This is a genomic window from Actinoplanes sp. NPDC089786 (genome assembly GCF_040684855.1).
Taxonomy (GTDB): Bacteria; Actinomycetota; Actinomycetes; order Mycobacteriales; family Micromonosporaceae; genus Actinoplanes.
Map to the genome: position 1 here is coordinate 56,758 of NZ_JBFBGU010000010.1, position 54,293 is coordinate 111,050.

At 72.0% G+C, this 54,293-nt stretch carries 59 protein-coding genes and 1 pseudogene (2 of these 60 only partly in view); 33 read left to right on the forward strand and 27 right to left on the reverse strand.

Features of this window, described 5'->3' with window-relative positions:
* Positions 1-60 carry the beginning of a cation:proton antiporter gene (locus AB0O15_RS26415; protein ID WP_364323378.1) on the reverse strand. 1,197 nt of this gene lie to the left of the window's left edge, so only the first 60 of its 1,257 coding nucleotides appear in the window; its start codon is at positions 58-60; the stop codon falls past the left edge of the window.
* Positions 61-69: 9 nt separating this feature from the next.
* Positions 70-2,127 (reverse strand): SpoIIE family protein phosphatase, encoded by a 2,058-nt coding sequence (locus AB0O15_RS26420; RefSeq protein ID WP_364323380.1) that lies wholly within the window; start codon positions 2,125-2,127, stop codon positions 70-72.
* Positions 2,128-2,308: 181 nt separating this feature from the next.
* Between AB0O15_RS26420 and AB0O15_RS26425 the strand changes: the two are divergent.
* Positions 2,309-3,049, forward strand: a pseudogene (locus AB0O15_RS26425) (hypothetical protein); the annotation flags it as partial.
* A gap of 1,083 nt (positions 3,050-4,132) precedes the next feature.
* On the opposite strand, the gene AB0O15_RS26430 reads toward AB0O15_RS26425, so the two are convergent.
* On the reverse strand, positions 4,133-4,477 hold the full coding sequence (locus AB0O15_RS26430; protein WP_364323382.1) for a DUF6401 family natural product biosynthesis protein: 345 nt from the start codon (positions 4,475-4,477) through the stop codon (positions 4,133-4,135).
* Positions 4,478-4,542: 65 nt separating this feature from the next.
* Positions 4,543-4,749 (reverse strand): hypothetical protein, encoded by a 207-nt coding sequence (locus AB0O15_RS26435; RefSeq protein WP_364323384.1) that lies wholly within the window; start codon positions 4,747-4,749, stop codon positions 4,543-4,545.
* Between the two features lie 211 nt (positions 4,750-4,960).
* On the opposite strand from AB0O15_RS26435, the gene AB0O15_RS26440 reads away from it, so the two are divergent.
* The 4 genes from AB0O15_RS26440 to AB0O15_RS26455 all read left to right on the forward strand — a co-directional run bounded on the left by AB0O15_RS26440 (position 4,961) and on the right by AB0O15_RS26455 (position 7,394).
* Positions 4,961-5,560, forward strand: a complete 600-nt coding sequence (locus AB0O15_RS26440; protein WP_364323386.1) for a hypothetical protein — start codon at positions 4,961-4,963, stop codon at positions 5,558-5,560.
* A 68-nt stretch (positions 5,561-5,628) separates the two neighbouring features.
* Positions 5,629-6,129, forward strand: coding sequence for a hypothetical protein (locus tag AB0O15_RS26445; protein WP_364323388.1), 501 nt, complete (start codon positions 5,629-5,631; stop codon positions 6,127-6,129).
* A 13-nt stretch (positions 6,130-6,142) separates the two neighbouring features.
* Positions 6,143-6,988, forward strand: coding sequence for a helix-turn-helix domain-containing protein (locus AB0O15_RS26450; RefSeq protein WP_364323390.1), 846 nt, complete (start codon positions 6,143-6,145; stop codon positions 6,986-6,988).
* Complete coding sequence (locus AB0O15_RS26455; protein ID WP_364323392.1) at positions 6,981-7,394, forward strand: VOC family protein; 414 nt, start codon at positions 6,981-6,983, stop codon at positions 7,392-7,394. Before AB0O15_RS26450 ends, AB0O15_RS26455 begins: the two co-directional genes overlap by 8 nt.
* Here the strand turns inward: AB0O15_RS26455 and AB0O15_RS26460 are convergent.
* From AB0O15_RS26460 to AB0O15_RS26475, 4 genes are all read right to left on the reverse strand, one after another.
* Positions 7,391-8,017: a response regulator transcription factor gene (locus AB0O15_RS26460; protein WP_364323394.1), complete on the reverse strand. Its 627-nt coding sequence runs from the start codon at positions 8,015-8,017 to the stop codon at positions 7,391-7,393. The two genes, AB0O15_RS26455 and AB0O15_RS26460, sit on opposite strands and share 4 nt — an antisense overlap.
* Positions 8,014-9,246, reverse strand: a complete 1,233-nt coding sequence (locus AB0O15_RS26465; protein WP_364323396.1) for a sensor histidine kinase — start codon at positions 9,244-9,246, stop codon at positions 8,014-8,016. The genes AB0O15_RS26460 and AB0O15_RS26465 overlap by 4 nt, the downstream gene beginning before the upstream one ends.
* A gap of 56 nt (positions 9,247-9,302) precedes the next feature.
* Positions 9,303-10,514 (reverse strand): glycosyltransferase, encoded by a 1,212-nt coding sequence (locus AB0O15_RS26470; RefSeq protein WP_364323399.1) that lies wholly within the window; start codon positions 10,512-10,514, stop codon positions 9,303-9,305.
* 101 nt (positions 10,515-10,615) lie between these two features.
* The gene (locus AB0O15_RS26475; protein WP_364323401.1) at positions 10,616-11,575 is read right to left on the reverse strand and encodes a helix-turn-helix transcriptional regulator; all 960 of its coding nucleotides are present in this window, start codon (positions 11,573-11,575) and stop codon (positions 10,616-10,618) included.
* A gap of 236 nt (positions 11,576-11,811) precedes the next feature.
* On the opposite strand from AB0O15_RS26475, the gene AB0O15_RS26480 reads away from it, so the two are divergent.
* Both AB0O15_RS26480 and AB0O15_RS26485 read left to right on the forward strand, forming a co-directional pair.
* On the forward strand, positions 11,812-12,036 hold the full coding sequence (locus AB0O15_RS26480) for a hypothetical protein (RefSeq protein ID WP_364323403.1): 225 nt from the start codon (positions 11,812-11,814) through the stop codon (positions 12,034-12,036).
* Between the two features lie 14 nt (positions 12,037-12,050).
* Positions 12,051-12,275: a hypothetical protein gene (locus AB0O15_RS26485; RefSeq protein ID WP_364323405.1), complete on the forward strand. Its 225-nt coding sequence runs from the start codon at positions 12,051-12,053 to the stop codon at positions 12,273-12,275.
* A gap of 84 nt (positions 12,276-12,359) precedes the next feature.
* On the opposite strand, the gene AB0O15_RS26490 is transcribed toward AB0O15_RS26485, so the two are convergent.
* Both AB0O15_RS26490 and AB0O15_RS26495 read right to left on the reverse strand, forming a co-directional pair.
* Positions 12,360-12,593 (reverse strand): hypothetical protein, encoded by a 234-nt coding sequence (locus AB0O15_RS26490; RefSeq protein ID WP_364323407.1) that lies wholly within the window; start codon positions 12,591-12,593, stop codon positions 12,360-12,362.
* Positions 12,594-12,669: 76 nt separating this feature from the next.
* Positions 12,670-14,256 (reverse strand): NAD(P)/FAD-dependent oxidoreductase, encoded by a 1,587-nt coding sequence (locus AB0O15_RS26495; RefSeq protein ID WP_364323412.1) that lies wholly within the window; start codon positions 14,254-14,256, stop codon positions 12,670-12,672.
* A 73-nt stretch (positions 14,257-14,329) separates the two neighbouring features.
* Here AB0O15_RS26495 and AB0O15_RS26500 point away from each other — a divergent pair, with 73 nt between their 5' ends.
* On the forward strand, positions 14,330-14,794 hold the full coding sequence (locus AB0O15_RS26500; RefSeq protein WP_364323415.1) for an SRPBCC family protein: 465 nt from the start codon (positions 14,330-14,332) through the stop codon (positions 14,792-14,794).
* Between the two features lie 171 nt (positions 14,795-14,965).
* Here the strand turns inward: AB0O15_RS26500 and AB0O15_RS26505 are convergent, their stop codons facing one another.
* The 5 genes from AB0O15_RS26505 to AB0O15_RS26525 form a co-directional block, all read right to left on the reverse strand.
* Positions 14,966-16,108 (reverse strand): S8 family serine peptidase, encoded by a 1,143-nt coding sequence (locus tag AB0O15_RS26505; protein WP_364323417.1) that lies wholly within the window; start codon positions 16,106-16,108, stop codon positions 14,966-14,968.
* A complete protein-coding gene (locus tag AB0O15_RS26510; protein WP_364323419.1) occupies positions 16,105-17,334 on the reverse strand; it encodes a hypothetical protein in 1,230 nt (409 codons plus the stop codon). The genes AB0O15_RS26505 and AB0O15_RS26510 overlap by 4 nt, the downstream gene beginning before the upstream one ends.
* Positions 17,334-17,732: a hypothetical protein gene (locus AB0O15_RS26515; protein WP_364323421.1), complete on the reverse strand. Its 399-nt coding sequence runs from the start codon at positions 17,730-17,732 to the stop codon at positions 17,334-17,336. The genes AB0O15_RS26510 and AB0O15_RS26515 overlap by 1 nt, the downstream gene beginning before the upstream one ends.
* A 94-nt stretch (positions 17,733-17,826) precedes the next feature.
* Positions 17,827-19,461, reverse strand: coding sequence for an ATP-dependent DNA helicase RecQ (locus AB0O15_RS26520; RefSeq protein ID WP_364323423.1), 1,635 nt, complete (start codon positions 19,459-19,461; stop codon positions 17,827-17,829).
* 28 nt (positions 19,462-19,489) lie between these two features.
* Positions 19,490-19,612 carry a hypothetical protein gene (locus AB0O15_RS26525; protein ID WP_364323425.1) on the reverse strand — a complete coding sequence of 41 codons (123 nt, stop codon included), beginning with the start codon at positions 19,610-19,612 and terminating at the stop codon, positions 19,490-19,492.
* 114 nt (positions 19,613-19,726) lie between these two features.
* Between AB0O15_RS26525 and AB0O15_RS26530 the strand changes: the two genes are divergently transcribed.
* Positions 19,727-21,286, forward strand: a complete 1,560-nt coding sequence (locus AB0O15_RS26530) for a glycoside hydrolase family 3 N-terminal domain-containing protein (RefSeq protein ID WP_364323427.1) — start codon at positions 19,727-19,729, stop codon at positions 21,284-21,286.
* 66 nt (positions 21,287-21,352) lie between these two features.
* On the opposite strand, the gene AB0O15_RS26535 is transcribed toward AB0O15_RS26530, so the two are convergent.
* Positions 21,353-21,634, reverse strand: a complete 282-nt coding sequence (locus tag AB0O15_RS26535; protein ID WP_364323429.1) for a GNAT family N-acetyltransferase — start codon at positions 21,632-21,634, stop codon at positions 21,353-21,355.
* A gap of 42 nt (positions 21,635-21,676) precedes the next feature.
* Between AB0O15_RS26535 and AB0O15_RS26540 the strand changes: the two genes are divergently transcribed.
* The 7 genes from AB0O15_RS26540 to AB0O15_RS26570 all read left to right on the forward strand — a co-directional run bounded on the left by AB0O15_RS26540 (position 21,677) and on the right by AB0O15_RS26570 (position 25,765).
* Positions 21,677-22,006: a hypothetical protein gene (locus AB0O15_RS26540; RefSeq protein ID WP_364323431.1), complete on the forward strand. Its 330-nt coding sequence runs from the start codon at positions 21,677-21,679 to the stop codon at positions 22,004-22,006.
* A gap of 40 nt (positions 22,007-22,046) precedes the next feature.
* Positions 22,047-22,868 carry a DUF1206 domain-containing protein gene (locus AB0O15_RS26545; protein WP_364323433.1) on the forward strand — a complete coding sequence of 274 codons (822 nt, stop codon included), beginning with the start codon at positions 22,047-22,049 and terminating at the stop codon, positions 22,866-22,868.
* Between the two features lie 72 nt (positions 22,869-22,940).
* On the forward strand, positions 22,941-24,077 hold the full coding sequence (locus AB0O15_RS26550; protein ID WP_364323804.1) for a mechanosensitive ion channel domain-containing protein: 1,137 nt from the start codon (positions 22,941-22,943) through the stop codon (positions 24,075-24,077).
* 61 nt (positions 24,078-24,138) lie between these two features.
* Entirely contained in the window at positions 24,139-24,573 is a 435-nt protein-coding gene (locus AB0O15_RS26555) for a phage holin family protein (RefSeq protein ID WP_364323435.1), read from the forward strand.
* Positions 24,570-24,980 (forward strand): DUF3618 domain-containing protein, encoded by a 411-nt coding sequence (locus AB0O15_RS26560; RefSeq protein WP_364323437.1) that lies wholly within the window; start codon positions 24,570-24,572, stop codon positions 24,978-24,980. The genes AB0O15_RS26555 and AB0O15_RS26560 overlap by 4 nt, the downstream gene beginning before the upstream one ends.
* Positions 24,977-25,249 (forward strand): DUF4235 domain-containing protein, encoded by a 273-nt coding sequence (locus AB0O15_RS26565; protein WP_364323439.1) that lies wholly within the window; start codon positions 24,977-24,979, stop codon positions 25,247-25,249. The genes AB0O15_RS26560 and AB0O15_RS26565 overlap by 4 nt, the downstream gene beginning before the upstream one ends.
* A 312-nt stretch (positions 25,250-25,561) precedes the next feature.
* A complete protein-coding gene (locus AB0O15_RS26570; protein ID WP_364323441.1) occupies positions 25,562-25,765 on the forward strand; it encodes a cold-shock protein in 204 nt (67 codons plus the stop codon).
* A gap of 106 nt (positions 25,766-25,871) precedes the next feature.
* Here the strand turns inward: AB0O15_RS26570 and AB0O15_RS26575 are convergent, their stop codons facing one another.
* Positions 25,872-26,096: a hypothetical protein gene (locus tag AB0O15_RS26575; RefSeq protein ID WP_364323806.1), complete on the reverse strand. Its 225-nt coding sequence runs from the start codon at positions 26,094-26,096 to the stop codon at positions 25,872-25,874.
* 35 nt (positions 26,097-26,131) lie between these two features.
* Positions 26,132-27,109 (reverse strand): aldo/keto reductase, encoded by a 978-nt coding sequence (locus AB0O15_RS26580; protein WP_364323443.1) that lies wholly within the window; start codon positions 27,107-27,109, stop codon positions 26,132-26,134.
* A gap of 65 nt (positions 27,110-27,174) precedes the next feature.
* Here AB0O15_RS26580 and AB0O15_RS26585 point away from each other — a divergent pair, with 65 nt between their 5' ends.
* Positions 27,175-27,915 carry a trans-aconitate 2-methyltransferase gene (locus AB0O15_RS26585; RefSeq protein ID WP_364323445.1) on the forward strand — a complete coding sequence of 247 codons (741 nt, stop codon included), beginning with the start codon at positions 27,175-27,177 and terminating at the stop codon, positions 27,913-27,915.
* Between the two features lie 67 nt (positions 27,916-27,982).
* Positions 27,983-29,002, forward strand: coding sequence for an adenosine deaminase (locus tag AB0O15_RS26590; protein WP_364323447.1), 1,020 nt, complete (start codon positions 27,983-27,985; stop codon positions 29,000-29,002).
* A gap of 35 nt (positions 29,003-29,037) precedes the next feature.
* Here AB0O15_RS26590 and AB0O15_RS26595 read toward each other — a convergent pair whose 3' ends face one another.
* From AB0O15_RS26595 to AB0O15_RS26610, 4 genes are all read right to left on the reverse strand, one after another.
* Positions 29,038-29,196 (reverse strand): hypothetical protein, encoded by a 159-nt coding sequence (locus AB0O15_RS26595; RefSeq protein ID WP_364323449.1) that lies wholly within the window; start codon positions 29,194-29,196, stop codon positions 29,038-29,040.
* A 58-nt stretch (positions 29,197-29,254) separates the two neighbouring features.
* Positions 29,255-31,369 carry an RICIN domain-containing protein gene (locus tag AB0O15_RS26600; protein WP_364323451.1) on the reverse strand — a complete coding sequence of 705 codons (2,115 nt, stop codon included), beginning with the start codon at positions 31,367-31,369 and terminating at the stop codon, positions 29,255-29,257.
* A gap of 277 nt (positions 31,370-31,646) precedes the next feature.
* The gene (locus AB0O15_RS26605) at positions 31,647-33,041 is read right to left on the reverse strand and encodes a HAMP domain-containing sensor histidine kinase (RefSeq protein WP_364323808.1); all 1,395 of its coding nucleotides are present in this window, start codon (positions 33,039-33,041) and stop codon (positions 31,647-31,649) included.
* Between the two features lie 8 nt (positions 33,042-33,049).
* The gene (locus AB0O15_RS26610; RefSeq protein ID WP_364323453.1) at positions 33,050-33,739 is read right to left on the reverse strand and encodes a response regulator transcription factor; all 690 of its coding nucleotides are present in this window, start codon (positions 33,737-33,739) and stop codon (positions 33,050-33,052) included.
* A 169-nt stretch (positions 33,740-33,908) separates the two neighbouring features.
* On the opposite strand from AB0O15_RS26610, the gene AB0O15_RS26615 reads away from it, so the two are divergent.
* The 5 genes from AB0O15_RS26615 to AB0O15_RS26635 are packed head-to-tail and all read left to right on the forward strand — an operon-like array spanning position 33,909 to position 37,271.
* A complete protein-coding gene (locus AB0O15_RS26615) occupies positions 33,909-34,580 on the forward strand; it encodes a DUF4184 family protein (RefSeq protein WP_364323455.1) in 672 nt (223 codons plus the stop codon).
* Between the two features lie 2 nt (positions 34,581-34,582).
* Positions 34,583-35,470 (forward strand): ADP-ribosylglycohydrolase family protein, encoded by an 888-nt coding sequence (locus AB0O15_RS26620; RefSeq protein ID WP_364323457.1) that lies wholly within the window; start codon positions 34,583-34,585, stop codon positions 35,468-35,470.
* A 3-nt stretch (positions 35,471-35,473) separates the two neighbouring features.
* Positions 35,474-35,962: a metalloregulator ArsR/SmtB family transcription factor gene (locus AB0O15_RS26625; protein ID WP_364323459.1), complete on the forward strand. Its 489-nt coding sequence runs from the start codon at positions 35,474-35,476 to the stop codon at positions 35,960-35,962.
* Positions 35,959-36,438 (forward strand): SRPBCC family protein, encoded by a 480-nt coding sequence (locus AB0O15_RS26630; protein ID WP_364323461.1) that lies wholly within the window; start codon positions 35,959-35,961, stop codon positions 36,436-36,438. Before AB0O15_RS26625 ends, AB0O15_RS26630 begins: the two co-directional genes overlap by 4 nt.
* A 29-nt stretch (positions 36,439-36,467) precedes the next feature.
* Positions 36,468-37,271, forward strand: coding sequence for an alpha/beta fold hydrolase (locus AB0O15_RS26635; protein ID WP_364323463.1), 804 nt, complete (start codon positions 36,468-36,470; stop codon positions 37,269-37,271).
* Here AB0O15_RS26635 and AB0O15_RS26640 read toward each other — a convergent pair.
* The 3 genes from AB0O15_RS26640 to AB0O15_RS26650 are packed head-to-tail and all read right to left on the reverse strand — an operon-like array spanning position 37,258 to position 41,746.
* The gene (locus AB0O15_RS26640) at positions 37,258-39,348 is read right to left on the reverse strand and encodes a glycosyl hydrolase (RefSeq protein WP_364323465.1); all 2,091 of its coding nucleotides are present in this window, start codon (positions 39,346-39,348) and stop codon (positions 37,258-37,260) included. The genes AB0O15_RS26635 and AB0O15_RS26640 overlap by 14 nt on opposite strands.
* Entirely contained in the window at positions 39,345-40,106 is a 762-nt protein-coding gene (locus AB0O15_RS26645) for an HlyD family efflux transporter periplasmic adaptor subunit (protein ID WP_364323467.1), read from the reverse strand. The genes AB0O15_RS26640 and AB0O15_RS26645 overlap by 4 nt, the downstream gene beginning before the upstream one ends.
* A 26-nt stretch (positions 40,107-40,132) precedes the next feature.
* Positions 40,133-41,746 (reverse strand): glycosyltransferase family 2 protein, encoded by a 1,614-nt coding sequence (locus tag AB0O15_RS26650; protein ID WP_364323469.1) that lies wholly within the window; start codon positions 41,744-41,746, stop codon positions 40,133-40,135.
* A gap of 388 nt (positions 41,747-42,134) precedes the next feature.
* Between AB0O15_RS26650 and thrS the strand changes: the two genes are divergently transcribed.
* Both thrS and AB0O15_RS26660 read left to right on the forward strand, forming a co-directional pair.
* Positions 42,135-44,120 carry a threonine--tRNA ligase gene (thrS, locus tag AB0O15_RS26655; protein WP_364323471.1) on the forward strand — a complete coding sequence of 662 codons (1,986 nt, stop codon included), beginning with the start codon at positions 42,135-42,137 and terminating at the stop codon, positions 44,118-44,120.
* The gene (locus AB0O15_RS26660; RefSeq protein ID WP_364323473.1) at positions 44,117-44,614 is read left to right on the forward strand and encodes an HIT domain-containing protein; all 498 of its coding nucleotides are present in this window, start codon (positions 44,117-44,119) and stop codon (positions 44,612-44,614) included. Before thrS ends, AB0O15_RS26660 begins: the two co-directional genes overlap by 4 nt.
* A 27-nt stretch (positions 44,615-44,641) precedes the next feature.
* Here AB0O15_RS26660 and AB0O15_RS26665 read toward each other — a convergent pair whose 3' ends face one another.
* Positions 44,642-45,238 carry a TetR/AcrR family transcriptional regulator gene (locus tag AB0O15_RS26665; protein ID WP_364323475.1) on the reverse strand — a complete coding sequence of 199 codons (597 nt, stop codon included), beginning with the start codon at positions 45,236-45,238 and terminating at the stop codon, positions 44,642-44,644.
* 54 nt (positions 45,239-45,292) lie between these two features.
* Between AB0O15_RS26665 and AB0O15_RS26670 the strand changes: the two genes are divergently transcribed.
* A complete protein-coding gene (locus AB0O15_RS26670; protein ID WP_364323477.1) occupies positions 45,293-46,654 on the forward strand; it encodes an FAD-dependent monooxygenase in 1,362 nt (453 codons plus the stop codon).
* A gap of 20 nt (positions 46,655-46,674) precedes the next feature.
* Here AB0O15_RS26670 and AB0O15_RS26675 read toward each other — a convergent pair whose 3' ends face one another.
* Positions 46,675-48,834, reverse strand: coding sequence for an elongation factor G-like protein EF-G2 (locus tag AB0O15_RS26675; protein ID WP_364323479.1), 2,160 nt, complete (start codon positions 48,832-48,834; stop codon positions 46,675-46,677).
* Between the two features lie 155 nt (positions 48,835-48,989).
* Between AB0O15_RS26675 and pgsA the strand changes: the two genes are divergently transcribed.
* The 7 genes from pgsA to AB0O15_RS26710 all read left to right on the forward strand — a co-directional run.
* Positions 48,990-49,610 carry a phosphatidylinositol phosphate synthase gene (gene pgsA / locus AB0O15_RS26680; RefSeq protein ID WP_364323481.1) on the forward strand — a complete coding sequence of 207 codons (621 nt, stop codon included), beginning with the start codon at positions 48,990-48,992 and terminating at the stop codon, positions 49,608-49,610.
* Positions 49,607-50,473 (forward strand): phosphatidylinositol mannoside acyltransferase, encoded by an 867-nt coding sequence (locus tag AB0O15_RS26685; RefSeq protein WP_364323483.1) that lies wholly within the window; start codon positions 49,607-49,609, stop codon positions 50,471-50,473. Before pgsA ends, AB0O15_RS26685 begins: the two co-directional genes overlap by 4 nt.
* Positions 50,474-50,483: 10 nt before the next feature.
* Positions 50,484-51,638: a glycosyltransferase family 4 protein gene (locus tag AB0O15_RS26690; protein WP_364323485.1), complete on the forward strand. Its 1,155-nt coding sequence runs from the start codon at positions 50,484-50,486 to the stop codon at positions 51,636-51,638.
* 33 nt (positions 51,639-51,671) lie between these two features.
* On the forward strand, positions 51,672-52,199 hold the full coding sequence (locus tag AB0O15_RS26695) for a hypothetical protein (protein ID WP_364323487.1): 528 nt from the start codon (positions 51,672-51,674) through the stop codon (positions 52,197-52,199).
* Positions 52,200-52,298: 99 nt separating this feature from the next.
* Positions 52,299-53,213 (forward strand): pyridoxal 5'-phosphate synthase lyase subunit PdxS, encoded by a 915-nt coding sequence (pdxS, locus tag AB0O15_RS26700; protein ID WP_364323489.1) that lies wholly within the window; start codon positions 52,299-52,301, stop codon positions 53,211-53,213.
* Positions 53,210-53,812, forward strand: a complete 603-nt coding sequence (gene pdxT, locus AB0O15_RS26705) for a pyridoxal 5'-phosphate synthase glutaminase subunit PdxT (RefSeq protein ID WP_364323491.1) — start codon at positions 53,210-53,212, stop codon at positions 53,810-53,812. The genes pdxS and pdxT overlap by 4 nt, the downstream gene beginning before the upstream one ends.
* Before the next feature lie 29 nt (positions 53,813-53,841).
* On the forward strand, positions 53,842-54,293 hold the 5' portion of the coding sequence (locus AB0O15_RS26710) for a YebC/PmpR family DNA-binding transcriptional regulator (RefSeq protein ID WP_364323493.1). Its footprint extends 301 nt past the window's final position; the window shows 452 of its 753 coding nt (coding positions 1-452); it begins with the start codon at positions 53,842-53,844; the stop codon falls past the right edge of the window.

Sequence of the window (54,293 nt, forward strand, 5' to 3'; positions counted from 1 at the left end):
AATGCCGGCCAGCAGGGCACCCACCCCGATCAGGGCGAAGAGGAGATCACTGAGTTGCACCCCCGGTGGTTATCCCGGGATCAGCATCTCGAACCACACGGTCGAACCTCGAACCGTCGGATCGGTGCCCCAGCTGTCGCTGAGCTCCTCGATCAGGCCCAGGCCGCGGCCCCGGCTGCTGAGCGCGTCGGTGTGCGCGCGGGTGACGCTGCCCCGGGTGCCGGTGTCGGCCACGGACACCAGCAGGCGTTCGGCGGTCAGATCGACGCGGACCGACGCGGGGGTGCCCGCGTGGAGCAGGGCGTTGGTGGTCAGCTCGCTGGTGCACAGCACCGCGGCGCCGACCACCGGCTCGGGCACCTGCCACTCGCGGAGCTTGCCGGCCATCCAGGCCCGCACCCGGCTCGGCCCGGTCGGCTCGGCCGCCACCTGCATCGTCGCCGACCGGCTCAGCGCCAGCGCCCGCTCGACGGCCAGCACCGCCACGTCGTCGTCGGTCGAGCCGGTCACCGCCGAGGTGGCCAGCGCGCACATGTTGCGAGGGTCGCCGCCGACCGCTTTCGCCGCCGCTTCGACCAGGTCGTCCAGGCCGTCGGTGAGCGGGCGGCCCCGGCGCTCGACCACGCCGTCGCTGAACATCAGGATGGTGTCGCCCGGCTCGAGCGTCACCACCCCGGTCTGCCAGCGCCCGCCCAGCCCCAGCGGCGCGCCCGGCGGAACCTTGACCAGTTCGGCCGTGGCCGGGCCGCCGGAGACGCCGGCGCGGCGCAGCACCGGCGGCGGGTGCCCGGCGCTGGCCAGGGTGATCGTGCCGTCCTCGGTGTCCAGCAGGCCGTACACCACGGTCACGAAGATCTCTTCGTTGCGCGACTCGGCGCCCAGCGAGCCGACCAGCCGGTCGAGCCCGGCCAGCACGCTCGGCGGCGCCGGGTCGGTCAGCGCCAGGGCCCGCAGCGCCGCCCGCACCTGACCCATCACCGCGGCCGCCCGCACGTCGTGCCCGGCCACGTCGCCCAGCACCATCGCCAGCCGGCCGTCGGCCAGCTCGAACGCGTCGTAGAAGTCGCCACCGGCCGCGTTGCCGTCGACGCCCACGTCGTAGCGGGCGGCGATGCGAAACGTGTCCAGCTCGGGCAGGTGTTCCGGCAGCATGCTGCGCTGGAGCAGCTGGGCCGTGCCATGTTGGGCCTCGAACCGGCGGGCCCGCTCGGCGGCCTGCGCCACCAGCTCGGCGATCGCCGTCAGCAGCGCCCGCTCGGCCGGCAGCCACGCGTGGGGGTCGATGAAACCCATGGTCAGAGCACCACGCAACGACGGGGTGCGTAACGGCAGCACGGCCAGCGCCCGGATCCGGCGCTCATGCCGGTCGGTGGCCACCTCGGCCAGCGGCGTCCCGTCGGCCACGAACGTCGCCCGCCCCGCCTCGGCCACCGCCACCAGCGGCGCCCGCGGCTCGGTGACCCGCTTCCAGACCGGCGGCAGCCGCTCGTCCGCCTCGTCCAGCATCTCGCCCCGCACCCGCCGCACGTAGCGGTAGGCGGTCGCGCCGTCGTCGACCGCGAACACGCAATGATCAACATCAAAGGCGCTCATCGCGTACGAGAGGACGACCCGGGCCACGTCGTCGATGGTCATCGCGCCGGCCAGCCGCGCGGTCAGGTCACCGAGGCTCTGCAGCCGCCGGGTCACCTGGGTGGTCTCGGCGGCGACGGTCAGCACGCCGGCCACCAGCCCGTCCTGCCCGCGGACCACGGAGTGTCCCCGGGTGAACCAAGCCTGCTCACCCCGCGGCAGGTGCACCTGGGTCTCGGTTTCGAGGAACGGCTGCCCGCTGCGGTAGACGTCGTTGATCACGCCGCCGACGCTCGGCGCCTGCCACAGCGTGCCGAACACCTCGCCGGCCGGCCGGCCCAGCGCGCCGGGGTGCTTGTCGCCGAGCAACCCCGCATACGCCTCGTTGTAGAGCAGCAGATGGGTGTCGCCCCAGGTGAAGACCATGGGCACCGGGGAGGCCAGCATCACCTCGACGGCCGCGCGCACCACCGGGTCCCACGAGTCGATCGGGCCCAATGGGGTACGAACCCAATCGTGCGCCTGGAGCAAAGCGGCGCACGTGGTTCCGGCCATGGGGAAAGAGTATCCCGCCTCGTCCGTTTGGACGATGCCCTCCTGCCCGATAGTCCGATTCCTGACCGTACGACGGTCTCGTCACTTGTGTACGCCCTGCCCCAGCCGTTTCATCCTGCGGGTGGAGCGCGGTACCCCTAAGGTCGTTGTGACTCTTCTCGGCTCTCCCTAGGAGAAACGCATGACTGGCGACGGCCTCGGCCGCGGACTGAGCGACATGTGGCGCTCGGTCCTGTTGTTCCTCCCGGCCCTGCTGGCGTTCATCGTCATCCTGGTCATCGGCTACGTGGTGGCCCGGCTGCTGCGCGCGGCCGTCGGCAAGGGCCTGCACCGGATCGGCTTCGACCGCGCCGTCGACCGCGGCCCGATCGGCCGGGCCCTGCGCGGCAGCAAGATCACCGCCAGCGACGTGTGCGCCAAGATCGTCTACTACGGCATCCTGCTCTTCGCCCTGCAGCTGGCCTTCGGCGTCTTCGGCCCCAACCCGGTCAGCGACCTGCTCTCCGCCCTGATCGCCTGGCTGCCCCGGGCCTTCGTGGCCATCGTGATCATCGTGGTCGCCGCGGCCATCGCGAACGCCGCCGGCGACCTGATCGCCAGCGCCCTCGGCACTCTGCCCTACGGCCGCCTGCTGGCCCGCATCGCCTCCGTGCTGATCATCGCCCTGGGCGTGATCGCCGCCTTGGAGCAGGTGCAGATCGCCACCGCGGTCACCGGCCCCGTCCTGATCGCCGTCCTGGCCACCATCGCCGGCGTCACCATCGTCGGCGTCGGCGGCGGCCTGATCCGCCCGATGCAGTCGCGCTGGGAGTTCTGGCTGGGCCGGATGAGCACCGAGTCGGCCGTCATCCGCGAGCGCGCCCGCGCCTTCCAGGAGGAGAAGGCCGAGGCCGCCCGCCGCGCCGAGGAGGCACGCCTCGCCGAAGAGGCGCGCAAGGCCGAAGAGGCCCGCCTCGCCGAGGAAGCCCGCCGCGCCGAAGAGGCCCGGAAGGCCGAGGAAGCACGCAAGGCCGAAGAGGCCCGCAAGGCCGAGGAAGCACGTCTGGCCGAGGAGAAGCGCAAGGCGGACGAGGCCCGCAAGGCCGAGGAAGCTCGCCTGGCCGAGGAGAAGCGCAAGGCGGACGAGGCCCGCAAGGCCGAGGAGGCTCGCCAGGCCGAGGAGAACCGCAAGGCTTCCGAGGCCCGCCTCGCGGAAGAGGCCCGCGTGGCCGAAGAGACCCGCAAGGCCGCCGAGGCCCGCCAGGCTTCCGAGGCGCGTCAGGCTTCCGAGGCGCGTCAGGCCGAAGAGGCCCGGCGTGCGGCCGAGGCCGCCGAGCAGACCCAGGTCATCTCGTCCCTGCCGCCGGTCGACGACCGTCCGCACCTGGTCCCCGGCTTCGACCGCGACGACGACCCGACCGCCGAGGTGGTCCGCGACGACGAGAGCGAGAAGACCCAGATCCTCCCGCAGCCCGGCCGCAACGCCGGCGAGACCCAGGTCCTGCCGCCCCCGGACGACGACCCCACCGAGGCCGGCCCCACCCCGGGCCCCGGCAAGCGCCGCTGACCCAACACCCGCCGCGGGCAACCGTGGCCAGGGCACGCCAAGAGCCGCCGGCCCCTTCTGCTCTGAGCGCGTATAGGCACCACTCGGCAGACGTGATCCGAGTGGTGCCTATACGCGCTCAGAGCAAGGCGTGGCGGAGGGGCTGGCGCGGCGTGCTCGGAGGGTGGTCACTTACGCGTGGTGCCTATACGCGCTCAGAGCAAGGCGCGGCGGGTGGGGGTTGGGCGCGGAGCCCGGAGGGTGACCACCTACCCGGAATGAAGGGTGGGCGGCTCTGTTCTGGCCGGTCACGGCCTTGGAGTCGCGCGCCCGGCCTCGGCGGGAGCTGCGGTCTGAACCACCCACCCAGGCACGACATCAAGCTCTTGATCTTGAAGTGTCGGGCATGGGAGTGGGCCGGCGCCGAAGAGGATCGGCGCCGGCCCTGGGAACGTGCGATGGCCGGTCAGCGGAAGAGCGTCAGAGCGTTGTGGCCAGCGTGACGACGGCCAGCAGGCGGCGGAGGACCCAGTCGTTGGCGGTCCAGTCGATGGCGCCGGTGGGAGGCGTCCAGCCGTGCTTGAAAGCGGCGTCGCGCACCCCCTCGGCGTAGGCGGCCAGGATCACCGGCGTGAGCGCCTTGACGTCCGCGGACAGGCTGTCGCGGACGCCGGCGGCGTGCTGGTCGATCGCGGCCAGCAGGGACGGCGAGGCGGCCACGGCGGCCAGGCCGGAGACGCCGACCGAGGCCGACAGCTCGTCGAGGGACACGTGGGCGGAGCGCAGGGCAGCGCGGGCGGCAGCGCCGCTGAACAGGCCATTCATGTGAGAGAACGTTAGGGAGCCCGGGGTTGCCGACGGTTCTCCCGACCGGTGCAGCTCGGTTGAAGCTATTCGGCGGCCTCGGCGCTGCTCCGGCGGCGGGTGGCGTCGTCGGCCAGGATCACGGTGGCCACGACCAGGGCCACGACCACGGCGAAGAGCCAGGAGGCGTCGTCGACCAGGCGGGCCGCCAGGGGGGCCTGGAATGCGACGATCAGGAAGCCCAGCCAGGCGAAGCGACGCTGACGAGCGGACAGGAAGCCTTCGGAACGCATTCGGACAGTCTGGCTCGATCCGGGCGCTTCGCCGTCACCCGTTCGGCCGATTCTGCGTTGACCGTTGGTGCCCCCAGCGCTGAGTCAAGGTAACTCAACCATTCGTGTGACATCGGCGTTCGCGCTGGTCACCGCCTTGACAGTGGGCGCGTGCACGCCGATGGCGCCCCGGCCGCCGGCGCCGGTGCCGCCGGCTACGGATCGTGTCGTGGTGGGTGCGCTCCGCGGGCGTACGGGCGCGGCGTTACTGGTCGGCGACGCGGCGTCCCGGGTCGAGGTGCGGCTGGCCGAGATGCCGGGGCTGCTCTACCGGGTCACCACGCCGGCCGACGGGGGACTGGCGCCGCACGTGACGGTGCGGCGGGGGGTGCTGCGGCTGGATCTGCGGCCGACCGGCGGCACGGGGCCGGACATCGTGCGGATCGTCCTGAACCGCCGGGTCCGCTGGGACGTGCGGCTGCCCGCGGGCGCCGGCGAGCAGCAGCTGGACCTGGCGGCGGGGCGGGTCACCCGGGTCGAGCTGGGGGCGTCCGGCCTGGTCGAGCTCAACCTGCCACACCCCTGGGGCACCGTCCCGGTGGTGCTGCGCCGGGGCGCCGGCACGGTCGAGATGACCACGCCGCCGGCCACGCCCGTCCGGCTGAACCTGCTGGAAGGCGCCGGCGCGGTGACCACACCCTGGACCGTCAACAACGGCACCCCGGCCGCCACCATGCTGACCGCCCCGGGCTGGCACCGCAGCACCGACCGCTACACGATCCGCCTGGCCTCCGGCGCCGGCTCCATCACCGTGCGCGAGCGCGAGCCCTAGCGGAGAGCGGGATCGACGACGGCAGGACCCGGCGAATCAACAGCGGGGAGGTCGGGTAAGAAGACCGCATGACCGACGAACCGTTGTACGCCAAATGGGGCTTCACCGACGCCGAATGGGGCCTCCTTGTCGGCCTGCCGCAGGCTGTGCTCACCGCGGCCAGCGCCGCCAGCCAGGACGGCGCCCGCAAGACCCGGGCCGAGAACGAGGCCGGGCTCGACAAGATCTCCGAGGCCCGCGCCTCGGCCAGCGGGCTGGTGGTCGAGGTGGCGTCCGAGGCGCTGGGCGCGGCCGGCGACCCCGAGCTGGGTGAGGACCCGCCGGTGATCGAGCCGGCCGACCCGATCGGGTACGCCCGGGACGTGCTCGTCCGGGCCAAGGAGGTGAACGCCGTCCTGGCCGCCAAGGCGACCCCGGCGGACGCCGAGACCTACAAGCACTGGCTGGTCGAGATCGCCGACTCGGTGGTCGGCGCGGCCAGCACCGGCGGGGTGCTCGGCATCGGCGGCGAGGCGGTCACCGACCGGGAACGCAACTTCCGGGACAACCTCGCCCAGACGCTGAGCTGATACAAACGGCGGTATGACGGTTGACGAGTACGTGCAGGCCCGGCCCGCGCCGGGCCTGCGGCCGTTCGTCGGCTGGTACTCGGGCTACCGCCAGCGTGGCCTCCCGCCGGGCGTGCACCGCGGGCTGCCGTCGCCCTACCTCACGCTCATCCTCACCCTGGACGAGCCGCTCACCGTCCGCGCGCACCCCGACGGCCGTCAGCCGCCGGGCACCTACGACACGCTGCTCGGCGGTCTGCACCTCGCACCGGCCCTGATCGCGCACGACGGCGCCCAGTCCGGCGTGCAGATCGCCGTCCACCCGCTCGGCTGCCGCGCGCTGTTCGGCCTGCCCGCCGGTGAGCTCGGCGGCCTCGACGTCGACCTGCCCGCGGTGATCGGCGACCGGGCCGCGTCGGCCCTGCGCTCCGCCGTCCAGGCCCACGACCGCTGGCCCGACCGCTTCGCCGCGCTCGACACGACCCTCCTGCGCCTGCGCGGCGACAATTCCAAGATCAACCCCGATGTGGGGTACGCGTACGAGCGCCTGCTCGCCACCGGCGGCACCGTCACCGTTCGCGACCTGGCCGCCGAGGTCGGCTGGAGCACCCGCCACCTGACCACCCGGTTCCGGGCCGAGACCGGGCTCGGCCTCAAGGAGGCGGCCCGGGTGACCCGCTTCGACCGGGCCCGGCGCCGCCTGCGCCCCGGCGTCAAGCTGGCCGACCTGGCCGCCGCCACCGGCTACTTCGACCAGGCCCACCTGGCCCGCGACTTCCACGCGTTCGCCGGGGTCGCGCCCACGCGGTGGCTCGCCGACGAGATCGCATTTGTCCAAGCCGGCGCCGGCCTCACCGCCGAGGATGAAAGGCATGACTGATCTGACCCCGCCACCGGCCGTGTGGCCCACGCTCCGGGCGACCGACGCCCGCGCCCTGATCCGCTTCCTCGTCGACGTGGTCGGCTTCGAGGAGACCGCCGTGTACGGCGACGGCGACACCGTGCAGCACTGCCAGCTCTCCTGGCCGCTCGGCGGCGGCATCATGCTCGGCTCGGCCACCGGCCGCGGCGACGACGACACCTGGGCCCTGCGCCCGGGCACCTTCGGCTGCTACGTGGTCGCCGACGACATCGACGCCTTGCACGAGCGGGTCAAGGCCGGCGGCGCCCCGATCACCCGCGAGCCGGCGACCACCGACTACGGCTCCCGGGAGTTCGCGATGAAAGACCCCGAGGGCAACCTGTGGAGCTTCGGCACCTACCGCGGCGAGCCCAGGAAGGGCTAACCGCGTCCGAGGAGGCCTCGCTCGAAGGCGGCCGCCACGGCCGCGGCGCGGTCGCGGACGCCCAGTTTGGCGTACACGTGGAGCAGGTGGGTCTTGACCGTGGCCTCGGAGATGAAGAGGCGCTGGGCGGCCTCCCGGTTGGTGCCGCCCTGGGCGATCAGCGTCAGGACCTCCAGCTCGCGCTGGCTCAGCGGCTCGGCGGCGGGTGATCGCAGCCGGCCGATCAGCCGGCCGGCCACCGCGGGGGAGAGCACCGACTCGCCGCGGTGCGCCGCCGACACCGCCCGGAACAGATCCTCGCGCGGGGTGTCCTTGAGGAGGTAGCCGGTCGCACCGGCCTCGATCGCGGGCAGCACGTCGCGGTCGGTGTCGTACGTGGTCAGCACCAGGACGCGGGCGGCCGAGCCCGCCTTCTTCAGGGCCCCGATGGTGGTGACTCCGTCCATGCCGGGCATGCGCAGGTCCATCAGGACGACGTCCGGCCGCACCGACCCGGCCACGGCGAGCGCCTCCCGCCCGTCGCCGGCCTCGCCGACCACCTCGAACCGGTCGTCGCCGGCGAACATGCCGCGCAGGCCGTCGCGGACCACCGGGTGGTCGTCGACGATCAGCAGCCGGATCACGCGGCGGCCCGCACGCAGGCCGAGATCGCGGTGCCGGCGCCCGGCTCGGACTCGACCTCGAGCGTGCCGGCGATCCGGCGCAGGCGCTCACGCATCGCGGTCAGCCCGTGCCCGCCGGCCTCGGACGCCTCCCGGGGCGCCGCCGGGTCGAAGCCGGCGCCGTCGTCCCGCACGTCCAGCGACACCACATCCTCCATGTAGGACAGGGTGAGGGTGACCCGGGAGGCGCCGGCGTGCCGGGCCACGTTGGCCAGCGCCTCCTGCGCCGCCCGCAGCAACGTCGTCTCCACCTCGGGCGTGAGCGGCCGCACCGTGCCGGTGGTGATCAGCTCGGCCGGCACGTCGTTCAGCGCGGCCCAGTCGTCGACCACCCCGGTGAGCGCGTCCGGCAGCGCCGCCGCGGCCAGCTGCTGCGGGCGCAGCGCCTGTACCGACCGGCGGACCTCGGTCAGGCCGTCCCGGGCCAGGCGCCTGGCCTGGGCCAGGTGCCGGTCGTGGTCGGCCGGCCGGTCGGTGGCCGCGTCGGCCGCCTCCAGCTGCGTCACGATGCCGGTCAGCCCCTGCGCCAGCACGTCGTGGATCTCCCCGGCCAGCCGCTGGCGTTCGTCGAGCACGCCCGCCTCCCGGGCCTGGGCGAGCAGCTGGGCGTGCAGGCCGGCGTTCTCGCGCATCGCGGCGGCCAGTTTGGTGTTGGCCTCGCCCAGCTCGATCACCATCTGGCGGCGGCGTTCCGACTCGGCGTCGTTGGACATCGCCATCCGGGTCATCGCCACGCCGATGACGACGTTGAAGGCCAGCAGCACCAGGAAGCCCGGCAGCACCCCCGGCTCGGCGATGACGACGAAGCCACCGATCTGGCCGATGGCGCTGAACACGGCGACCAGCGCGGCCCCGGCCAGGGCCCGCCGCCCCTGCAGCGCCGTCACCACGAACATGTAGCCGCTCCAGATGAACAGCGCGAACAGCGGGCTGGCCAGGATCAGCACCGGGAAGAAGCAGTAGAGCCCGATCAGGAAGACCCGCATCACCGCCGGCCGGTCGATCCACTGCGGATGCAGGGTGATGAACCAGAACAGCCACAGCGCCACGGCGCCGACCACGGCCAGCCCGACCGGGATCGGCAGCACCTGCGAGAAGTCGGTGAGCAGCATCAGCACGGTGGAGCCGGCCAGCGTTCCGTACGGAAGCCAGCGGATCGCCCGCCGCCCGAACCCGTGGCGCGTATCCATGACTACGAGCCTGGCACGCGTTCGGGCCGCCGGTATCAACCGGTTGGTGGACCCGGTCAGACCTGGGCGACCGCTTCCTCTTCGGCGGGCTTGCCACGACCGGTGACCGCCGAGTAGACCGAGCCGACCTGGGCGGCGACCCGCTTCCACGAGTACGCCTGCCGGGCCCGGTCGAGCGCGGCCGTGGCGTACGCGAACCGGCGTACCTTGTCGTTGACCAACCGGCGCAACGCACCGCCCAGCGCGCGGGGGTCGCGGGGCGGGACCAGATCGCCGGTCAGGCCGTCCACGACGGTCTCGGTGAGACCACCGACGGCGGTGCCGACCACGGGTACGCCACACGCCATCGCCTCGAGCGGCGACATCTCGAACTGGTCCTGCCACGGCGCGGCGACCAGGAGGTCGGCCGAGCGGTACCAGGCCGGCAGGTCCCGGGCCGGCACCCCACCGATCAGCCGCACCCGGTCGGCGACCTGGTACTTCTCGGCCATCGCGCGCAGCGACCGCGCGGCCGGGTCGGAGGCGAGCTGCTCGGGCGGCGGACCACCGATCACGATCATCTCGGCGCCCGGCACGTACCGCAGCGCCTGGATCACGTCGCCGAAGCCCTTGCGCTCGACCAGCCGGCCCACCGACAGGATCCGTGGCCGTTCCGGGTCACGATCGGCGACCGGCCCGTCCGGGGAGAACCGCTCACTGTCGACCCCGGCCGGCACCACGGTCAGCCGGGCCCGCGGCACGCCGATGCGCATCAGGCCCTGCACCTCGTCCTGGCTCTGCGCGACCACCCGGTCGACGGCCCGGCCGAGCGCCCGCTCGTAGCCCGACCGCGACGGCGTCTTCCCGGCGGTGGTGGGCAGGTCGGCCAGCTCGTGGAAGGACTGCACGACCGGGATGCCGACCTGCCGGGCGGCGGTGACGGCGGCGAGGCCGCTGGTCCAGAAGTGCGCGTGTACGACCTCGGGGCGCCAGTCGCCGGCCCACGCCTGCTGCAGCCACTTCGCGAAGTCGCCCATGTGCGGGAGGAGCAGGTCGGGCGGCACGGTCTCGGCCGGTCCGGCCGGAACATGCACGACGCGTACGCCGGAAGCCATCGTCACGATTTCGTCGAGCCCGCCGCGGTCCCGCCGCGTGTACACCCGTACCTCGTGCCCGAGCCCCGCCAGCGCGGCCGACAGGTCGGCGACGTGCCGGCGCTGGGCGCCACCGGTGGCGTCCCCACCATCCGCAAGCGGACTGGCGTGCTCCGAGATCATCGCGATGCGCAACAGGGCCCCTCCTCCAGCGATTACGCGGTGCAGATGCCCGAACCCAAATTCCGTAAACATGAGCCCCGTTGCACCCCACCTTTCCGCAGCGTATCCCCCAGTCAGCCGGTCGAGGACTTGTACCGCCGCGCGTACTCCGCCAGGAGTGGTTCCACCTCGGGGGTGGCCGCTTCCCACAGCTCGTCGAACACCCTGATGTACCGCCGGACGTCCTCTGCTCCCGGAGATGTCACGGCAGTGTTGAACAGGTCGATGACCACCCAGCGCTCGTCAGCCACCTCGAAGCCGGTGGAGAGCGGGCCGGGCAGCCGCTGGGTGAACGGCAGGATCCTGATCCGGAATCGGTCGGTGGCGGCGAGTTCCTGGATGAATTCGATCTGCTGAAGCATCGCGTGGTCGTCGGCCACGCGATTGGCCAGAGCCGCCTCGGACATGACGATAGCCACCCGGGTAGCGCGCTCCTGGAGCACCTCACGACGACGAATGCGGGCGGCGGCCGCGTCCATCAGCTCAGACTCCGGGGGCACCTTCCCCGGCGCGGCGCCGAGTGTCTGCGTGGAGATGATCACTGCTGTGGCGTAGTGACCGGTCTGAAGCAGGCCGGGAATCGTGGTCGGATTGAACAACCGGACGAACTTGCTCTTCTGCTCGAGTTCGGCGATCTGTCTCTGCGTGACGACAGCGCTCGCATCCGTGCGCAGGTCCTGCATCCGGTTGTGTTCCCCGTCGGCGTCGTCCACGAGTTGCTCAACCACCTCGGAGGGCAGATTCAGCGCGTCGGCGATGCGGCGGACAGCGGCCGGATCCGGCAGAACGGCTCCGGTCTCGATCCGGGAGATCTTGGACTGTGTCATTCCCACCAGGTCGGCCAGCTGGTGTCCGCTCAAGCCGGCCCGGCGGCGGTGGCTCTGGAGTCTTGGTCCGACGAGTCTCTCGTCAGCCGGACTGGACGAGCCCGATCCCGTGGGCCTCAAGGACTCGCCCCTCTCGTTGCGTTCAGCCGATGCCGTCGGCGGCGGCGGACCGGATGAGTTGGATCGGGACCTCCACAAGCAGTTCACCGGCGGGAACGGTGATCCCCGCAGCAGCGCTCGTGACCTGGTAAACCTGGATGATCATGGTGCCGCGACCCGATCGATACACGGTAGGGCGGGTCCCGCTGATGCATGTGTTTGCACGACCCTTGGACCGAGGTCGTCAGACGTCTCATGTGCCAGGCCAGCATTGGTCACGGGCGCACCGTATGCAAACCTGCTCGTCCTATGCAAGATCAGTCCTGTCTCAATCAGGCTCATTCATGCTTTTGAACCTCGGGCCCATCGAAGCGATCGCGCCGGGTGCCGGCATCGTCGTCCTTCTCGGCCTCGCCGGTTTCTGTCTCCTGATGTCCGTCCGGCTGGTCCCGCGAGCGGTTGCCGCGCTCGGTGAGCTGGTGCAGGCGGCGGCCGCCGCCGCGATCGTCGCCATCGGGGCCTGCGCCGGGCTGTTCTTTCTTGCCGTCGCTCTGATCATGTCACTCTGACTGGAGGCCCGGAGATGAACAATTTCGCGGTGTTGTGCGCGGTCGTGGTCCTGATCGCGTTGTTCCTCACGGTGGAGATCGCCTCGGCTGTGCTGCCGATCGTCGTCGTCATCACGTTCGTGCCGCCGGAGCAGCGACCTGCTCTGGCTCATCTCATCGCGACCGCGGACAGCTCCCGGAAGTTCCGGCTGTGGCGAGCGCTGCGGCTCGCCGTTCAGGCCCGCCGAGGTCAGCGCTAGATCGGCAGGTCGGGGATTAGCCCACCGCGCGATCGTTCAGGATTCCCGCCTTGTAGACGATCCGCAACAACGCGCGCGCCTCGCTCAGGCGACGTTGTCAGTGACCGACAGGAGAAGAGGCAAAGGGATCTCGACCAACTTTTCACCATCGGACACGGAAATGCCGACCGAGCCGGGTTCGATCATGTGCCCCTGCACGATCAACGTTCCCCGGTCGGTTCGATAGATGGTCGGGCAACTGCCCGAGCTGCAGGATGCGGCAATCTTTTCCACAATTGTGGGAGCGACCGCGTGCGGATCTTTCTGCTCGTCTGCCATCACTACCCGAGCGTGACACGACGAGTGCGCCGGGAGCGATTGTCGTTTTTCGCCGGTTAAAGGTGGTCCACCATCGTCAGCGATAGATGGCTCGGTGGGCCGCATTGATCGCCGCTCGATAGGCGCCGCCCGCCAGCGCGTTTTCTCGGGCCAGGGCGGCCCGGGCGGCGTTCGCGCCCGGCACCCCGTGGACGCCGCCGCCCGGATGGGCCGATGCGCTGGCCAGGAACAGGCGGTCGATGGGGGTGTCGGGGCGGCCCAGGCCGGGGATCGGGCGGAAGAACAGCTGCTGGTAGGCGGCCGCGGTGCCGCCGCCGAGGGCGCCGCCGACCAGGGAGGGGTTCTGCTGCTCGAGGTCGCCGGGGGCGAAGACGTTGCGGCCGATGACGGTGGCCTGGAAGCCGGGGGCCTGGGACTCGATGACCTGCTCCATGCGGGTCACGTGCTCGGCGATGTCAGCGGGGCTCCACGAACGGCGGAACGGCAGGTGGGTGTACGCCCACAGCGACTCGGTGCCGGCCGGTGAGTGGGACGGGTCGGCCGTGGTCATCTGGCCCAGCAGCATGAACGGGCGGGTGGGCATCTCGTCGGAGGCCAGCTGGGCGGCGTAGCGGGTCAGGCTGTTCAGGTCGGCGGTCAGGTGCACGACCCCGGAGGTGGTGGCGGCGGGGTTGGTCCACGGGACCTTGGCGGAGACCGCCCAGTCGACCTTGACCGTGGCGCCGTCCCAGCGGAAGTTGTCCAGGTCGTCGACCATGCGCGTGGGGAGCAGGGGTGCGCCGACCAGGTCCAGGAAGAGGGCCGGCGCGGGTACGTCGGCCAGCACCGCCCGCCGGGCCCGATGGTTGGCGCCGTCGGCCGTGCGTACCCCCATCGCCCTGTCCTTCGCGATCAGCACGCGGGTCACCGGTGAGTCGTAGACGATCCGTCCGCCGCGGGCGAGAAGGCGGTCGACCAGGGCGGAGGTGATCTGCTGGGCACCGCCGACAGGGACCGGCCAGCCGCTCTCCTGGGCCAGCATGGCCAGCAGCCAGCCCAGCATGCCGCCGCCCGCGTCCTCGGGCGACAGGTCGGTGTGCAGCGTGCAGCCGGCCAGCGTCACCCGCGCGCCCTCGCCGCGGAACAGTTCCTCGCCCAGCCTGCGCGCCGGCAGCATCAGCCGGCGTCCCAGCCGCAGCGCGCCGCCGACGCCGAGCTTCCCGGCCAGCGCGGCGCCGTGCCGCACCGGTGGGAAACCCCCGAGCAGGGTGCCGACCAGGTGGTGCGAGATCTCCGACCATTCCGTGTACGCCGACCGCCAGCGCTCGCCGTCACCGGGCGCGAACGCCTCCATGGACGCCATCGTGCGGGTCACGTCGCGGCTGATGGTGGCGGCCCGGCCGTCGGGGAGCAGATGGGTGAGCGCGTCGGGGGCCTGGGTCCAGGTCAGGCCGTGCTCGTGCAGGTCGAGGCCGCGGAGCACCGGCGAGGCGTACCCGAGGGGGTAGAAGGAACTGAAGAGGTCGCTGAGGTAGCCGGGCGCGGTCACGTGGCCGGATCGGACCGCGCCGCCGGGCTGGGCGGTGGCCTCGACGACCAGGACCTCCCAGCCGGCGTCGGCGAGCAGGTTGGCGGCGACCAGGCCGTTGTGGCCCGCCCCGATGACGATTGCGTCCGCTGTCACAGTCCGGACCGTACCCGCGGCGGTTTGGGTCAATCTTTCCCGGGCACCTCTTGATGTGAAGGAGGGATTCACAGTGAGCACGGTTACCGAGTACATCGATGTTGACGTCCCGGTGCGGGCGGCCTACAACCAGTGGACCCAGTTCGAGGAGTTCCCGCAGTTCATGAGCGGTGTGACGGAGATCCGCCAGCTGGATCCGACCACCACTCACTGGAAGACCGACGTCGACGGCGTGAAGCGCGAGTTCGATGCCAAGATCACCGAGCAGCTGCCGGACGAGCGGGTGGCCTGGACCTCGACCGAGGGTTCCCGGCAGGCCGGCGTGGTCACGTTCCACCGGCTGGACGACGTCCGGACCCGGGTGACGGTCCAGATGGACTTCGAGCCCGAGGGTGTGGTCGAGACGGCCGGCGACAAGCTGGGCTTCCTGGACCGCCAGGTGAAGGGCGACCTGAAGAGGTTCAAGACCTTCATCGAGGAGCGCGGCGGCGCCGAGACCGGCGCCTGGCGCGGCGAGGTTGACCGCCCCGGCGCGTAACGCGTCGTCATAGGTGTGTGAGAAAGGCCGCCGGTGTTCCGGCGGCCTTTCTCAGGTCTCCGACCGGTGCTGGCCGCCTCGGCGGTGATGGCCGGCGCGGCGGTGCTGGCCGGCGCGGCGGTGCTGGCCGGCCCGGTGGTGCTGGCCGGCCGGTGGTGACAGCCGGCTTCGTCAGGTGCGTTGCCGGCGGATCATCAGCACGATGACGACGATGCCGATGGCCAGCACGAGCAGCCCGGCCCCGACGGCGAGCACGATCGGCAGGACCTTGCGCAGCGGCAGCGCCTGGGGCGGATCGTCGTCCGGAACCGGGGCCGGTGCGGGCGCCCCGGCCGACGCGGCCGGAGCGGCGGCGGCGCTCTCGGCCGGCGCCGGCCCGACCTCGGCGGTGAGCGCCTTCACCAGGTTGAGCCGCCCGAAGCCGTAGCTGTCGTCGCGCCCCTTCGGCCCGGCGTCGGTCGCCGTCGCGGTGAGCCGATGGATCACGTCGGCCGCCGACAGGTCGGGGTACTTCGCCCGGATCAACGCCGCCGCCCCGCTCACCATGGCCGTCGCCGGGCTGGTTCCGGTGCCGATGCTGTAGCCGGAGCTGAAGATGCCGGTGGTCGCGATGTCCTGACCGGGGGCGACGATGTCGACCCCCTCGTTGGTGACCGAGATCTTCGAGAGCTTGCCGTCCCGATCGACCGCGCCGACGCTGAGCACCTCGGGGTAGAGAGCGGGGAACCGGTCGGCGGCCGGCCGGTCGGTGTTGCCCGAGCCCGCGACCACGACGATGTCCGCCGCCCGGGCCCGTTGGATCGCCTCGCGGATGTTCTGGCCGGCGGGCCGCGCGAACGACAGGTTCATCACCTTGGCGCCGCTCTTCGTCGCCTGGTCGATCGCGCGGGCGATGTCCGCGCCGTTCGAGGGCCCGTCGATGGCCGCGCCGGCGGGAAAGATCTTGGCGCCGGGCGCGATACCGAGGATGCCGCTGCCGCCGCCATGCCCGCGCCCGGCGATGATGCCCGCCATCTCGGTGCCGTGACCGACGGGGTCGTCCCGGCCGTCGCCACGCGCGTCGCCGGTGGCGTCGAAGCCGGGCAGGATCGCCGCGCGCAGGTCGCGATGCTCCGCCTTCACGCCGGTGTCGACCAGCGCGACCGTGACGCCGGCGCCGGTGCTGATCCGCTGGGCGTCGGCGACGTCGAGGGCGGACAGATACCACTGCTTGTCCCGGATCGAGTCGGCCGAGGCCGGCCCGGCCGGGGCCGCGATCAGACCGAGGGCGATCGCGGCCGCGACCAGAGAGCGTCCCGGACGGAGACGGATCACGGGCGGCGCCCGATGACGCCGGGGCCGGGATCGTGCCGGGCCTCGGTGGTGTCGGGCCGGATGACCGGCGTGACGCCGCTGTCGACGCCCCAGAGCTGGTCGGCCTCGCCGCCGGGCAGGATCTCTTCCTCGGACTCGCCGCCGGCCCCGCGCCCGCTCTGCCCGGTCATCATCTGACCGGGACCACCGCGGCCGCCGGGCTGGCCACCGATCACCGCCCCGGACGGCAGACCCTGCCGCATCGGCACCGGCTGACGGCCCATGGCCGCACCGGAGCGACCGACACCCAGGCCGCTCATCGGCAGGCCGGCGCCCCCGCCCAGGCCGGGAGCCAGACCGAGCGCGCCGGTCATCAGCCCCGGCACCCCGCCGCCACCACCGCCGAGCGGAGTCGCCGGGGGAAGCGGACCGGGATTGCCGACGCCGATCGGCGCCGAGCCCGGGGTGATCACGCCGGCCAGGTCGGGCCCGGAGCCCGACCCCGGCGGGATGGTCGAACCCGGGATCGTTCCGGGATTGCCCGAACCGCCGTCAGCCGGCCCGCCCTCGGGCAGCGGCTGGATGTCGGGTGGATCGTTGGGGACCGTCACCGGGATGGGCGTGGCGTGCAGGACCGGGCCGGAGCCGGAGCCGGACCCGGACCCGGAGCCGGAACCGGACCCGCCGCCCGAGCCCGGACCGCCCCCGCCGGGAGGCGGATCGCCCTGCAGCGGGTCGCCACGCTCGACGCCGCCACCGCTCATCGTGAACATCGCCGGCGACTCGATCTGGTTGAGGTGTTCGCTGATCGTGCGCTCGGCCTGCTCCATCGCCCGCTGGGCCTTCTCGTCGTACTCGTCCTCGGCGTGGTCGACCATGCGCGGCACGATGTCGTCGGCGGCGTCGGCCCGCTCGGAGACCAGCGGGCGGATCGTCATCTGCGCCGTGCTGATCGCCTCGATCACGCCCTGGAGGCCCAGCCGGGTGTTCTCGGCGCGGGTCAGCGTGTCGCTCATCGAACTGGCCAGGTGGTCGAGGTAGCGGAAGAAGTTGCCGGCGGACTGGTTGGTGTCCGGCGACCAGGCCGCGGCGAGGTCTTCACCCGACTTCTTCAGCCGGCGGTGCTGTTCACGGACGCCCTGGGCCAGGTTCTGCCAGTCGAGGACCCGGTCGGCGCCGGTGCACTGGTTCTCCTGCTCGATCATGCTCCAGATCGCCGGCAGGTTGTAGTTTCCCCAGTTGCCCATCAGACCGCCCTCCTCGCGCCCTGGGCGCCGGCGATGATCTCGTTGGCCTTGGCGATCGCGCCGTCCATCAGGGCGCTCACCCGGGCCGTGGCCTCGGCGTTGTTGCGGTCGGTGCCCTTGAACTCGCGGGCGATGTCGTCGGCGACGTCGGCGAAGATCTCCGCCGCCTGCTGGTAGGCCCGCAGGTTGGCCTCGGTGTTGCTCAGGGCCACCGCGTAGCGCCCCTTCGCCTGCTGCACGATGTCGCTCATCGTGATGCGCGAGCCGAACGGCACCCCGTACGAGTGCAGTCTTGTGCCTCGATTGGCGACCTGGTTGAACCCAGTAGCCGCCTCGGAACGCATTCCCTTGGCGAAATCGCCCACCTGTCCGGTGTCGATCTCCACGCCGTCTGCCATGCCGCTGCCTCCCCGTGTTGCCAACCTCGGCGGACTCAGCATATCGACCCGGGCCGACATTCTTGCGCCCGTCCACAGCCGGTGGCCGAAACGACTACATAACGGTGAGCAGGTCGTTGGCGACGACGACGGGCACCGAGAGGGTCTTGTAGCCGACCTCGTCGAACAGGACGGTCATGCGTTCCTCCTCGTAGCCCATCACCATGCCGGGACCCCATTCCTCGTGACGCACCTTGGCGTGCACCCTGAACGGCTGGGCGGACGAGGGGGCCGGCGGGGCGGTGGCCGGCGCGGCGCAGTTGTCGCAGTGCCCGCAGGGTGACTTCATGATCTCGCCGAAGTAGGCGAGCAGGGCCTGCGTACGGCAGGCCTGGGTCTCGGCGAACGCGCGCATCATGTCGGTGCGGGACCGCTGCACGACCTGCTGCCGTTCGTACTCGTCCACCGCGGCCTCGGCCGCCGCGGCCGGGAGCGGCGCGAACACCGGGACCGTCCACTTGTTGCGGTCGCCGGCCGTCGCCGCGCCCACCTGTTCCAGCAGGCCGAGCATCGACCCGAGCTTGCGCGGCCCCAGCCCGGTCTTCTCCTTGAGCGCCGTCTTCGTCTGTGCCCCGTCACGCAGCGCCGCCGCCAGCTCGCGGATCTCCACCAGGTCGGGCGCCCCGCCGCTGAAGAACCGCTGGATGGCCTCGTCCTCGGACCGCCACAGCAGCAGCGCCCGGGAATCCAGGTCGTCGCGCCCGGCCCGGCCGATCTCCTGGAAGTACGCGTCCGGCGACCCGGGCAGGGCCACGTGGGCGACCCATCGGATGTTCGGCTTGTCGATGCCCATCCCGAACGCCGACGTGGCGACCATGATGTCCACTTTGTCGGCGTGAAAATCGGCCTGGCGTGACGTGCGGTCGGAAGCCGGTAGGCCGCCGTGGTAGAAGGTGGCGCTGTAGCCGGACGCGGTCAAGGAAGCCGCGAGTTCCTCGGCGGAGCGCCGGGTGGCCACGTAGATGATCCCCGGTGGCGGCGCCGAGTCGAGCAGGGCGTGCAGCTTGCGGGTCCGATACGACTCGTCGGGGCAGTACGCCACCTCGAGGAACAGGTTGCGCCGGTCCAGCCCGGACACGTGCACCTCGGGCTTGCGTAGCTGGAGCCGCGCGATGATGTCGTCGCGCACCGGCGGCGACGCGGTGGCCGTGAGCGCCAGCACCGGCGGCCGGCCGATGCCCTTGATCAGGTGTCCGATGGAGAGGTAGTCGGGCCGGAAGTCGTGTCCCCAGGCCGAGATGCAGTGCGCCTCGTCCACCGCGACCAGGCCGGGCCTGAGCGCCCGCACCTCGGCCATCCGGTCGGGGTCGCTGAGCTGCTCGGGCGTGATGAACAGGAACTCGGCCCGGCCGGACCGGATCTCCTCGATCGCCGCGCGCTGCTGGGCCGGCGACTCGGCCGAGCTGACCCGCACGGCGCGGGTGGCGGGGGAGCCGAGCGCGTTCAGCGCGAGGATCTGGTCCTGCTGCAGGGCCAGCAACGGCGAGATGACCACCGTCGGGCCGGGCAGCAGCACCGCCGGGATCTGGTAGATCGCCGACTTGCCGGCGCCGGTGGGCAGGACCACCAGGGCGTCCTTGCGGCGCAGCACGGCACGCATCGGTTTGAACTGACCGGGGCGCAGCGAGGGCCAGCCGAAGTACTTGCGGGCGACGCGGCGCAGACGGGGTCCGTAGACGGGAAGCTTCATCGAGCGTGCCGGATACCCGCGCCGGCCCCTACTTGAACATGCGCCGGATCGCCCAGACCAGGATCAGCACGGCCAGGGCGATACCCAGCAGTTTGACCGCGTGCACCTGGGACCAGTCGACCCCGGAGCCGGCCGCGAGCGGTGTGTTCACGGGGTGAGTCTACGGGCGCCCCTTCTTACACTTCTAATAGGAAGGTTTGTTGACTAAATCGACACGGGGTGTTTCCATAGCTATCGACCACGATCCGGAGGGTACGGGGGACACATGCCGCAGCCGAGCGACGACCTGACGCATCTCGCCGGGGCCGTGCTCCAGCCGGGCTTCCACGGGACCCGGGCCCCCGACTGGGTCCGGCGGATGCTGGCCGAGGGGCTCGGCGGCGTGGCGCTGTTCGCCCGCAACGTGGAGTCGCCGGCCCAGGTGGCCGCGCTGACCGCCGAGCTGCGGGCCGAGCGCCCCGAGGTGATCGTGGCCATCGACGAGGAGGCGGGCGACGTCACCCGCTTCGAGTCACGGCTGGGCAGCTCCCGACCCGGCAACCTGGCGCTGGGCGCCATCGATGACCCGGCGCTGACCGAGGCGGTCGCCCGTGACCTGGGCCGCGACCTGGCGCATGCCGGCATCACGCTCGACTACGCCCCCGACGTCGACGTCAACAGCAACCCCAAGAACCCGATCATCGGCGTACGCGCGTTCGGCGCCGACCCGGCCCTGGTGGCCCGGCACTCGGCCGCCTTCGTGACCGGCCTCCAGGCCTCCGGCGTGGCCGCCTGCGCCAAGCACTTCCCCGGTCACGGCGACACCGCGGTCGACTCGCACCACGCCGTGCCGTTGATCGATCGCGGCCGGGCCGAGCTGGAGTCGGTCGAGCTGGTCCCGTTCCGGGCCGCGGTGGCGGCCGGCGTCCAGTCGGTGATGACCGGCCACCTGCTCGTGCCCGCCTACGACCCGGACCTCCCGGCCACCCTCAGCCCACGCATCCTCACCGGGCTGCTGCGCGAGGAACTCGGGTACGACGGCCTGATCGTCACCGACGGCATCGAGATGCAGGGCGTGTCCCGGACGTACGGGCTGGCCGGCGCCACCGTGCGCGCCCTGGCGGCCGGCGCCGACGCGATCTGCGTGGGTGGCGACCACGCCGACGAGGCCACCGCGATCGCCCTGCGGGACGCGATCGTGGCCGCCGTCCGCAGCGGGGAGCTGCCCGAGGCGCGCCTGCGGGACGCCGCCGGGCGGGTCAACCGGCTGGCCGCCTGGACCGCCGAGACCCAGACCCGAACCGGCGCCCGCGCGGTGGCCGACGCGCTTTCCATCGGCAAGGTCGCCGCCTCGGTGATCGGGCTGGCCGCGGCCCGCCGCGCGGTCCGGGTGACCGGCGCCGGGGACATGCTGCCGCTCGCCGCCCCGCCGCACGTGGTCGAGTTCGCGCCGCCGCGGAACATCGCGATCGGCGCCGAGACGCCCTGGGGGCTCGGCATCCCGCTGCACGACCTGCTGCCCGGAACCACCTCGCTGCGGCTCAGCGAGGACGACCTGGGCGGCCTGGCCGAGCCGGAGTCCCGGGTCCTGGCCGGCCTCGGTGGCCGCCCGCTCGTGCTGGTGGTCCGCGACCTGCACCGGCACCCCTGGGTGGCCGACGCGGTGGCGCGCACGCTGGCGGTCTGCCCGGGCGCGATCGTGGTCGAGATGGGCCTGCCCGAGCGGGTGACCGGGGCGGTGCACCTGGCGACCTACGGCGCCACCCGCGCCTGCGGCCAGGCCGCGGCCGAGATCATCGCCGGCACCAGCGTCCCGGCGCCGGCCAAGCAGCCGGTCGCCGCCTGACCGATCAGTGGTAGCCGGGCCCGGCATCCGGGGCCCGAATACCGGGCCCGGCTACCACTGAGAAGGTCAGTCCTCGAGGATGTCGTCCCAGTCGTGGTGGGCCGACACGTACTTGGCGAAGAACGGGCAGGCCGGCACGACCCGCGCGCCGGTCGAACGAAGGTGGTCGAGGGTGAGCCGGGCCAGCCGGCCGCCCAGGCCCTGACCCTGGTGGGCCGGGTCGACCTCACTGTGGGTGATCACGGTGATGCCGTCGCGCACCCGATAGGCGGCCAGGCCGGCCTGGGCGCCGTCCACGATCAACTCGAAGCGGTGTTCCGCGGGGTTGTCACGCACGCTGACGTCCATCTTCCGAGCATAGGGTCGCTTTCACCTCGTACATTGGGATGGGTGTTGAAGACCACGGCCTCGCGCCGCGCCGCCTTGCTCACGACCGCCATCCTCGCGCTCGCCCCGCTCGCCGCCTGCGGCAACGACAACGTCGACTGCGGGCTCAACCAGTGCACGGTCACCATCCAGCGGGAGACCAACGCCTCCGCCAGCGTGCTCGGCGTGGAGGCGAAATTCATCAGCGCCGACCAGAACACGGTGACGCTCGAGGTGGCCGGCGAGCAGGTCCAGCTGACCAAGGGACAGCAGGCGGTCGACGTGGCCGGGTTGCAGGTGGCGCTGAACACGGTGACCCAGGACGACGTGTCATTCCAGGTGAGCCGCCCGTAGACAGGTTTGGCGAGAGTGGCCGCTGGTGACTTAAAGGCCCATGTCAGCCACTGCACAAGCACGAAGCTCGGCCTCGCGCGCGGCCAACAGCAAACCGCTGGAGATGCTCGCGCGCGGCGGCTTCATCGCGTACGGCGTCATCCACCTGTTGTTCGCGTGGCTGGCGCTCCAGGTCGCGTTCGGCAACTCGTCGGGCGAGACCGACCAGTCCGGCGCCCTCCAGGCCATCGCCCAGAGCCCGGGCGGCAAGTTCTCGCTCGTCCTGATCGCCATCGGCATGGGCGCGATGGCGATCTGGCAGGTCTTCGAGGCCGCGATCGGGGAGAGCGGGCCGCAGGACAAGCAGGCCGTCGCCGAGCGGGTGATCAGCGGCTTCCGGGCCATCCTGTACGGCTACTTCACCGTGATCACGATCAAGACGATCACCGGCGCGCAGGCCTCGCAGTCGCAGAACCAGCAGTCCTCCGCGTCGAACATGATGAGCAGCGGCGGTGGCCGGTTCCTGGTCGGGTTCATCGGCCTCGTGGTGGTCGGTGTCGGCGTGGGGCTGGCGATCTACGGCTACAAGAAGAAGTTCGAGAAGCACCTCAACACCGGCCGGATGAGCCCGCAGGTGCACCGGACCGTCGGCCGGCTCGGCAAGGCGGGTTACATCAGCAAGGGTGTGGCGTACGCCATCGCCGGTGCGCTCTTCACGGCCGCGGCGGTCACGATCGACGCGGAGAAGGCCGGTGGCCTCGACTCGGCGCTGAAGACGCTGGCCGGCACCGCCTGGGGCCCGTGGCTGCTCGGCCTGATCGCGCTGGGCATCGCCTGCTTCGGCGTCTACTGCTTCTTCCAGGCCAAGTTCCGTAAGGTCTGATCTTGAGTGAACCGGCGGCCGCGAAACGTGGCCGCCGTTTCCATGTGGTGTGATGCCGCAGTGAACGGCGTAATGACCGCCCTGCTCGCGGTCGTGGTGGCCGCCGGCGCCGCGCTGGTGCTGGTCGAGGCCATCCATCTGCTCGTCCAGCGGCTCGGCCGCCGGTCGGTGCTGTGGGCCGACCTGGCCCGGACGGCGCACAACCCGTTCCGGGCCCTGGTCGTGCTGTACGGCGTCCGGCTCGCCCTGCAGATCGGCGTCGAGGACTTCGGCGGCCGCCGGACCGTGCTGCACCTGTTGCTGCTGGCCCTGATCGCGGCCGCCGCCTGGCTGATCGCGGCGCTGCTGCTGGTCGTCGAGGACTTCGCGCTCACCAGGTGGCGCACCGACGTCCCGGACAATCTCCGCGCGCGGCGGCTCAAGACCCAGGTCGTGATGCTGCGCCGGGTCACCGTCGCGGCGATCGTGGTGCTCACCGCCGGCGTGATGCTGATGACCTTCCCCGGCGTACGCGCCCTCGGGGCCAGCGTCGTCGCCTCGGCCGGCGTGATCAGCGTGGTGGCCGCCCTGGCCGCGCAGAGCACGCTTGGGAACGTCTTCGCGGGGCTGCAGCTGGCGTTCAGCGACGCGGTGCGGGTCGACGACGTGGTGGTGGTCGAGAACGAGTGGGGCCGGATCGAGGAGCTCACCCTCACCTACGTCGCGGTGCAGATCTGGGACGACCGCCGGCTGATCCTGCCGACCTCGTACTTCACCACCAAGCCGTTCCAGAACTGGACCCGGACCGGCTCGGCGGTGCTCGGCACGGCCGAGGTGGACGTGGACTGGTCGGCGCCGGTCGAGGACCTGCGCGTCGAGCTGCGGCGGGTGGTCGGGCTCAGCGCGCTCTGGGACGGCCGGGTGTGCGTGCTCCAGGTGACCGACGCGACCGGCGGCATGATCCGGCTGCGCGCGCTGGTCAGCGCGGCCGACGCGGGCGCGTTGTGGGATTTGCGGTGCCTGGTCCGCGAGCGTCTGGTGAGCTGGGTGTGGGAGAACCGGCCGGGCTCGTTGCCGCGGCTGCGGGCGGACACCGATCCTCCTGGTCCGCCGGCGGCCGCTCCGGCCGTGGCGGATGGCGCGAAACACGACGATCAGGTCTTCGCCGGCGGGACCGACGGTGACCAGCGCGGCGCGGCCTTCGGAGGCGGCGCCGACGAACCGCGTTGAGCAGGAGGATTGCTTCTTCGCACTCCGGGGCATACACCCGACACAGGGAAAGGAGGACAGCATGGCGGATGTCCTGAACGGCAGCGCGGGTCGCAAGCCCGGCGAACAGTCCACGTCCGAACTGGTGCAGCGCGCCAGCGAACAGATCACCTTGCTCGTCCGTGACGAGTTCGCGCTCGCCAAGGCCGAGTTGGCCGAGAAGGGCAAGCACGCCGGGATCGGCATCGGGCTCTTCGGTGGCGGCGGGGTGCTCGCGCTGTACGGTGTGGGCGCGCTCATCGCGACCGGGATCATCGCGCTGAGCCTGGTACTGCCGCTGTGGCTGGCCGCACTGATCGTCACGGTGGTGTTGTTCGCGGTGGCGGGTGTTCTGGCCCTGCTGGGTAAGAAGCAGGTGACCCAGGCGGTGCCGCCGGGTCCGGAGGCGGCCATCGAGAGCGTGAAGGCGGATGTCGACGAAGTGAAGCACGCGGTCAAGGACAGGAGCCGGGCATGAGCGAGAAGAGCGGCGCGCCCGGGCAGAACGGCAAGCCGGACGTGGCGGCGCTGCGCGCCGAGATCGCGCAGACACGGGCCGAGCTCGGCGAGACCGTGCAGGCACTCGCGGCCAAGGCGGACGTCAAGGCTCGGGCCAAGGAACAGGTGGAACAGACCAAGCAGCGGGTCAAGACGCAGGCCGCCGAGGCCGGTCAGAAGGCGCTCGACGCGGTGCACCTGGCCGGAAACCGGGTCAAGGACGCGGCCGGCCAGGCCGGCGACAAGGCCCGCGAGACGGTCGCGCAGGTGCAGGAATCGGACTCGGTGGAGCAGGTACGCCGCCGGCCGATCCCGTTCCTGGCCATCGCGGCCGGGGTCGCGGCCGTGGTCGGCGTGATCCTGGTGGTGCGGGGGAGTCGCCGATGAGCGGGAAGCTGAACAAGATCGCGTACAAGCCGGTGGGCCTGCTTCTCGGCATCGCCGCCGGTTCCATCGCGGGCTTCGCCTTCAAGCAGGTGTGGAAGCTCGTCGAGGGCGAGGACGACGCGCCCAACGCGACCGACGAGGACCGCAGCTGGGGCGAGATCCTGGCCGCCGCGGCGATCCAGGGCGTCATCTTCTCGGTGGTCAAGGCCGCCGTGGACCGTGGCGGGGCGGTCGGCGTCCGCCGGCTGACGGGCGAGTGGCCGGATTAGCAACACGTAGAGTGATTGACCGTGGTCAAGGTCCTCCGCGACGCTCCGTCGATGTGGGGGACCTTTTCCGTATCTGCCATGGTTTCTTCGAATGTCGCCGAGGGCAGCTTCCACGCCCGGTTTTCGGGTACAGTGTGCCCAGTTTTTGCGTACGTGGTGTGCTGCTCCGCACGCCTCCGAGATGCCATCCAGGGACCTCGGCGGACGAGCGGATGGGACGTCCTCTGGAAAGGCCGCCTCACTGGCGCCGCTGCTCGAAAACGGACATCGGCCCCTAGCATCACGGGCCGGCATTTTCAGAAGGAGAACAGCATGGCAACAGGTGCGGTGAAGTGGTTCAACGCAGACAAGGGCTTCGGCTTTATCACCGTCGACGGCGGGGGTGCTGACGTTTTCGTCCACTTCTCGGCCATCCAGACGTCGGGCTACCGGACTCTGGAAGAGAACCAGCGGGTCGAGTTTGAGATCGCCCAGGGCCAGAAGGGTCCCCAGGCGGAGCAGGTTCGCCCGATCTGAGACCACTAGCCGGCGACGACGTCGGCTGTCGGCTCCAGCGCGCGGGAGCTGACCGACACACAAGCGCCCCGCCTCCCATGGATGGAAGGCGGGGTGCTTGCGTTCGCTAGCGGGGCGGGGGCTGCTCCTCGGCCTGACGCGCCAGCTCGGCCCGCTTGGCCTGGTTGCGCCGGCGGGTGCCCAGCACCAGCAGCACCAGCCCGGCCACGGCCACCACCGGACCCACGATCGCCCACAGTGTCACGCCGGACATCGCGCTGCCGCCGACCAGGTCGAGGCCCTGCAGTGTCCACAAGCCACCGAGGACGAGCAGCAGCAGACCGATCGTCATCGGGGTCCAGCCGACCAGCTTCGGCTTCGCCTCGCCTACCACCGGTCGTGCACCTGAGGCCGGACGACCTCGTCGTAGATCCCGCGGACCGCCTGCAGCACCTCGGGATCGAGCGGCGGCAGCCCGGCCACCGCGGCATTCGCGCGGGCCTGCTCGGGGTTGCGGGCGCCCGGGATGACCACCGTGACGCCGGGCTGGTCGATGACCCAGCGCAGCGCGAGCTGCGCCATCGTCTCGCCGTCGCGGACCAGCGGGCGCAGCCGCTCGACCGTGGCCAGCCCGGTCGCGTAGTCCACACCGGAGAACGTCTCGCCGACGTCGAACGCCTCGCCGTTCCGGTTGTAGTTGCGGTGGTCGTCGGCCGCGAACGTGGTGTTCGCGTCGTACCGGCCGGAGAGCAGACCGCTGGCCAGCGGCACCCGGGCGATGATGCCGACGCCCGCCTCCCGCGCCGCGGGCAGCACCTGCTCGAGCGGCTTGAGGCGCAGCGCGTTCAGGATGATCTGCACGCTCGCCGTGTTCGGCCGGGCGATCGCGGCCAGCGCCTGGTCGGTGGTCTCGACGCTGACCCCGTACGCCGCGATCCGCTTCTCCTGCACCAACAGGTCGAGCGCGTCGTAGGTGGCGTCCGTCGAGAACACCGGCGTCGGCGGGCAGTGCAGCTGCACCAGGTCGAGGGTGTCGACGCCGAGGTTGGCGCGGGACCGGTCGGTCCAGGCGCGGAAGTTGTCGAGCGAGTAGTTCGCCACCTCCTGCGCCATCCGCCGGCCCATCTTCGTGGCCACGAACAGCCCCGGCCGGTCCTTGACGAACGAGCCGATGATCTGCTCGCTGCGGCCGTCGCCGTACACGTCGGCGGTGTCGATGAAGGTGACCCCGGCGTCGACGGCCGCGGCCAGCGTGGCGTGCGCGTCGTCCTCGGTCACCGTGCCCCAGTCGGCGCCCAGCTGCCAGGCGCCGAGCCCGATCACCGAGGCGTCCCGTCCGATCCTTCGAAAGCTGCGATTTTCCACGGCTTGAGCCTATCCCTCGCGGTGCTAGAGTCCTGCAAGACGTACGTACGGTTTGGAGGCGCGCCGTGTGGGACCCCACCCTTTATCAGCGGTACGGAGATGAGCGCTCGCGTCCGTTCTTCGATCTGGTGGCCCGCGTGGGCGCCGAGAAGCCCCGGGCCGTGGTGGATCTCGGCTGCGGGCCGGGTGCGCTCACGGCCGCCCTCGCCCGGCGGTGGCCCGGCGCCCGGGTGACCGGCGTCGACTCGTCGCCCGAGATGATCGCGGAAGCGACCGGGGTGATCGACGCCGAACTGGGCGACGTGCGGGAGTGGCGGCCGGCGCCGGACGTCGACGTGCTGGTCACCAACGCGACGCTGCAGTGGGTGCCCGGGCACGAAGACCTGCTGGTCCGATGGGCGGCCCAACTGCCCGCCGGCGCCTGGATCGCGATGCAGGTGCCCGGCAACTTCGACGCGCCGTCCCACCGGGCCCTCCGCGAGCTCGGCGCCGGCTACGGCCTGGGCGAGGTGCTGCGCGAGGCGCCGGTCCTCGATCCGGCCGGCTACGCGGCCCTGTTCGGCGGCGCGGTCGACGCCTGGGAGACCACGTATCTCCACCTCCTCCCCGAGACTGGGCCCGATCACCCGGTGCTGCGCTGGATGGAGGGCACCGCGCTGCGCCCGGTCCGGGCGGGGCTGGACGACGCGGCATGGCAGGATTTCCGGGGTGCCCTGGCCGCCCGGCTGGCCGCCGCCTACCCGGCGCGCGACGGTCGCGTGGCCTTCCCGTTCCGCCGCGTCTTCGTGGTGGCCCGAACGCCGTAGTGGTAGGACCGGGCCGCATCCGCGCCCGGAATACCGCGCTGAGCTACCACTGAGCTGAGGAGACGCCGTGACCGACCTGACCGCCTTCATCGCCGGGCTGCCCAAGGCCGAGCTGCACGTGCACCACGTCGGCTCGGCCTCGCCGCGGATCGTGGCCGAGCTGGCCGCCCGGCACGAGGGGTCCTCGCCGGTGCCGGCCGACCCGGCGGCGCTCGCCGACTACTTCGCGTTCCGCGACTTCGCCCATTTCATCGAGGTCTACCTGAGCGTCGTCGACCTGATCCGGGACGACGAGGACGTGCGGATGCTGACCTACGAGATCGGCCGCGAGCTGGCCCGCGGTCAGGTGCGGTACGCCGAGCTGACCGTCACGCCGTACTCCAGCGTCCGCCGCGGCATCCCGGCCCCCGCGTTCTGCGACGCCATCGAGGACGCCCGGAAGGCGGCGGCCAAGGAGTTCGGGGTCGAGCTGCGCTGGTGCTTCGACATCCCGGGCGAGGCCGGCCTGGCCGCGGCCGAGGAGACGCTGCGCATCGCGCTCGACGAGCGACCGGACGGGCTGATCAGTTTCGGGCTCGGCGGGCCCGAGATCGGGGTGCCGCGGCCGCAGTTCAAACCGTACTTCGACCAGGCCCGCGCGGCCGGTCTGCACAGCGTCCCGCACGCCGGCGAGACCACCGGCCCGGAGACCGTCTGGGCTGCGCTGCGTGACCTTGGGGCCGAGCGGATCGGGCACGGCATCTCCGCCGCCCAGGACCCGGCGCTGATGGCCCACCTGGCCGAGCACGGCATTCCGCTGGAGGTGTGCCCGACCTCCAACGTGCGCACCCGGGCGGTGGCCGACCTGGCCGAACACCCGCTGCCGGCGCTGGTCGCGGCCGGGGTCCGGGTCACCATCAACTCCGACGACCCGCCGATGTTCGGCACCACCATCGAGCAGGAGTACGCCGTGGCCGCCCGCCTGCTCGACCTGGACCAGGCCGGGGTGGCCGCGCTGGCCAAGGCGGCCGTCGAGGCGTCCTTCCAGCCCGCCGACGACCGCGCCCGGCTGTCCGCCGCGATCGACGACTACACAGCGGCGTTCTAGCGAACCGCGCGACCCGGAGTGACCGGACCGCGCGGTCAGAACCGCAGGGCGTAGAGCGGTTCCTGCCAGATCGCCAGCACGGCGAGAATGCCCAGGGTCAGCACGACCGCCCAGCGGATCAGGCGCCGCTTGCGGAAGCGGGGCTCGAACTCGTCCTCGTCGGTGATCGGGTCCACCCGCACATCGGTCTTCATCTGCGTCGTCTCCTCTCCCCGGCCGGCCGCCGGGTTCTCCGCGCCGGGAGCGTGCCGGTCAGGCCGGCACCGCCGCCCAGCTCTGGTGCCGGGATTCGTTGCCGTTCTGGAGCACCAGCACGCGTTGCGCGCCGAACCGCTGCTCACCCACCCCGACGAACAGGTCGCCGGTCGTGGTGCGCAGGGTGAAACCGTAGGCCGACTGGCGCAGCGTCCACAGGGCCGTCGCCGTCCCCTCGCAGTCGGACTGCACCAGCGGCGTGCCGGCGACCGGGTTGCCGCTCAGCGGCATCGCACACTTGCCGGTCGCCTTGGACCTCAGCGAGAAGTCGCCACCCGACCCGGGCACCAGCATCCACTGCTGCTGGGCGTCGCCGTCCGAGCCGCTCAGCGTGATCGCCGTGCCGTTCGCGGTGCGGGCCGCGTAGAGGTCGGCGGCGCCGCCGGTCAGCGCGTTCTCCAGGACGAACCAGGAGTTCTGGGTGGGCCGGGCGGCCGGCAGGGTGCGGCCCTCGGCCTTGGCCCGGAACTTGAGCGCGGCGTTGTTGATCGTCACCTGGTAGGCGGTGCCCGGCCGCAACCCGATCAGGCCGGCCCGGGTCGCCTTGGTGGTGGCGATGGTCACGCCGTCCACGGCCACCTCGTACGTGGCGTCGGGCGCGGCGGCGGCCCAGGTCAGCCGGACCGAGTTGTTGGTCGCGTCGCGTACCTCGAGGAACGCCGGGGCCGGCGCGGCCGGCGCCTGGAGCTGCTTGGCCGGCGGGCCGGACGCGGCCGGCGCCGGTCCCGACGGCCCGGCGCCCGGCGGGGGAACAGCGTCGCCCCCGCCGTCCGACTCGTCGCCCCCGGCCGCCTGCGACGGCCCGGCCGACGGCTTCCCGGGCGGCGAGGCGGATCCGCCGGGAACCGCGCCGGGCGCGTCCGGGACGTCGTCGCCGCCGTCGCCGCGCAGCAGGAACTCGCTCTGCGCCACGTTCCAGTTCTCGGCCAGCCAGCTGTTCTTCGGCGGGTTGGTGCTGAAGTAGTCGTCGTGCCCGCAGTCCAGCCGGTTCTCGTTCTTCTTCGGGCAGCGCTGGCGCACCGTCGCCCCGGACCGGTCCGGGTGGCACATCAGGTCGAAGTCGTCCGTGCAGCTGCCGCCGCCGGACGAGTTCGGCGAGGTCAGCAGGGCCGCGCCGAGCGAGCGGGTGAGCTGCTGGGCGGCCGCCACGGTGCTCCAGCAGCCGGCGTCGACCCGGGCGTACGACGGGCCGCCGTTGTTGCGGTTGCCCCCGCCGGGCCGGTTGTCGGCCACGAACGTGCTGATCCCGCAGTAGCGGTAGGCGTCGGAGAACAGCAGGTACTTGCGGTCGGTGCGGTTGTAGCCGAGGTCGGACAGCGCCTTCACGGTCTGCGGGAACGTGTCCAGCCCGTGCAACGGCACCTGCACCTCGGCCACGTCGACCCGGCAGGACGGGGTGGCTACGTACCGGATGTGCCGGGAGCCGCCGGTCTCGGCCGCCGACGCGTCGTAGATCGCGTCCACCCCGGCCGCCCAGTTCCGGATCGAGCCCACGAAGTCGGTGAAGCGGCTCGGCGTGCCGAGCGCGTGCACGTAGACGACCTGGACCCGGTTGCCGTCCCGGCCGTCGCCGGTGCAGGCCACGCCGTGGTTGCCCATCACGAAGTCGGCGTCGCCCGGCGCGGCGTCCGGCACCAGCGCCGGCTTGCCCTCGGCGAGCAGGCTGCCGCCCTCGTCCCGGACGATCTCGGCGTCCGAGGGCACCTTGGCCGCCTCACGCCGCGGCGGGACCGGCTCGGCCGCCTTCGCGGTCACCGGGACCACCGCGCGGGTGACCTTCAGGCCGGTCGGCGCCGGGTCGGGGCCGTGGGTGCAGGTCAGCGCGTCCAGCTCGTACGCCCCGGCGCACACCGAGCCCTCCGAGGCCGGCTTCAGGCCCTGGTAGATCAGCCCCTGCGCGGGCCGGTCGGTCTGCGCGGCGGCGAGCCGGACCGCCTGGCCCCGCGGCGGGTCGCCGCCGGAGCGCCCGGCCTCGATCATGCTCGGGCCGGCGATCGCGGCCGTGCCCAGGACGGCGACACCGACCGCGATCGGGAAGAGGTGTTTCCGTAGCCGCTTGGGAATTCTCCGCAGGGCGGCTCCGCGCAACGCATTCCGTCGGTGCGCGGACAAGAGAACATCTCCTCGGTGGGCGGCCGGGCGGTCGGGTGCGCGGTGGGTGGCGGTCATGGGGTTTCCGCCTCCCACCGCTCGGTGGCTACGCCGGCCCTGATCTCGGGGACGTTCTGGCGTCGGACCGGCAAGCCGGATGGGATCGGTCAAAAGCGTGCCAGCCCGGGACCGCGAGCGGAACGCCTTTAATACAGTTCTAAGCAAGTCGTCTACCGTCCGGAGTAATACGCCCACGGTGTGTTTCAGATCCGAGTGCTGGGGGGTCCACTGGGTCCGATCAGTGCGGCCGGCGCCTCCGGATGGTCTCGCGTTCTCGGGCCAGTCTTCCTATCAGACCGAAGCGGCTGGCCTGTTTCGGGGGCGCTTCCGCGTCGGCCAGCAACATCACCACGCTGGCCCCGCCGAGCGCGGCCCGGTCCAGGCTGACCGAGCCGCCGGTGGACTGGGCCGCCCGCCGCGCGATGTCCAGGCCCAGGCCGGTCGAGCCCTGGTTGCTCTCGCCGCGCTTCATCGCCCGTTCCGGGTCGGGGATGCCCGCGCCGGCGTCGTCCACCCGCAGCGCCACCCAGCCGTCCCGGCGGGACAGGCCCACCTCGAACGCGGTGCCCTGCGGGGTGTAGCGGAAGACGTTGCCCAGCACCGCGTCGAGCGCCGCCGCCAGTTCGGGCCGGGCCACCGGCACCGGCACCCGGGTGCTGGCGCCGACCACCTGGTACGGCCGGTTCTGGTCGCCGGCCAGCGCCGACCAGAACTGCATCCGCTCGCGGACCACCTCGGCGGCGTCGCACATGCCCACCTCGGGCGCGGAGGCGACCTGCTTGGCCACCGCCTGGCGGGTGGTGGTGATCAGGTCGTCGACCTCGCCCTCGAGCGTGGCGATGGCCACCCGGATGCGCCGGATGCCGCGGCGGCGGTCGAGCTCGGCCGCGGAGAACTGGCCGATCTGGGTGTCGTCCGGGTCGAGCGCCTCGGCGTCCAGGCGTAGCGCGGTCAGCGGGGTGCGCAGCCGATGGGACAGGTCGGCGACCATCTCGCGCTCGCTGGTGCGGGACGTGACCAGGCGGTCGGCCATCCGGTTGAAGGCGTACCCGGCCTCGGCCAGTTCGCGCGGGCCGGAGGGCTGGATGCGTACGCCCAGATCGCCGCCGCCCACCCGCAGCGCCGCCTGCACCAGGTTGCGCGCCGACATCACCGCGCCCCGGGCCAGCCGGTCGACCACGATCACCGAGCCGAGCACCAGGATCAGCGCGATCCCGACCAGCGTCCACAGGTCACGCGCCGTGCCCGCGGACAGCTCACTCTGCGGTACGAAGACCTCGATCACCGAGGTACGCCCGGCCACCGTCACCGGGCGCAGATGGACCAGCCCGTCGTCGGTGCCGACCAGCTGCGTCCCGGCCGTCGTGGCCGCCTTCGTCACGTCGGCGGCGGTCGCCCTGGTGCCGGCCGTGGTGTTCGGCGCGTGCACGACCAGATCGCCACCGGCCGACTGCACGGCCGCGTTGATGCCACCCCGGCCGGCGCCCGCGATGAGCGCGCCGGCGACCACGGAACTCTGCCGTTCCGCCGTGGCCACGGCCTTGTCCCGGTGGTCCGAACGGAGTTCCCAGCCCAGCGGGACGAGGAAGGCGAGGGCGGCGACGCCGGTCGTGGCGGCGGTGACCCAGGCCAGGCGCGCCCTTAGTCCGGCGCCACCAGCCGGAATCCGACTCCCCGCACGGTGCGCAGGTAACGAGGCTTCGCGGCTGATTCGCCCAGTTTCCTCCGTAGCCAGTACAGATGCACGTCGATCGTCTGGTCCTCGCCGACTGACGGCTGTCGCCATACCTCCTCCAGCAACTCCCGACGCGACACCACCCGGCCGGGCCGGGCGGCGAGGTACGCCAGCAGGTCGAACTCCTTGCGGGTCAGGGCCAACAGGGTGTCGCCGAGGCTGGCGCTGCGCTCGCCGATGTCGACGCGCAGCTCACCGACCTCGTGCACGGCCGGCTGCGCGGTGCGGCTGGCCCGGCCCACCCGGCGCAGCACGGTGGTGATCCGGGCGTCCAGGTGGGCGCCGGTGAAGGGCTTGACCATGTAGTCGTCGGCGCCGGAGCGGAGCAGCCGCACCACGGTCTGCTCGTCGTCGCGGGCGGTCGCGATGATGATCGGGACGTCGGTGATGCCGCGCAGCATGCGCAACGCGTCCGACCCGTCGAGGTCGGGCAGCCCGAGGTCGAGGACGACCAGGTCGGGAGTCTCCGCGGCGACCCGGCGCAGGGCGTCCAGGGCCGTGCCGACGGCGTGCACGGCATGCCCCCGGTCGGCCAGCGACCGGAGCATCGCACCGCGCACGACGTGATCGTCTTCGACGAGCAACACCGTGGCCATGCGAAGACCGTAGCGCCCGTGGCAAGCAACGCCTAAACCGTGATGCTGAGGAATCTATCGATCACCGAGAGTCACGGATTTCCATCCCGTCGTTGTCTTGACACGATCTCCGCAATCCCTGCACGCCGGCGTCACCGATGGCGCCGCCCGCGCTCCTAGCGTCGGGATCATGCCGCTGACGATTCCCACCCATCCGATCGCCGTCGTGCCGCTGAAGATCTGGCGGCCGCGCTGGTTCGACGGTGTCGCGCTGGTCATCGGGACGATGGCGCCGGACCTCTCGTACGCCATCCATGGTTTCGGGGTTCTGCCGCGCACCCACAACCTGCCCTCGCTGGTGTGGTGGAGCCTGCCGGTCACGCTGGTGCTCACCCGGCTGGTCCGGTGGGCGGCGCCGGGGGTGGCCGGGCATTTCCGGCTGGGCGACTACGGCGTGCTCGGCACGGTGCGTCATCGGTGGCACGTGACCGTGGGCTCGGCGCTGCTCGGGGCGTTCAGCCACCTGGTGTGGGACGCGTTCACCCATCCCGGCTACCTCTCGTGGTGGGGGCCGCTGTCCGACGCCTCGAACGTCGCCGGGTTCGTGGTCGGGACCCACCTGGTGGTCCGGATCGGGCGGTCGGGGCTGCTCCGGAAGTGGCACGGCGCCCCGCCCCGGTTCTCGCCGCGGCCGCTGGCCTTCTGGCCGATGGTGGCCGGGGTGGCCGGGTGCGGGCTGGCCGCCGTGCTGGCGTGGCCGGTCGACTGGTTCGCCGGGCAGGCGATCCGGGTCCTGGTGATCTGCGGACTGGCCCTGCTGGCGGGTGCCGCGGCCGCCCGGCGTGGGTTATTCTCAGGGTGACTATGACTTTTACCCTCTACCCCGACACCCGCCGCACCCTCGCTCTCGACAGCCTCGCCGGGCTCAGCGTCGGCGACGCGCTCGGCGCTCAATACTTCGTGCCGGGCAACTACGCGCACGACCTCCTCGACGCCCGGCTTCCCGCCGCCCCCTGGCCGTGGACGGACGACACCGAGGAGGCCTGCTGCCTGGTGGCGTGCCTCGGCGACGAGAGCGACTTCGACCGCGACCGGTTCGCCACGCTGCTCGCTTCGACCTTCGACCCCTATCGGGGGTACGGGCCCGGCGCCGTCGTCATGCTCCGCCAGATCCGTGAGGGCGTGCCGTGGCCGGTGGCCGCCGCGGCCGCCTTCGACGGGCAGGGCTCGGCCGGGAACGGCGCCGCGATGCGAGCCGCGCCGCTCGGCGCGTGGCACGCCGACTCCCTGGCCCGCGCGGCCGGGCAGGGCGCCCGGGCCGCCGAGGTGACCCACGCCCACCCCGAGGGCATCGCGGGCGGCGTCGCGGTGGCCGTGGCCGCGGCGGTGGCCACCGCGGCCCGGCTCGACGGTGACCGTCCCGACCTTCTCGGCGCCGCGCTCGCGCACACCCCGCCCGGTCGTGTTCACGACGGGCTGGCCCGGGCGCGGTCCTTGAGCGGCGTCGAGCGGGCCGCCTACGAATTGGGCAACGGCACCCGCTCGATGGCGTCCGACACGGTCCCGTTCGCCCTCTGGGTGGCCGCGCGGTACCTGGACGACTACCCGGCGGCCGTGGCGGCGTGCGTCTCCGCGGGTGGCGATGTCGACACCACGGCGGCGATCGCGGGCGGCGTCGTGGCCGCGTACACCGGGGTGGACGGCATCCCGCCGGCCTGGCTCTCGGCGCGGGAAGCTCTTCCCGACGTGTAACCGATGGGTTACGCTTCCGCCGTGGACGAGGTGGCGGGCGCGATCGCCGACCCGGTGCGGCGGGAGATCCTGCTGATGCTGCGGGAACGGCCGTTGTCGGCCGGGCAGGTCGCCGACCGGTTCGCGATCAGCCGCCCGGCCGTCAGCCGGCACCTGCGGGTGCTGCGCGAGGCGGGCCTGGTGGACGACGTGGCCGAGGGCCGCCGCCGGGTCTACGCGCTGGTCGCCGAGCCGCTCGACGAGCTGGCGGGCTGGCTGACCCAGCTCACCGCCCCGGGCGGCGCCGCCCCGGCCGACACCACGCCGGCCGACGCCACGCCGGCCGACACCACGCCGGCCGAGGCCGGCTGGCAGCGCCGTTTCGACGCGCTGGAGACCGAGGTCCACCGCACCCGCCGCGAGCGGCGCGTGGCCGCCGACCGCCACCCCGACCAGGACCGCGAGCGGCGCACCGCCGCCGAGAACCATCCCCACCAGGAGAAGAGCGCATGAGCCCTGCACCCACCGGGCGCCTGTCCGGCACCGATCTCGTGCTGACCCGCACCTTCCGCGCGCCCGTCGACGACGTCTGGGCCAGCCTCACCGAGTCCGGACGGACCGCCCGCTGGTTCGGCCCGTGGCAGGGCGACGCCGCGCCCGGCAACACCATCAAGGTCCAGATGGCGCTGGAGGAGGGCGAGCCGTGGATGGACATGACCATCGAGGCCTGCGAGCCGCCGCGCCGGCTCGCCCTGTCGTCGGTCGACGAGCACGGCAGCTGGCACCTGGAACTGGAGCTGGCCGAGACGGCCGGGGTGACCGAGCTGCGCTTCACCCAGCACGGCGTCGAGCCGGACGAGGTCGGCTCGGTCGGTCCCGGCTGGGAGTACTACCTCGACGCGCTGGTCGCCGCCCGCGAGGACCGGCCGTTGCCGAGCTTCGACGACTACTACCCGGCGATGAAGGACCACTTCGAGGCGCAGCGTTAGGCGCGCCCGATCCGGGGCACGTTGCCCGTATGAGACGGCTGACTCGCGCCGACCGGCGGCTGATCTTCTCGGCGCCGCGACCCGCCTCGGGGTTCACGAGCGCGATGGTGACCGCATGCGGCCTGCGCCTGCACGTGCGGCAGCGGCCGGACGCCGAGGGCACGCCCTGGGTGCTGCTGCACGGGCTGGCCGTGTCACACCGCTACCTGATGCCGACGGCGGCGGCGCTGCCCGGCCCGGTGTACGTGCCCGACCTGCCGGGGTTCGGCCACTCGGCGAAGCCCGGCCGGGTGTTCGACGTGGCCGAGCACGCCGACCTGATCGCGTCCTGGATGGACGTGGCCGGTCTGACCCGCGCCCACGTCCTGGGCAACTCGTTCGGCTGTCAGGTCGCCGTCGAGCTCGCCGTGCGCCGGCCCGACCTGGTCGCCTCGCTCGTGCTGGTCGGGCCGACCGTCGACCCGGCGGCGCCGACCGCCGGCGGTCAGGCCGGTCGCTTCGTCCGGGACCTGTTGTGGGAGGACCCGCGGCAGCTGCCGATGATCGCCACCGACGTCCTGGACGCGGGGCTGGGCCGGGTCCTGCGTACCCTGCGGCATTCCGTTGACCATCGGATCGACCAGCGCCTGCCGCTGGTGACCGCGCCCGTCCTCGTACTGCGCGGGGAACACGACCGGATCGCCCCGGCCGGCTGGACCGCCCAGGCGGCCGGGCTCGCGCAGGCAGGCCGCACCGGAGAAATTCCCGGCGCGGCCCACAACGCGATCACCACCGCCGGCCCGGCCACGGCGGCCGGCGCGGTGATGTTCGTGCGAGCCGCTATTCCGACGTGACCGTCCGCGGCGCCCTGGCCGATCCGAACGCCAGCGAGCCGATCGGCGCAGCGACGCCGGGTTGCGGCGGTCCCAGCACGACCAGGGACTCGACCCAGTAGCGGACCATGGCCCGGCTGGTGCTGTCCTCGCGGGTGACGCCCGCGTCGAGCCGGCGCTTGGCCGCCGCCGGGTCGGACAGCGCCAGGTCGGCGGCGAACAGGTCGCCCCACACCGCGGGCCGGTCGCCCAGCGCCCGCTCGCGGCCGGCCGACGGCCCGCGGTAGAACGCGCCCGCGGTCAGCGGCAGCAACTGGATGCCGAGGATGGACTCCGGCTTGGGGTCGAACCACGTCGCGAAGTCCACCTTGGCGTCCCACACGATGCCGGCGTTGCCGTGGGCGTACCCCGGCGGGCGGGTCAGCCCGTCGCCGAGCCAGTACATCCGGGCCGTGGCGGCCTCGACCGCGTAGTGCGTGATGCCGTACCCGGTCATCGCGTCGTTGCCCCGTACCCGGCCCCAGCGCACCACCGCCTCCCAGGCCGCGACCGCCTCGCTGGACGACTCCTGGTTGTTGCCGTCGGCGAACGGCGCGAAGCCGGAGGCGGCCGAGCTGCCCAGGTAGGCGTTGAAGGCCCGGAACGGCGGCAGCCCGCTCGCCGGTCCGATCGCCAGCGACCCGGCGTAGTCGCGGACGATCAGGTCGACCACGTCGCCGTAGTCGCGGGCGAAGCCGGGGTCGGCCGCGGCCAGCACGGCCGCGGCGCGAACCAGGTAGCCGTACTGGAAGTGATGGTCGTTGTAGTCCTGGGCGCCGAACTCGGCCGGCACCGCGATGAGCCCGCCCCAGCCCTTGTCGTAGCCGAAGTGACGACCGTCGGACGGCCCGCCGTAGGTGAGCCAGTCGACCAGTTGTGGCCGCAGCCGGTCGAGCGCCGTCTTCCGCTGAGCGTCCGCGCCCGAGGCCGCCGCGACCTCGGCGATCGTGGACAGCCGGCCGAGCTCCTTGAGTCCGAAGTAGCTGCCGCCCGCGCCGGCCCGGTCGGCCAGGTCGGCATCCAGATCCTTGCGTACGGCGGTCAGCGCCGCCGCGCTCAGGGCCACCTTCGGTACGGCGGTGAGCAGCCCCGGCATCGGCACGGTGACCTTCACCTCGGACGCCGAGGCCAGGGACAGCGTCCCCCGCGCGTCCGGGTAGGAGCCGGGCAGCGTGGCGGCTCCGGCCCGCTGGTGGGGGAGCAGGGCCCACGCCCCGGTCCGGTCGGTGGTCAGCGTCTGGGTGACCGTGCCGGCCTCGGGGTCGTACGACATCGCGGCCGTGGTGCGGGTGACCGGGTCGGCGGTGCTGGCCTTCTCCCAGCCGGCCCGGTCGGCGCCGTCGGGCACCCGGGCGACCGCGAGCTGCTCGCCGGCGCCGGTGATGGTGGCGCCGCTGAGCCGCAGGCCGGTGCCGAGAACATCCCAGCGCCCGCCCGCGATCTCGAGCCGGGCCCGGGCGCCCGAGCCGCCGACGTCCCGGAAGGCGCCGATCAGGCTGGGCGCCGCGCCCTGGAAGCGCAGCCACACCACCGGGCTGCCCTGCGCCACGGTGACGTCGACCCGCCCGCCGCCGGCCAGCTCCACCCGCAGCACGACGTGGAAGGCCCCGTAGCCGGCCACGCTGACCGCTCCGGTGGCGCCGCCCACGGTGAGGGCGGGCACGAACGCGGTGGTGATGGCGTTGGCCGAGGCGGTCACCGGCCCGCCGCTGATCTGCAGGCCGGCCGGGTCGGCCCGGACGGCCAGCGGGTGGGCCCAGATCGGCTGGGTGCGGGGCCCGGTCAGCGCCGAGCTCCACCACTGGTTGGTCGGCACCGCCCGGCCGGCGAGGTCGCCGGCCTGGGCGGGGGCCTTGGTCGGGGCGGAGGCGGCCGGCAGCGTGCCGGCGATGCTGCCGCGGCCGGTCACCGTGGGCACGGCGATCGGGTTCGCCGCGGCGTCCTCCATCACCGGGCCGGCCCGGTTCGGGGCGGCTTCGCGGTCCGGCGCGGCCGGGCCCGAGGTGCACGCGGACAGGGTCAGGATCACGGCCAGGGCGACCGGCAGGCGGATCCTCATGCGCTGTTCACCGCCGGGGTACGGCCGACGGCCGTCTTGGTGTCGACGACGACGTCGAACTGGAGACCCGGCACCAGCGTCCGCACCGTGGCCAGGGACGCCGGGTCGGGCTGGAGCACCACGGTGAGCAGGTCGGCGGTGGCCGGCGTGGCGGTGGAGTCGACCTTGGGCTCGACCTGCTTCAGGGTCGTCGGGATCCGGCCGGACAGTCCGGGGCCGGTCACGTACGCGGTCATCCCGAGCCGCAGCTTGCGCAACGTCTCGAGCGGCACGTCGACCTGGAACGCGAGGTCGGCCGGGTCGTACAGGGTGACGATCGGCTCGCCGGCCCGGGCGACCTGGCCCGGTGCGATGTTGATCTCGGTGACGATGCCCGCGGCGGGTGCCCGGAGCTGCTGCACCCGGGGCTCGCCGCCACCGTCGGCGGTCAGCGTGGCGGTGGCCAGCACGGCGCCGGCGGTGACGCTGGCCCGCTCGGTGGTCAGCACCCGGCTGACCACGGCGGCGTCGGCCGAGCCCACGGTGATCGGCTGGGCGGTCAGCACGGCCGTGCCGGCGTCCACCATGGTCCGTTCGGCGAGGCGCTGCCGCACGATGTGGTTGCCGCCCAGGACGGCGGCGGTGAGCAGGATCGAGACGACCAGGACGGTACGGGTGACCAGCAGCGCCCGCCGCAGCCGGTGTCTCGGCTGTTTCGGTTGCTCCGCCGGGGCTTCGGTCGCTTCGGTGTCCGGGGCAGGGGTGATCGTGGCGTTCATGGGGTGTGCCTTTCTCGACAGGAAGGTCAGGCGACGGCCGCGACGGGCCGCGGCTGAGCGTCGGGCTGTCCGCCGGTGGGAACGGGCGGGTTCTCCGGCGGGTTGGCGGGCGCTGCCGAGCGGTACCGGATCCGGCCGCCGGTGACCGATTCGACGATCATCCGGCCCAGGATCAGCACGATCATGGCGGCCCAGCCGACCGACAACCAGGTCGGCGCCGGGTCGGCCATGACCAGCACACCGACCACGATGGCGGTGGCGTTCAGCACCAGCAGGGCGACCAGGGGGATGACCGCCCAGAGCGATCGGCCGCTCTCGCCACCGGCGTTGGTGGCCTTCCACTTCGACGGCCGGCCGATCAGCACGCCGCCGAGCGCGCGGAGGTGCACCGGCGCGGCGCCGATGCTGGCCACGATCGCGGACGGCTTGAACCCGCCCGACTGCAGCCAGGTGACCAGCAGGACGGCGGCCTGGAAGGGCAGGTAGTGGGTGGCCCAGGTGAAGCCGTCGGCCCGGATCGGGCTCAGCGCGAAGAGCAGGTAGAGCGCCGGGAAGAGCATGAAGGTCAGCATCGCCAGCGACAGCAGGTAGTGGGTGCCGCAGAACAGGTACTGCAGGCGCTGGTCGAGGGTCAGGCCGGTGCCGCGCTTGAACAGGCGGCCGCGCAGCAGCACCTCGAAGCCGCCGCTGGCCCAGCGCAGCTGCTGCTTCAGATAGGACGGAACATCCTCCGGGGTCAGCCCGCGGGCCAGCACCTGGGGCACGTAGATCGACTTCCAGCCGCGCCGGTGCAGCTCGATCGACGTCCAGATGTCCTCGGAGTTGCTGCCGGTCCAGATGCCGCCGATGCTGTCCAGCGCGGTCCGCCGGAACATCACGTTGGTGCCGACGCAGAAGGCGGCGTTGAAGTGGTTCTTGCCGGGGCAGACCAGCTCGTAGAAGATCCGCTGCGCCTCGCCGGAGCCGGTGGCGACCAGGTTGACGTTGTTCGTGTACGACTGCGGGGACTGCACGAACGCCACGTCCGGGTCCTGGAAGTGCGGCAGGATGCTGAGCAGGAAACCGGGCTCGGGCACGTGGTCGGCGTCGAGGACGACGACGAACTCGCCGTCGGTCCGGGCCAGCCCGGCGTTGACGTTGCCGGCCTTGGCGTGGGCGCCGCCCGAGCGGCGCAGGTAGCCGACGCCCACCTCGTCGGCGATGTCGCGCAGCTCGTCGCTGTCGCCGTCGTCGAGCAGGAACGTGCGGTGGGCCAGCTCCAGATCGCGGGCCGCCACCATGGTGCGCCGGACCAGCGCCGGCTCCTCGCCGTACGCGGTGATCAGCACGTCGATGGCCGGGACGTCGGCGCCGGCCCGGAGCCGGTTGCGCCAGACCGTGGCGTCCACCGCTTCGGGCCGGTCGTCGTGGGCCAGGATGGTCCACCAGGTGCCGATCAGGTGCAGCGCGGTCAGGCCCTCGGCCAGCAGCATGCTGATCCAGAGCCAGCCGGGTCCGCGGTAGGCCGGGTCGAGCAGGAACAGTTGATAGAACACGGTGGCCACGAGCGCCGCGATGATGCCGACGCGCGTGGAACGTTGCAGCGGCCGCCATGCCAGGCGGGCACCGGCCCGAGCCGGTGGTGCGGACGGTGCCGTCATTTAATGCTCCCGGAGAACTTGATATTCAGCGCCGTGAATTCGGTGCCGTCACCCAGACAACAGGACGATCGGGCGATCCGCGAGCGCTGGGGGAACATTTCTTCCGAGTCGGTTCTACCGATCGGTAATATGACGACACAAAATTGTTCGATCAAGTCCTGACCTGCGAATAACGGTGGCTTGATCGAATTCCCGACGAATGTGACGTGCGCGATCAGTGAGCGACGGCACAGTGTGAATAGAGCCCTGAGGCGCGATTTATCAATCACCGTGAAATGCCGTAGTAACGCGACCCGATGTGTCGCCGGTAACACCCTTTCGAGATGCGGCCCGGCCCGACCGGTAGCATCGGGGGCGATTCCACGTTCCGCTCCGAAGGAGAACCACCGTGTCTGCACCACTCGTCGTTCCGGCCGGTACCACCGCGGGCGACGCGGTGACGACCGCGGGTCTCCCGGCCAACGGGCCCAAGGCGATCGTCGTGGTGCGCGACCCGGGCGGCCGGCTCCGCGACCTCGACTGGGCGCCGGAGCTCGACACCGAGGTGACCCCGGTGGCGCTCGACGAGCCCGACGGGCTGAACGTGCTGCGCCACTCGGCCGCGCACGTGCTCGCGCAGGCCGTGCAGGACACGTTCCCCGAGGCCAAGCTCGGCATCGGGCCGCCGATCGAGAACGGCTTCTACTACGACTTCGACGTGGCGAAGCCGTTCGTACCCGAAGATCTCGCGAAGCTCGAGAAGCGCATGCAGGAGATCGTCAAGGCCGGGCAGCGCTTCCGGCGGCGGGTCTACGGCTCGCTCGACGAGGCGAAGGCCGAGCTGGCGAACGAGCCGTACAAGCTCGAGCTGGTCGACATCAAGGGGGAGATTGGCTCAGCCGACCTCGAAGCCGAGGTGATGGAGGTCGGCGCCGGCGAACTCACCGCGTACGACAACCTCGACGCCAAGGACGGCCACCGCGTCTGGGGCGACCTGTGCCGCGGCCCGCACCTGCCGTCGACCCGGCACATCCCGGCGTTCAAGCTGATGCGCAGCGCCGCCGCGTACTGGCGGGGCAGCGAGAAGAACCCGCAGCTCCAGCGGATCTACGGCACCGCGTGGCCGACCCGCGACGCCCAGAAGGAACACCTCCGCCTGCTCGAGGAGGCGGCCCGCCGCGACCACCGCAAGCTCGGCGCCGACCTCGACCTGTTCTCGTTCCCGGACGAGATCGGCTCCGGTCTCGCCGTGTTCCACCCCAAGGGCGGGATCATCCGGCGCGAGATGGAGAACTACTCGCGGATCAAGCACGAGCAGGCCGGCTACTCGTTCGTGAACACCCCGCACATCACCAAGGCCGACCTGTTCGAGACCTCCGGCCACCTCGGCTGGTACGCCGACGGCATGTTCCCGCCGATGGAGATGGAAGGGGCCACGTACTACCTCAAGCCGATGAACTGCCCGTTCCACGACCTCATCTTCCGGTCGCGCGGGCGGTCCTACCGCGAGCTGCCGCTGCGGATGTTCGAGTTCGGCACGGTCTACCGCTACGAGAAGTCGGGTGTGGTGCACGGCCTCACCCGGGTCCGCGGCATGACCCAGGACGACGCCCACATCTTCTGCACCGAGGAGCAGATGGCGGACGAGCTGAAGTCGCTGCTCCAGTTCGTCCTCGACCTGCTCCGCGACTACGGCCTGCCCGACTTCTACCTCGAGCTGTCCACCCGCAACCCGGAGAAGTCGGTCGGCACCGACGAGAACTGGGAGAAGGCCACCGAGGCGCTGCGGTCGGCCGCCGAGGATTCCGGCCTCGAGCTGGTGCCCGACCCGGGCGGCGCGGCCTTCTACGGCCCGAAGATCAGCGTGCAGGCCAAGGACGCGATCGGCCGGACCTGGCAGATGTCGACCATCCAGGTCGACTTCAACCTGCCCGAGCGGTTCAACCTCGAATACTCGGCGGCCAGCGGCGGCCGCGAGCGTCCGGTGATGATCCACCGCGCGCTGTTCGGGTCGATCGAGCGGTTCTTCGGCGTGCTCACCGAGCACTACGCGGGCGCGTTCCCGGCCTGGCTGGCGCCGGTGCAGGTGGTCGGCATCCCGATCCGCGACGACCACGCTTCGTATTTGGAAGACTTCGCGTCCTCTCTCCGCCGCGAAGGGGTGCGGGCCGAGGTGGACTTCTCCGACGACCGGATGCAGAAGAAGATCCGCACCGCACAACAGCAGAAGATCCCGTTCATGGTGATCGCCGGCGACGACGACGTGGCCGCCGGGACGGTGTCGTTCCGCTACCGCGACGGCTCGCAGCGCAACGGCGTGCCGCTGGACGAGGCGATCGCGCACGTGACCGAGGTCGTCCGCGGCCGCGTGAACACGGGTCCGTCGGCGTCATGACCGAGCCGGACGGGCTGGAGCGGCTCTGGACGCCGCACCGGATGGCCTATGTGACCGGCTCTGACCAGCCGCCGGGCTGCCCGTTCTGCGACGCGCCGAAGCACACCGACGAGGAGAAGCTGATCGTCGCGCGGGGCTCGTCGGTGTACGTGATCCTGAACCTCTACCCGTACAACCCCGGCCACCTGCTGATCTGCCCGTACCGGCACGTGGCCGACTACACCGACCTGACCGAGGAGGAGGTGGCCGAGGTGGCCGCCTTCACCCGGCGGGCGATGGTGACGATCCGCCGTGCCAGCAGCCCGCACGGCTTCAACCTGGGCATGAACCAGGGCTCGGTGGCCGGCGCGGGCATCGCGGCCCACCTGCACCAGCATGTCGTGCCGCGGTGGGGCGGCGACGCCAACTTCATGCCGGTCATCGGCCGCACCAAGACCATGCCCATGCTGCTGGCCGACACCCGTACCCTGCTCGCCAAGGCCTGGACTTCCTAAGACCCTTCTTTTTGTACGCTCGACCGGTCAGGCCTTCCGCCCGGTGGAAGCGCCGGTCGAGGCGCCGGCCAGGGCTTTGATCCCGGCCACGACCTCTTCGGCCGACGGGGCGTTCTCGGGGTCGGTCATCCACTGGATGAGCACGCCCGACATCAGCGCCATCTGCACCGAGCCGAGCGTCCTGACCGTCTCGCGGTCGATCGACTCCTCGACCTGACCGGTGATCATCGCGGCCATGCCCGAGCGGCCCTGCCGGATGCCGTCGGCCATCTGTTCCCGCAGCTCCGGCGCGTGCTCGGCCTGGACCATGGCCTCGACCGTGGCCATGAAGAGCTCCCGGTCGGCCCGGGCCGTGCTGATGATCCGGCGCCACAGCCGGACCAGCTGCTCGTCGCCGGAGTCGCTGTCGTCGGTGACCATCGCGGCGCTGATCTTCTGACCCCACTCGTCGACCGCGCTGAGCATGGCCGCGTTCATCAGGGCCTTGGTCGAGCCGTAGTGGTAGCCGATGGAGCCCAGGTTGGTGCCCGACACGGCAACGATGTCGCGCGCGGTGGTGCGGGCGTAGCCCTTCTCGGACAGGCAGCGCCGTGCGCCGGCCAGCAGGTCCTCGCGATGCCCCATGGCTCTCATCCTAGGATCTATACAAACGTGTAAGACGTTTGTATAGTAACTCGCATGAGGAGTCGAGAGGTGCTGATCTCGGGGGCCGGCGTGGCGGGTCCCCTCCTGGCGTACTGGCTGGGCCGTCACGGCCTTCGGCCGACGATCGTCGAGCGGGCGCCCGCCCTGCGCGACGGTGGGTACAAGGTGGATGTCCGCGGAACGGCCATCGAGGTCCTCAAGCGGACCGGCGTCTACCCGGCGGCCCGGGCCCGGGACACCGGGATGCGGCAGGTCACCTACGTGACACCGACCGGTGGCAAGGTGGCCGCCCTCGACGCGAACCTGCTGATGGGCCGGCGCGGCGACGACATCGAGGTGATGCGCGGCGACCTGGTCCGGATCCTGGCCGAGGCGGCGGCGCCGGTCACCGAGTTCCGCTACGGCGACGCGATCGCCTCGATCTCGCCGGACGGCGACGTGGTATTCGAGAGCGGGCTGGAGCGGCGCTTCGACGTGATCGTGGGCGCGGACGGGTTGCATTCGGCGACCCGTCGGCTGGCCGGGCTGGACGCCCCGTTGCGGCACCTCGGCGCCTACCTGTCGATCGCCACGGTCCCCAACGACCTGCGGCTCGACCGTGAGGAGGTGTTCTGGGCGGTGCCCGGGCGGATGGTGTTCCTCTACAGCACCGGGCCCGACGAGCCGGCCAAGGCGGGGATGATCTTCGCGTCGCCCGAGCTGTCGCGCTCGACGGTCACCCGCGAGCTGGTGGCGTCGAAGTTCGCCGGCGACGGCTGGCAGGTGCCGCGGCTGCTCGAATCGATCCTCGGCGAGGCGCCCGGCCCGAGTTCGATCCCCGGCGAGGCGCCCAGGGCGAGTTCGATCCTCGGCGAGGCGCCCGGCGCGAGTTCGATCTTGAGCGGTGGCGCGGGCCCCGCCGCCACCCCCACCCCGGCACTGGGTGGGCGGCAACGTAGCGCGGCGGGCCCGGAAATTTCCGGCGCGGGCGACTTCTTTGTGGACAGTCTCAGTCAGGTGGATATCCCGCGGTGGTCGGCCGGCCGTGTGGTATTGCTCGGGGACGCGGCGTTCTGCCCGTCACCGGCGTCGGGGCAGGGCACCAGCACGGCCCTGTGCGGCGCCTACGTGCTGGCTAGGGCGCTGGCCCGGCACGGCGACACCGCGGCCGCGTTCGCGGAGTACGAGGGGACGCTGCGCCCGTACACCGAGCGGAATCTCGCGCTGGGCCGGAAGATGGCCGGTCAGATGGTGCCGGGCGGGCGGCTGAGCATCGCGATGCGCAACTACGCGATGCGGACGCTGCGCCTCAACCCGTGGCACAAGCAGATCATCGCTTCGGTGAACAAGCCGATCTTCGAGGCGGCCAACGCGCTGACGTTGCCCGATGAGGAGCTGCCGGCGGCCGCCCACTGAGTGGCCGGCCGCCGGTGGGATCACTTGGCCGCGTGCTCCTTCAGGACCGCGTCGGCCACCTGGGACGGCATCGGCTCATGGCGGGCGTACGTGCGGCTGAAGGTTCCGGCCCCGGAGGAGATGGCGCGCAGCTCCACCGCGTACCGGATCAGTTCGGTGGCCGGCACCTCGGCCCGCACCAGGCTGAACTCCCCGGTCTCGTCGGCCTCCGTGCCGAGCGGCCGGCCACGCCGGCCGGAGAGGTCGCTCATCACCGCGCCGACGTACTCGTCGGGGACCCGGACCACGACCTCGTCCACCGGCTCCAGCAGCACCACCTCGGCCGCGGCGGCGGCCTCCTTCAGGGCCAGCGCCCCGGCCGTCTGGAACGCGGCATCCGACGAGTCGACGCTGTGCGCCTTGCCGTCGTAGAGCGTCACCTTCAGGTCGACGACCGGATAACCGGCCGCGATGCCCTTCTCGAGCTGGGCCCGGACGCCCTTCTCGACCGACGGGATGTAGTTGTGCGGCACCGCACCGCCCACCACCTTGTCGGCGAACTCGAAACCGGACCCGCGGGGGAGGGGCTCGACGTGGATGTCGCAGATCGCGTACTGACCGTGGCCGCCGCTCTGCTTGACGTGCCGGCCGTGACCCTTGGCGGCGCTGCCGAACGTCTCGCGCAGGGACACCTTGACCGGCTCGGTGTCGAGCTCGACGCCGCCGGCCCGGAGCCGGTCGAGGACCACGTCGGCGTGCGACTCGCCCATGCACCACAGGACCAGCTGGTGGGTGTCGGCGTTGCGTTCGAGCCGCAGCGTCGGGTCGCCCGCGACCAGCCGGGCCAGGTTCTTGGCCAGGGCGTCCTCATCGGACCGGGTCTTGGCGACCACCGCGATCGGCAGCAGCGGCTCGGGCATCGTCCACGGCGCCATCAGCATCGGGTCGTCCTTGCCGGACAGCGTGTCGCCGGTCTCGGCGCTGCCCGACTTGGTGATCGCGCAGATGTCGCCGGCGATGCAGCGGCCCGTCTCGCGCAGCTGGGCGCCGAGCGGGGAGTAGATGTGGGCGACCCGCTCGTCCGCGTCGTGGTCGGGGTGGCCGCGTTCGGCCAGGCCGTGCCCGGAGACGTGCACCACCGACTCGGGGGTGAGCGTGCCCGAGAAGACCCGCACCAGGGAGACCCGGCCGACGTGCCGGTCGATGGTGGTCTTCACGACCTCGGCGACCAGCGGGCCGTCCGGGTCGCAGGTGAGTGGCGCCTTGGGCGAGCCGTCCACGCCGGTGACCAGGGGCAGGTCGTGCTCCAGGGGCGAGGGCGCGCCGGAGACCAGGCCGTCGAGCAGCGCGTCGAGGCCGACGCCGGTGGCTGAGCAGACCGGGATGACCGGGTAGAAGTGGCCGCGGGCCACCGCCTTCTCCAGGTCGGGGACCAGCACGTCCGGACCGACGGTCTCGCCGCCGAGGTAACGGTCCATCAGGGACTCGTCCTCGGACTCGGCGATGATCCCCTCGATCAGCGCGTTGCGGTCCTCCTCGATCGGGGTCAGGTGGGCCGGCTCGGCCTGGCCGACCTGGGGCGGGTAGCCGGCCGAGTAGTCGAGCACCCGCAGCGTGACCAGGCCGAGCAGCCCGGCGATGGAGGCGCCGTCGTCGCCCAGCATCGGGCGGTAGATCGTCATCACGTTCTCGCCGAACGCGTCCTGGCAGTCGGCCAGGGTCTCGTCGAAGTCGGCGCGGGGGTGGTCGAGCCGGGTGATCGCCACCGCGCGGGGCATGCCCACCGCGGCGCACTCGGCCCAGAGCGCGGTCGTCGCCGCGTCCACCCCGTCGACCGCCGAGACCACGAAGAGCGCGGCGTCGGCGGCCCGCAGGCCGGCCCGGAGCTCCCCGACGAAGTCGGCGTAGCCGGGGGTGTCGAGCAGGTTGATCTTCACCCCGTCGTGGACGAGCGGAGCACAGGACAGGGCCACGGAACGCTGTTGCCGTACGGCCGCCGGATCGTGGTCGGTGACCGTGGTGCCGTCGGCGACCGTACCCGTCCTCGGGATCGTCGACGTGGCGGCGAGCAGCGCCTCGACCAGCGTCGTCTTCCCCGAACCGGAGTGGCCCACCAGCACCACGTTACGAACTCTGCCTGGCTCGGTCACCACCGGCGCAGCAGCGCCGGTGACCCCCTTTTCCGAAGTCTTCTGCGCCATGCCAGCGCACCTCCGTTTCCCGGGTGTTACGACGCTATTGTGAGATCCCACACCCCGCGGTACGCGTGCCGCAACCCCTTGTAGTCATCCGAGCCGTGCTGATGACATCAGGGCCGATGCGGCCGGATCAGCGCGCCGATACAGTGGTGACCGCCATGGCAAAGATCTTCAGCGTCCCCGCCCGCCTCGTCCTCGCCCATGTGGTCGACCCGACCGCGCGATTCCTGCTGCGCCGGGGGGTGTCACCGAACGCCGTCACGGTAGCGGGCACCGTCGGCGTGGTGATCGGGGCACTGGCGCTCGGCGCCCGCGGCCATCTGATAGCGGGGGCGTTGGTCGTCACGTTCTTCGCGCTCACCGACATGCTCGACGGCACGATGGCCCGCATGCGGGGGCCGGCCGGCACGTTCGGCGCGCTGCTCGACTCGTCGATGGACCGGATCGCCGACGCGGCCATCTTCGGCGCGGTCTTCTGGTACCTGTTCGGGCAGGACAACCCGTACAACGGCATGGTCGCCGCGGTCATCTGCCTGGCCGCCGGCCAGGTGGTGTCATATGTGAAGGCGCGCGCCCAGAGCCTCGGCCTGAACGCCGACGTGGGCCTGGCCGAGCGCGCCGAGCGGCTGATCGTCGTCGGCGTCGGTGGCCTGCTCAGCGGGTTCGGGCTCGACTGGGGCCTGCCCGCGGCGCTCTGGGTGCTGGCCGTGCTGAGCGCGTTCACGGTCTTCCAGAGGCTGATCCACGCCGCCCGCAGCGACAAGGTGCCCGCCGAGTGAAGGACAGGCTGACCGAGCTGGGGTTCGCGGCGGGCTGGCGGCTGGTCCGGGCCATGCCCCTGGGGGTGGCCCGGCGGTTGTTCACGGCCGCCGCCGACCGCTCCTGGCGGACGAACGGGCCGGGGACCCAGCGGCTGCGTCGCAACCTTCAGCAGGTGGTGGGTCCCGATCTCGACGAGACGCTGGTACGCGACGGGCTGCGCTCGTACGCCCGGTATTGGATGGAGGCCTTCCGCCTGCCCTCCCGCAGCCGGGCCGACCACCTGGCCGGGTTCCGCCTGGAGCCCGAGGGTGAGTTCGAGAAGGTGCTGGCCGAGGGCAACGGGGCCATCATGGCGCTGCCGCACGCCGGCAACTGGGACGCCGCCGCGGCCTGGGTCTCGGCCAACGGGTTCAGGCTGGTCACGGTGGCCGAGCGGCTCAAGCCCGAGAAGGTCTACAAGCAGTTCATGGCCTACCGCGAGGCGCTGGGCATGGAGGTCGTCCCGCTGACCGGCTCGCCCCGGCCGCCGATCGACGTGCTGGCCGAGCGGGCCGGGCAGGGCTGGGCGGTGGCGTTGCTCAGCGAGCGTGACCTGTCGTCGCGCGGCGTCGAGGTGGAGTTCTTCGGCGGGCGGACCCGGATGCCGCCCGGCCCGGCGCTGCTCGCGCTGCGTACCCGGGCGCCTCTCTACGCCGTTGACATGTGGTTCGAGCCCGGACGGGCGGTGGGCCGGCTGCGCCGCATCGAGCTGCCCGACCCGGCCGAGGGCACCCTGACGGAACGGGTCAAGCTGGTCACCCAGCGGCTGGCCGACTCGTTCGCGATCGGCATCGCGGAGCATCCGCAGGATTGGCACATGCTCCAGAAGCTGTGGTTGTGAGGGGTGGGGCGTGCGGATCGGGATCGTGTCGCCGTACTCGTTCGACGTGCCCGGCGGGGTGCAGAACCACATCGTCGACCTGGCTGAGGCGCTGATCGGGCTGGGCCACGAGGTCTCCGTGCTGGCCCCGGCCGACGAGGACGCCGAGCACCCGCCCTATGTCGTGCCGGCCGGCCGGGCGGTGCGTTTCCCGTACAACGGTTCGGTGGCCCGCATCTCGTTCGGCCCGGTCTCGTCGGCGCGGGTCCGGCGCTGGCTGTCCCGCGGCGATTTCGACGTGCTCCATGTGCACGAGCCGTTCGTGCTCAGCCTGTCGATGCTGGCCGTGCTGCGCACCCGTGGCCCGGTCGTGGCCACCTTCCACACCGCGATGACCCGGTCCCGGGCGCTGGCCGCGGCGCAGGGCATGTTGCAGCCGTTGATGGAGAAGATCACCGCGCGGATCGCGGTCAGTGAGCTCGCCCGCAAGGTGCAGGTGGAACACCTGGGCGGCGGCGCGGTGGAGATCCCCAACGGGGTGGCGGTGGCCAAGTTCGCCGGGGCCGAACCGCTGCCCGGCTGGCCCGGCGAGGGCGGCACGCTGGGCTTCCTGGGCCGGTTCACCGAGTCACGCAAGGGCTTTCCGATCCTGCGTACGGCGTTCGTCACGCTGGCCCGGCGCCGGCCCGGGCTGCGGCTGCTGGTGGCCGGCCCCGGCGACCGCGCCGACCTCTACGACCTGTTCCCGGCCGACGTTCGTGACCGGGTCGAGTTCCTCGGGCTGGTCAGCGAGCAGGACAAGGCGAGAATGTTACGCAGCGTGGATGTCTACGTCGCGCCGAACACGGGCGGTGAGTCCTTCGGGATGATCCTCACCGAGGCCATGGCGGCCGGCACCACCGTCGCCGCGAGCGACCTGGACGCCTTCCGCCGGGTGCTGGACGGCGGCCGGGCCGGGGCGCTCTTCCCGACCGGCGACGCGGCCGCGCTCACCGCCCTGCTGGACGAGTTGCTGGACGATCCCGCGCGGCGCAAGGACCTGGCGGCGGACGCGGTCAAGGCGGTCGCGGCCTTCGATTGGCCGAGCGTAGCCGGGCGGGTACTCGAGGTGTACGCCGCGGCGATCGAGGCCACCGACGGGCGCGTGATCGACGTGGAGTGGTCGGAACCACGTTCGGGCCGGTAACTCTTCGAAACCAACGCGCACTACCATTCCGGCATGCGTATGGTGCTGGGCTTAGCGGCGGTGATCGTCGTGCTGTGCGCGTACCTGTATTGGACCGCCCACCGGGTCGAGCGGGTGCACGTCCGTTCCGCCTCCGCGTTCCGGGCCCTCGACCAGCACCTTCTCCGCCGGGCGGCGGCCGCCGCCGTGGTCGCCGAGCACACCGACAACGCCGAGCTGTACGCCGCCGCCCGCCTCGCCCTGGACGCGGCGCCGGACGGGCGCGAGGCGGCCGAGAACGACCTGTCCCGCCAGCTGGCGAGCGTGCCACTGCCCCCGGGCGACGAGGCCACCCGGGCGCTGGTGGCCACCAGCCGCCGCGTGACGCTGGCCCGCCAGGTGCACACCGACACGGTCCGTGACGCCCTGCGCGCCCGGCGGCGCCCGGTGGTCCGGGTCTTCGGGCTGGCCCGGCGCTACCCGCGACCGGCGTACTTCGACATCGTCGAGCCGGTCCTGCCGGAGCTGCCGGTGGTCATCGCGCCTCGCGCCCAACCGGCCGCGGCCGTCGAAGCGGCCTGATCGGCGAAGGCCACCTTCCCCTCGATTGGCCCTCGTTGGCCCCTTCCACCGCTCCTAGAATCCTCCTCGCAAGCCCACGAGCGTGAGGAGCGGTATCCAGTGTCCGAGAGCGCAGCATCCACGACGCAGCAGCCGGCGGTCGGCACGGCCCGGGTCAAGCGCGGCATGGCCGAGATGCTCAAGGGCGGTGTGATCATGGACGTGGTCACCCCGGAGCAGGCGAAGATCGCCGAAGACGCCGGCGCGGTCGCCGTGATGGCGCTCGAGCGGGTCCCCGCCGACATCCGCGCGCAGGGGGGCGTCTCCCGGATGAGCGACCCCGACATGATCGACGGCATCATCGCCGCGGTGTCCATCCCGGTGATGGCCAAGGCCCGGATCGGCCACTTCGTCGAGGCCCGGGTGCTCCAGGCGCTCGGTGTCGACTACGTGGACGAGTCCGAGGTGCTGACCCCGGCCGACTACGCCAACCACATCGACAAGTGGCAGTTCACCGTGCCGTTCGTGTGTGGCGCGACCAACCTGGGCGAGGCGCTGCGCCGGATCACCGAGGGCGCGGCCATGATCCGCTCCAAGGGCGAGGCCGGCACCGGCGACGTCTCCAACGCCACGACACACATGCGCCAGATCCGGCAGCAGATCCGCCGGCTGCAGAACCTCCCTCCGGATGAGCTCTATGTCGCGGCCAAGGAGCTGCAGGCGCCGTACGAGCTGGTCAAGGAGGTGGCCGAGGCGGGCAAGCTGCCGGTTGTGCTGTTCACCGCGGGCGGCATCGCCACCCCGGCCGACGCGGCCATGATGATGCAGCTCGGCGCCGAGGGCGTCTTCGTCGGCTCGGGCATCTTCAAGGCCGGCAACCCGGCCCAGCGCGCCGCCGCGATCGTCAAGGCCACCACGTTCCACGACGACCCCGAGATGATCGCCAAGGTCTCCCGCGGTCTGGGCGAGGCCATGGTCGGCATCAACGTGGAAGAGGTGCCGCAGCCGCACCGGCTCGCCGAGCGTGGCTGGTGACCTTCTCCATCGGCGTCCTGGCGTTGCAAGGTTCGGTCCGGGAGCACGCCGAGGCCCTGTCGTCATGCGGGGCCGGCGCGCTTCCGGTGCGCCGGCCCGAGGAGCTGGACGCGGTCGACGCCCTGATCATCCCGGGCGGCGAGTCGACCGTGATGAGTAAGCTGGCCATCACGTTCGAGCTGCTGGAGCCGATCCGCAAGCGGATCGCCGGCGGGATGCCGGTGTACGGCTCCTGCGCCGGAATGATCATGCTGGCCTCGACGGTGCTGGACGGACGGCCCGACCAGGAGACCTTCGGCGGCATCGAGATGACGGTCCGGCGCAACGCGTTCGGGCGGCAGGTCGAATCATTCGAGGGCCCGGTCGACATCTCCGACATCTCGGGCGGGCCATTCGAGGCGGTCTTCATCCGGGCGCCGTGGGTTGAGCAGGTGGGACCGGAGGTGCAGGTGATGGGCCGCGTCACAGCCGGCCCGGCCGCCGGTAGGATTGTCGCCGTCCGGCAGGGCAACCTGCTCGCCACGGCTTTCCACCCGGAGCTCACCGGCGACCTTCGCGTGCACCGGTACTTCGTCGAGATGGTCCGCCGGGCCGCCTGACGAACGACGGATTCACACGGAGGTAACGCATGTCCGGCCACTCCAAGTGGGCGACGACCAAGCACAAGAAGGCCGTCATCGACGCCAAGCGCGGCAAGATGTTCGCCAAGCTGATCAAGAACGTCGAGGTCGCGGCCCGGGTCGGCGGTGGTGATCCGTCCGGTAACCCCACGCTCTACGACGCCATCCAGAAGGCGAAGAAGAGCTCGGTCCCCAACGACAACATCGCCAACGCGGTCAAGCGCGGCTCCGGCCTCGAGGCCGGCGGCGCCGACTGGCAGACGATCATGTACGAGGGCTACGGCCCCAACGGCGTCGCCCTGCTGATCGAGTGCCTCACCGACAACCGCAACCGCGCGGCGACCGAGGTCCGCACCGCGCTGACCCGCAACGGCGGCACCTTCGCCGACGCCGGGAGCGTGTCGTACCTGTTCAACCGCAAGGGCGTGATCATCGTCCCCAAGGGTGAGCTGACCGAGGA

What these genes read in the sequence shown, in the direction of transcription:
- AB0O15_RS26420 (WP_364323380.1), bottom strand. Translation starts at nt 2,127, where the DNA reads ATGGCCGGAACCACGTGCGCCGCTTTGCTCCAGGCGCACGATTGGGTT.
- AB0O15_RS26430 (WP_364323382.1), bottom strand. Translation starts at nt 4,477, where the DNA reads ATGAATGGCCTGTTCAGCGGCGCTGCCGCCCGCGCTGCCCTGCGCTCC.
- AB0O15_RS26435 (WP_364323384.1), bottom strand. Translation starts at nt 4,749, where the DNA reads ATGCGTTCCGAAGGCTTCCTGTCCGCTCGTCAGCGTCGCTTCGCCTGG.
- AB0O15_RS26445 (WP_364323388.1), top strand. Translation starts at nt 5,629, where the DNA reads ATGACCGACGAACCGTTGTACGCCAAATGGGGCTTCACCGACGCCGAA.
- AB0O15_RS26450 (WP_364323390.1), top strand. Translation starts at nt 6,143, where the DNA reads ATGACGGTTGACGAGTACGTGCAGGCCCGGCCCGCGCCGGGCCTGCGG.
- AB0O15_RS26455 (WP_364323392.1), top strand. Translation starts at nt 6,981, where the DNA reads ATGACTGATCTGACCCCGCCACCGGCCGTGTGGCCCACGCTCCGGGCG.
- AB0O15_RS26465 (WP_364323396.1), bottom strand. Translation starts at nt 9,246, where the DNA reads ATGGATACGCGCCACGGGTTCGGGCGGCGGGCGATCCGCTGGCTTCCG.
- AB0O15_RS26480 (WP_364323403.1), top strand. Translation starts at nt 11,812, where the DNA reads ATGCTTTTGAACCTCGGGCCCATCGAAGCGATCGCGCCGGGTGCCGGC.
- AB0O15_RS26485 (WP_364323405.1), top strand. Translation starts at nt 12,051, where the DNA reads ATGAACAATTTCGCGGTGTTGTGCGCGGTCGTGGTCCTGATCGCGTTG.
- AB0O15_RS26490 (WP_364323407.1), bottom strand. Translation starts at nt 12,593, where the DNA reads ATGGCAGACGAGCAGAAAGATCCGCACGCGGTCGCTCCCACAATTGTG.
- AB0O15_RS26510 (WP_364323419.1), bottom strand. Translation starts at nt 17,334, where the DNA reads ATGGGCAACTGGGGAAACTACAACCTGCCGGCGATCTGGAGCATGATC.
- AB0O15_RS26515 (WP_364323421.1), bottom strand. Translation starts at nt 17,732, where the DNA reads ATGGCAGACGGCGTGGAGATCGACACCGGACAGGTGGGCGATTTCGCC.
- AB0O15_RS26520 (WP_364323423.1), bottom strand. Translation starts at nt 19,461, where the DNA reads ATGAAGCTTCCCGTCTACGGACCCCGTCTGCGCCGCGTCGCCCGCAAG.
- AB0O15_RS26530 (WP_364323427.1), top strand. Translation starts at nt 19,727, where the DNA reads ATGCCGCAGCCGAGCGACGACCTGACGCATCTCGCCGGGGCCGTGCTC.
- AB0O15_RS26535 (WP_364323429.1), bottom strand. Translation starts at nt 21,634, where the DNA reads ATGGACGTCAGCGTGCGTGACAACCCCGCGGAACACCGCTTCGAGTTG.
- AB0O15_RS26545 (WP_364323433.1), top strand. Translation starts at nt 22,047, where the DNA reads ATGTCAGCCACTGCACAAGCACGAAGCTCGGCCTCGCGCGCGGCCAAC.
- AB0O15_RS26550 (WP_364323804.1), top strand. Translation starts at nt 22,941, where the DNA reads ATGACCGCCCTGCTCGCGGTCGTGGTGGCCGCCGGCGCCGCGCTGGTG.
- AB0O15_RS26555 (WP_364323435.1), top strand. Translation starts at nt 24,139, where the DNA reads ATGGCGGATGTCCTGAACGGCAGCGCGGGTCGCAAGCCCGGCGAACAG.
- AB0O15_RS26560 (WP_364323437.1), top strand. Translation starts at nt 24,570, where the DNA reads ATGAGCGAGAAGAGCGGCGCGCCCGGGCAGAACGGCAAGCCGGACGTG.
- AB0O15_RS26565 (WP_364323439.1), top strand. Translation starts at nt 24,977, where the DNA reads ATGAGCGGGAAGCTGAACAAGATCGCGTACAAGCCGGTGGGCCTGCTT.
- AB0O15_RS26570 (WP_364323441.1), top strand. Translation starts at nt 25,562, where the DNA reads ATGGCAACAGGTGCGGTGAAGTGGTTCAACGCAGACAAGGGCTTCGGC.
- AB0O15_RS26575 (WP_364323806.1), bottom strand. Translation starts at nt 26,096, where the DNA reads ATGACGATCGGTCTGCTGCTGCTCGTCCTCGGTGGCTTGTGGACACTG.
- AB0O15_RS26595 (WP_364323449.1), bottom strand. Translation starts at nt 29,196, where the DNA reads ATGAAGACCGATGTGCGGGTGGACCCGATCACCGACGAGGACGAGTTC.
- AB0O15_RS26610 (WP_364323453.1), bottom strand. Translation starts at nt 33,739, where the DNA reads ATGGCCACGGTGTTGCTCGTCGAAGACGATCACGTCGTGCGCGGTGCG.
- AB0O15_RS26615 (WP_364323455.1), top strand. Translation starts at nt 33,909, where the DNA reads ATGCCGCTGACGATTCCCACCCATCCGATCGCCGTCGTGCCGCTGAAG.
- AB0O15_RS26620 (WP_364323457.1), top strand. Translation starts at nt 34,583, where the DNA reads ATGACTTTTACCCTCTACCCCGACACCCGCCGCACCCTCGCTCTCGAC.
- AB0O15_RS26625 (WP_364323459.1), top strand. Translation starts at nt 35,474, where the DNA reads ATGGGTTACGCTTCCGCCGTGGACGAGGTGGCGGGCGCGATCGCCGAC.
- AB0O15_RS26630 (WP_364323461.1), top strand. Translation starts at nt 35,959, where the DNA reads ATGAGCCCTGCACCCACCGGGCGCCTGTCCGGCACCGATCTCGTGCTG.
- AB0O15_RS26635 (WP_364323463.1), top strand. Translation starts at nt 36,468, where the DNA reads ATGAGACGGCTGACTCGCGCCGACCGGCGGCTGATCTTCTCGGCGCCG.
- AB0O15_RS26640 (WP_364323465.1), bottom strand. Translation starts at nt 39,348, where the DNA reads ATGAGGATCCGCCTGCCGGTCGCCCTGGCCGTGATCCTGACCCTGTCC.
- AB0O15_RS26645 (WP_364323467.1), bottom strand. Translation starts at nt 40,106, where the DNA reads ATGAACGCCACGATCACCCCTGCCCCGGACACCGAAGCGACCGAAGCC.
- AB0O15_RS26650 (WP_364323469.1), bottom strand. Translation starts at nt 41,746, where the DNA reads ATGACGGCACCGTCCGCACCACCGGCTCGGGCCGGTGCCCGCCTGGCA.
- AB0O15_RS26660 (WP_364323473.1), top strand. Translation starts at nt 44,117, where the DNA reads ATGACCGAGCCGGACGGGCTGGAGCGGCTCTGGACGCCGCACCGGATG.
- AB0O15_RS26665 (WP_364323475.1), bottom strand. Translation starts at nt 45,238, where the DNA reads ATGGGGCATCGCGAGGACCTGCTGGCCGGCGCACGGCGCTGCCTGTCC.
- AB0O15_RS26670 (WP_364323477.1), top strand. Translation starts at nt 45,293, where the DNA reads ATGAGGAGTCGAGAGGTGCTGATCTCGGGGGCCGGCGTGGCGGGTCCC.
- AB0O15_RS26675 (WP_364323479.1), bottom strand. Translation starts at nt 48,834, where the DNA reads ATGGCGCAGAAGACTTCGGAAAAGGGGGTCACCGGCGCTGCTGCGCCG.
- pgsA (WP_364323481.1), top strand. Translation starts at nt 48,990, where the DNA reads ATGGCAAAGATCTTCAGCGTCCCCGCCCGCCTCGTCCTCGCCCATGTG.
- AB0O15_RS26695 (WP_364323487.1), top strand. Translation starts at nt 51,672, where the DNA reads ATGCGTATGGTGCTGGGCTTAGCGGCGGTGATCGTCGTGCTGTGCGCG.